General features: G+C 63.0%; 57 protein-coding genes (1 of these 57 only partly in view). 28 read left to right on the forward strand and 29 right to left on the reverse strand.

Features of this window, described 5'->3' with window-relative positions; all coding sequences use genetic code 11:
* Both H351_RS24840 and H351_RS24845 read left to right on the forward strand, forming a co-directional pair.
* Positions 1-170: the 3' end of an ABC transporter ATP-binding protein gene (locus H351_RS24840; protein ID WP_029254761.1), read on the forward strand. Its footprint begins 1,897 nt before the window's first position; 170 of the gene's 2,067 nt are visible here — the last part of the coding sequence; its start codon lies off the left edge, out of view; it ends in the stop codon at positions 168-170.
* Positions 171-277: 107 nt separating this feature from the next.
* Entirely contained in the window at positions 278-1,378 is a 1,101-nt protein-coding gene (locus tag H351_RS24845; protein ID WP_020968820.1) for a CaiB/BaiF CoA transferase family protein, read from the forward strand.
* A 59-nt stretch (positions 1,379-1,437) separates the two neighbouring features.
* Here H351_RS24845 and H351_RS24850 read toward each other — a convergent pair whose 3' ends face one another.
* Together H351_RS24850 and yczR are read right to left on the reverse strand one after the other, a co-directional pair.
* Positions 1,438-2,541, reverse strand: a complete 1,104-nt coding sequence (locus tag H351_RS24850; protein ID WP_029254760.1) for a class I SAM-dependent methyltransferase — start codon at positions 2,539-2,541, stop codon at positions 1,438-1,440.
* A 47-nt stretch (positions 2,542-2,588) separates the two neighbouring features.
* A complete protein-coding gene (yczR, locus tag H351_RS24855) occupies positions 2,589-4,064 on the reverse strand; it encodes a MocR-like transcription factor YczR (protein ID WP_019749471.1) in 1,476 nt (491 codons plus the stop codon).
* 61 nt (positions 4,065-4,125) lie between these two features.
* Here yczR and H351_RS24860 point away from each other — a divergent pair, with 61 nt between their 5' ends.
* Complete coding sequence (locus tag H351_RS24860; protein WP_021343262.1) at positions 4,126-4,356, forward strand: hypothetical protein; 231 nt, start codon at positions 4,126-4,128, stop codon at positions 4,354-4,356.
* Positions 4,357-4,401: 45 nt separating this feature from the next.
* Positions 4,402-4,872, forward strand: a complete 471-nt coding sequence (locus H351_RS24865) for a 5' nucleotidase, NT5C type (protein ID WP_019749470.1) — start codon at positions 4,402-4,404, stop codon at positions 4,870-4,872.
* A 51-nt stretch (positions 4,873-4,923) separates the two neighbouring features.
* On the opposite strand, the gene H351_RS24870 is transcribed toward H351_RS24865, so the two are convergent.
* Positions 4,924-6,213, reverse strand: coding sequence for an adenylosuccinate synthase (locus H351_RS24870; protein WP_003944351.1), 1,290 nt, complete (start codon positions 6,211-6,213; stop codon positions 4,924-4,926).
* Positions 6,214-6,496: 283 nt separating this feature from the next.
* On the opposite strand from H351_RS24870, the gene H351_RS24875 reads away from it, so the two are divergent.
* From H351_RS24875 to H351_RS24885, 3 genes are all read left to right on the forward strand, one after another.
* Positions 6,497-7,171 (forward strand): hypothetical protein, encoded by a 675-nt coding sequence (locus H351_RS24875; protein WP_019749469.1) that lies wholly within the window; start codon positions 6,497-6,499, stop codon positions 7,169-7,171.
* Complete coding sequence (locus H351_RS24880) at positions 7,168-7,938, forward strand: site-2 protease family protein (RefSeq protein ID WP_019749468.1); 771 nt, start codon at positions 7,168-7,170, stop codon at positions 7,936-7,938. Before H351_RS24875 ends, H351_RS24880 begins: the two co-directional genes overlap by 4 nt.
* A gap of 70 nt (positions 7,939-8,008) precedes the next feature.
* Entirely contained in the window at positions 8,009-8,497 is a 489-nt protein-coding gene (locus H351_RS24885) for a GNAT family N-acetyltransferase (RefSeq protein WP_007726792.1), read from the forward strand.
* A gap of 97 nt (positions 8,498-8,594) precedes the next feature.
* Here H351_RS24885 and H351_RS24890 read toward each other — a convergent pair whose 3' ends face one another.
* A complete protein-coding gene (locus H351_RS24890) occupies positions 8,595-9,833 on the reverse strand; it encodes an HNH endonuclease signature motif containing protein (protein ID WP_059016373.1) in 1,239 nt (412 codons plus the stop codon).
* 92 nt (positions 9,834-9,925) lie between these two features.
* Complete coding sequence (locus tag H351_RS24895; RefSeq protein ID WP_003944415.1) at positions 9,926-10,423, reverse strand: winged helix-turn-helix transcriptional regulator; 498 nt, start codon at positions 10,421-10,423, stop codon at positions 9,926-9,928.
* Positions 10,424-10,481: 58 nt separating this feature from the next.
* Between H351_RS24895 and H351_RS24900 the strand changes: the two genes are divergently transcribed.
* Together H351_RS24900 and H351_RS24905 are read left to right on the forward strand one after the other, a co-directional pair.
* Positions 10,482-11,897: an MFS transporter gene (locus tag H351_RS24900; RefSeq protein ID WP_029254758.1), complete on the forward strand. Its 1,416-nt coding sequence runs from the start codon at positions 10,482-10,484 to the stop codon at positions 11,895-11,897.
* Positions 11,894-13,063 (forward strand): thiolase family protein, encoded by a 1,170-nt coding sequence (locus H351_RS24905; RefSeq protein WP_029254757.1) that lies wholly within the window; start codon positions 11,894-11,896, stop codon positions 13,061-13,063. Before H351_RS24900 ends, H351_RS24905 begins: the two co-directional genes overlap by 4 nt.
* 28 nt (positions 13,064-13,091) lie before the next feature.
* Here H351_RS24905 and H351_RS24910 read toward each other — a convergent pair whose 3' ends face one another.
* On the reverse strand, positions 13,092-13,748 hold the full coding sequence (locus tag H351_RS24910) for a class I SAM-dependent methyltransferase (RefSeq protein ID WP_003944335.1): 657 nt from the start codon (positions 13,746-13,748) through the stop codon (positions 13,092-13,094).
* Between the two features lie 240 nt (positions 13,749-13,988).
* On the opposite strand from H351_RS24910, the gene H351_RS24915 reads away from it, so the two are divergent.
* Entirely contained in the window at positions 13,989-14,930 is a 942-nt protein-coding gene (locus H351_RS24915) for a DUF808 domain-containing protein (RefSeq protein WP_029254756.1), read from the forward strand.
* Here H351_RS24915 and H351_RS24920 read toward each other — a convergent pair whose 3' ends face one another.
* Entirely contained in the window at positions 14,931-15,881 is a 951-nt protein-coding gene (locus tag H351_RS24920; protein ID WP_029254755.1) for a helix-turn-helix transcriptional regulator, read from the reverse strand. It lies immediately after the preceding gene.
* A 64-nt stretch (positions 15,882-15,945) separates the two neighbouring features.
* Between H351_RS24920 and H351_RS24925 the strand changes: the two genes are divergently transcribed.
* Entirely contained in the window at positions 15,946-16,410 is a 465-nt protein-coding gene (locus H351_RS24925) for a pyridoxamine 5'-phosphate oxidase family protein (RefSeq protein ID WP_029254754.1), read from the forward strand.
* Here the strand turns inward: H351_RS24925 and H351_RS24930 are convergent.
* The 3 genes from H351_RS24930 to H351_RS24940 form a co-directional block, all read right to left on the reverse strand.
* Positions 16,400-17,329, reverse strand: coding sequence for a cation diffusion facilitator family transporter (locus H351_RS24930; protein ID WP_019749454.1), 930 nt, complete (start codon positions 17,327-17,329; stop codon positions 16,400-16,402). The two genes, H351_RS24925 and H351_RS24930, sit on opposite strands and share 11 nt — an antisense overlap.
* Before the next feature lie 91 nt (positions 17,330-17,420).
* A complete protein-coding gene (locus H351_RS24935; RefSeq protein WP_019749453.1) occupies positions 17,421-18,566 on the reverse strand; it encodes an FUSC family protein in 1,146 nt (381 codons plus the stop codon).
* Positions 18,553-18,969 carry a DUF3151 domain-containing protein gene (locus H351_RS24940; RefSeq protein ID WP_003944361.1) on the reverse strand — a complete coding sequence of 139 codons (417 nt, stop codon included), beginning with the start codon at positions 18,967-18,969 and terminating at the stop codon, positions 18,553-18,555. Before H351_RS24940 ends, H351_RS24935 begins: the two co-directional genes overlap by 14 nt.
* Before the next feature lie 125 nt (positions 18,970-19,094).
* Between H351_RS24940 and H351_RS32815 the strand changes: the two genes are divergently transcribed.
* On the forward strand, positions 19,095-20,042 hold the full coding sequence (locus H351_RS32815; protein ID WP_059016375.1) for an Rv0361 family membrane protein: 948 nt from the start codon (positions 19,095-19,097) through the stop codon (positions 20,040-20,042).
* A 79-nt stretch (positions 20,043-20,121) separates the two neighbouring features.
* On the opposite strand, the gene fbaA is transcribed toward H351_RS32815, so the two are convergent.
* Positions 20,122-21,159 (reverse strand): class II fructose-bisphosphate aldolase, encoded by a 1,038-nt coding sequence (gene fbaA, locus H351_RS24950; protein ID WP_019749450.1) that lies wholly within the window; start codon positions 21,157-21,159, stop codon positions 20,122-20,124.
* Between the two features lie 180 nt (positions 21,160-21,339).
* Here fbaA and H351_RS24955 point away from each other — a divergent pair, with 180 nt between their 5' ends.
* Together H351_RS24955 and H351_RS24960 are read left to right on the forward strand one after the other, a co-directional pair.
* Positions 21,340-22,077 (forward strand): VTT domain-containing protein, encoded by a 738-nt coding sequence (locus H351_RS24955; protein WP_029254751.1) that lies wholly within the window; start codon positions 21,340-21,342, stop codon positions 22,075-22,077.
* A 29-nt stretch (positions 22,078-22,106) separates the two neighbouring features.
* A complete protein-coding gene (locus H351_RS24960) occupies positions 22,107-22,769 on the forward strand; it encodes a DedA family protein (RefSeq protein WP_019749448.1) in 663 nt (220 codons plus the stop codon).
* An 11-nt stretch (positions 22,770-22,780) separates the two neighbouring features.
* On the opposite strand, the gene H351_RS24965 is transcribed toward H351_RS24960, so the two are convergent.
* Both H351_RS24965 and H351_RS24970 read right to left on the reverse strand, forming a co-directional pair.
* Positions 22,781-23,908, reverse strand: a complete 1,128-nt coding sequence (locus H351_RS24965; protein WP_029254750.1) for a GTP-binding protein — start codon at positions 23,906-23,908, stop codon at positions 22,781-22,783.
* Between the two features lie 44 nt (positions 23,909-23,952).
* Positions 23,953-25,305 carry an LLM class flavin-dependent oxidoreductase gene (locus H351_RS24970; RefSeq protein ID WP_007726771.1) on the reverse strand — a complete coding sequence of 451 codons (1,353 nt, stop codon included), beginning with the start codon at positions 25,303-25,305 and terminating at the stop codon, positions 23,953-23,955.
* A 91-nt stretch (positions 25,306-25,396) separates the two neighbouring features.
* Between H351_RS24970 and H351_RS24975 the strand changes: the two genes are divergently transcribed.
* A complete protein-coding gene (locus H351_RS24975; protein ID WP_244891394.1) occupies positions 25,397-26,395 on the forward strand; it encodes a GNAT family N-acetyltransferase in 999 nt (332 codons plus the stop codon).
* On the opposite strand, the gene H351_RS24980 is transcribed toward H351_RS24975, so the two are convergent.
* The 5 genes from H351_RS24980 to H351_RS25000 all read right to left on the reverse strand — a co-directional run bounded on the left by H351_RS24980 (position 26,358) and on the right by H351_RS25000 (position 30,397).
* On the reverse strand, positions 26,358-27,065 hold the full coding sequence (locus tag H351_RS24980) for an alpha/beta fold hydrolase (protein ID WP_029254748.1): 708 nt from the start codon (positions 27,063-27,065) through the stop codon (positions 26,358-26,360). The genes H351_RS24975 and H351_RS24980 overlap by 38 nt on opposite strands.
* Positions 27,066-27,076: 11 nt before the next feature.
* A complete protein-coding gene (locus H351_RS24985; protein WP_003944321.1) occupies positions 27,077-28,198 on the reverse strand; it encodes a glycoside hydrolase family 76 protein in 1,122 nt (373 codons plus the stop codon).
* A gap of 57 nt (positions 28,199-28,255) precedes the next feature.
* On the reverse strand, positions 28,256-28,948 hold the full coding sequence (locus H351_RS24990) for a TrmH family RNA methyltransferase (protein WP_019749442.1): 693 nt from the start codon (positions 28,946-28,948) through the stop codon (positions 28,256-28,258).
* On the reverse strand, positions 28,948-29,547 hold the full coding sequence (locus H351_RS24995; protein ID WP_020968805.1) for a DUF6636 domain-containing protein: 600 nt from the start codon (positions 29,545-29,547) through the stop codon (positions 28,948-28,950). Before H351_RS24995 ends, H351_RS24990 begins: the two co-directional genes overlap by 1 nt.
* 67 nt (positions 29,548-29,614) lie before the next feature.
* Complete coding sequence (locus tag H351_RS25000) at positions 29,615-30,397, reverse strand: SDR family oxidoreductase (protein ID WP_029254747.1); 783 nt, start codon at positions 30,395-30,397, stop codon at positions 29,615-29,617.
* A 34-nt stretch (positions 30,398-30,431) separates the two neighbouring features.
* On the opposite strand from H351_RS25000, the gene H351_RS25005 reads away from it, so the two are divergent.
* Positions 30,432-30,875 (forward strand): hypothetical protein, encoded by a 444-nt coding sequence (locus H351_RS25005; RefSeq protein WP_020906637.1) that lies wholly within the window; start codon positions 30,432-30,434, stop codon positions 30,873-30,875.
* Between the two features lie 4 nt (positions 30,876-30,879).
* Here H351_RS25005 and H351_RS25010 read toward each other — a convergent pair whose 3' ends face one another.
* Both H351_RS25010 and H351_RS25015 read right to left on the reverse strand, forming a co-directional pair.
* Positions 30,880-31,593, reverse strand: coding sequence for a lysoplasmalogenase (locus H351_RS25010; RefSeq protein WP_021343244.1), 714 nt, complete (start codon positions 31,591-31,593; stop codon positions 30,880-30,882).
* A gap of 49 nt (positions 31,594-31,642) precedes the next feature.
* The gene (locus H351_RS25015) at positions 31,643-32,323 is read right to left on the reverse strand and encodes a lysophospholipid acyltransferase family protein (protein ID WP_019749437.1); all 681 of its coding nucleotides are present in this window, start codon (positions 32,321-32,323) and stop codon (positions 31,643-31,645) included.
* Between the two features lie 63 nt (positions 32,324-32,386).
* Here H351_RS25015 and H351_RS25020 point away from each other — a divergent pair, with 63 nt between their 5' ends.
* The 3 genes from H351_RS25020 to H351_RS25030 are packed head-to-tail and all read left to right on the forward strand — an operon-like array spanning position 32,387 to position 34,707.
* Entirely contained in the window at positions 32,387-32,950 is a 564-nt protein-coding gene (locus tag H351_RS25020; RefSeq protein ID WP_029254746.1) for a TetR/AcrR family transcriptional regulator, read from the forward strand.
* A gap of 33 nt (positions 32,951-32,983) precedes the next feature.
* Entirely contained in the window at positions 32,984-33,427 is a 444-nt protein-coding gene (locus tag H351_RS25025) for a MarR family winged helix-turn-helix transcriptional regulator (protein ID WP_020906635.1), read from the forward strand.
* Positions 33,428-33,450: 23 nt separating this feature from the next.
* Positions 33,451-34,707 carry an MFS transporter gene (locus H351_RS25030; protein WP_020906634.1) on the forward strand — a complete coding sequence of 419 codons (1,257 nt, stop codon included), beginning with the start codon at positions 33,451-33,453 and terminating at the stop codon, positions 34,705-34,707.
* A 51-nt stretch (positions 34,708-34,758) separates the two neighbouring features.
* Here the strand turns inward: H351_RS25030 and pyrE are convergent, their stop codons facing one another.
* The 5 genes from pyrE to clpB all read right to left on the reverse strand — a co-directional run bounded on the left by pyrE (position 34,759) and on the right by clpB (position 40,870).
* Positions 34,759-35,292: an orotate phosphoribosyltransferase gene (pyrE, locus tag H351_RS25035; RefSeq protein ID WP_019749433.1), complete on the reverse strand. Its 534-nt coding sequence runs from the start codon at positions 35,290-35,292 to the stop codon at positions 34,759-34,761.
* A gap of 74 nt (positions 35,293-35,366) precedes the next feature.
* Positions 35,367-36,167, reverse strand: a complete 801-nt coding sequence (locus H351_RS25040; protein WP_029254745.1) for an SDR family NAD(P)-dependent oxidoreductase — start codon at positions 36,165-36,167, stop codon at positions 35,367-35,369.
* Positions 36,168-36,213: 46 nt separating this feature from the next.
* Positions 36,214-37,101, reverse strand: coding sequence for a type III secretion system chaperone family protein (locus H351_RS25045; RefSeq protein ID WP_020968800.1), 888 nt, complete (start codon positions 37,099-37,101; stop codon positions 36,214-36,216).
* A gap of 86 nt (positions 37,102-37,187) precedes the next feature.
* Entirely contained in the window at positions 37,188-38,159 is a 972-nt protein-coding gene (locus tag H351_RS25050; protein ID WP_029254744.1) for a hypothetical protein, read from the reverse strand.
* 158 nt (positions 38,160-38,317) lie between these two features.
* Complete coding sequence (clpB, locus tag H351_RS25055; protein ID WP_020906630.1) at positions 38,318-40,870, reverse strand: ATP-dependent chaperone ClpB; 2,553 nt, start codon at positions 40,868-40,870, stop codon at positions 38,318-38,320.
* A gap of 182 nt (positions 40,871-41,052) precedes the next feature.
* Here clpB and H351_RS25060 point away from each other — a divergent pair, with 182 nt between their 5' ends.
* Together H351_RS25060 and H351_RS25065 are read left to right on the forward strand one after the other, a co-directional pair.
* Positions 41,053-42,249, forward strand: coding sequence for an FAD-binding oxidoreductase (locus tag H351_RS25060; RefSeq protein ID WP_051636575.1), 1,197 nt, complete (start codon positions 41,053-41,055; stop codon positions 42,247-42,249).
* Positions 42,250-42,265: 16 nt separating this feature from the next.
* Positions 42,266-43,012 carry an FAD-binding oxidoreductase gene (locus H351_RS25065; RefSeq protein ID WP_003944435.1) on the forward strand — a complete coding sequence of 249 codons (747 nt, stop codon included), beginning with the start codon at positions 42,266-42,268 and terminating at the stop codon, positions 43,010-43,012.
* 3 nt (positions 43,013-43,015) lie between these two features.
* On the opposite strand, the gene H351_RS25070 is transcribed toward H351_RS25065, so the two are convergent.
* Entirely contained in the window at positions 43,016-44,176 is a 1,161-nt protein-coding gene (locus tag H351_RS25070) for a globin domain-containing protein (RefSeq protein ID WP_029254742.1), read from the reverse strand.
* Between the two features lie 235 nt (positions 44,177-44,411).
* On the opposite strand from H351_RS25070, the gene H351_RS25075 reads away from it, so the two are divergent.
* On the forward strand, positions 44,412-45,599 hold the full coding sequence (locus H351_RS25075; protein WP_020906627.1) for a nitric oxide synthase oxygenase: 1,188 nt from the start codon (positions 44,412-44,414) through the stop codon (positions 45,597-45,599).
* A 6-nt stretch (positions 45,600-45,605) separates the two neighbouring features.
* On the opposite strand, the gene H351_RS25080 is transcribed toward H351_RS25075, so the two are convergent.
* Together H351_RS25080 and H351_RS25085 are read right to left on the reverse strand one after the other, a co-directional pair.
* Positions 45,606-46,991, reverse strand: coding sequence for a CitMHS family transporter (locus tag H351_RS25080; RefSeq protein ID WP_003944372.1), 1,386 nt, complete (start codon positions 46,989-46,991; stop codon positions 45,606-45,608).
* A 93-nt stretch (positions 46,992-47,084) separates the two neighbouring features.
* Positions 47,085-48,092 carry a Bug family tripartite tricarboxylate transporter substrate binding protein gene (locus tag H351_RS25085; RefSeq protein WP_037119264.1) on the reverse strand — a complete coding sequence of 336 codons (1,008 nt, stop codon included), beginning with the start codon at positions 48,090-48,092 and terminating at the stop codon, positions 47,085-47,087.
* Positions 48,093-48,271: 179 nt separating this feature from the next.
* Between H351_RS25085 and H351_RS25090 the strand changes: the two genes are divergently transcribed.
* Positions 48,272-49,924: a sensor histidine kinase gene (locus tag H351_RS25090; RefSeq protein ID WP_244891395.1), complete on the forward strand. Its 1,653-nt coding sequence runs from the start codon at positions 48,272-48,274 to the stop codon at positions 49,922-49,924.
* On the forward strand, positions 49,921-50,604 hold the full coding sequence (locus H351_RS25095) for a response regulator (RefSeq protein WP_020906624.1): 684 nt from the start codon (positions 49,921-49,923) through the stop codon (positions 50,602-50,604). The genes H351_RS25090 and H351_RS25095 overlap by 4 nt, the downstream gene beginning before the upstream one ends.
* Before the next feature lie 24 nt (positions 50,605-50,628).
* Here H351_RS25095 and H351_RS25100 read toward each other — a convergent pair whose 3' ends face one another.
* Positions 50,629-52,203: an AMP-binding protein gene (locus H351_RS25100; protein WP_024487413.1), complete on the reverse strand. Its 1,575-nt coding sequence runs from the start codon at positions 52,201-52,203 to the stop codon at positions 50,629-50,631.
* A gap of 222 nt (positions 52,204-52,425) precedes the next feature.
* Between H351_RS25100 and H351_RS25105 the strand changes: the two genes are divergently transcribed.
* The 4 genes from H351_RS25105 to bphC all read left to right on the forward strand — a co-directional run bounded on the left by H351_RS25105 (position 52,426) and on the right by bphC (position 56,478).
* Positions 52,426-52,971 (forward strand): hypothetical protein, encoded by a 546-nt coding sequence (locus tag H351_RS25105; RefSeq protein WP_020968793.1) that lies wholly within the window; start codon positions 52,426-52,428, stop codon positions 52,969-52,971.
* Between the two features lie 126 nt (positions 52,972-53,097).
* A complete protein-coding gene (locus H351_RS25110; protein WP_020906621.1) occupies positions 53,098-54,294 on the forward strand; it encodes a 3-ketosteroid-9-alpha-monooxygenase, oxygenase component in 1,197 nt (398 codons plus the stop codon).
* A gap of 51 nt (positions 54,295-54,345) precedes the next feature.
* Positions 54,346-55,527, forward strand: coding sequence for an acyl-CoA dehydrogenase family protein (locus tag H351_RS25115; RefSeq protein ID WP_019749417.1), 1,182 nt, complete (start codon positions 54,346-54,348; stop codon positions 55,525-55,527).
* A gap of 39 nt (positions 55,528-55,566) precedes the next feature.
* Positions 55,567-56,478, forward strand: a complete 912-nt coding sequence (gene bphC / locus H351_RS25120; RefSeq protein ID WP_029254739.1) for a biphenyl-2,3-diol 1,2-dioxygenase — start codon at positions 55,567-55,569, stop codon at positions 56,476-56,478.
* Positions 56,479-56,598: the final 120 nt, after the last annotated feature.

The raw sequence follows: 56,598 nt of genomic DNA on the forward strand, positions 1-56,598 counted from the left end.
GCACCAGCTTCATCATCGCGCACCGGCTCTCCACCATCCGTAACGCCGATCTGATCGTCGTGATGGAGGCGGGCAAGATCGTCGAGCAGGGCACACACGACGAACTCATCGCAGCTGCGGGCGCGTACTTCCGTCTCTACAACGCTCAGTTCGAGGGTGCCGCCGTCTAGTGATCGGCGCCTCCCTCGGCGGACACAGTGCCCCGGAGCACACCTGACCGATTCGACACGTTACCGTCGAGTCAGGAGTGTTGTCACCGTCTGAATTGGGAGTGCGTGTGTCTGCAGAAGCTGTGGAGAAGAAGGGCCCGCTCGCGGGCATTCGGATCGTGGAATTCGCTGGATTGGGACCGGGCCCGCACGCCGCGACGCTTTTGGCGGACATGGGCGCCGACATCGTCATCGTGCAGCGCGCAGGGCAGATTCCGCAGGACTCGAACGCAACCGACCAGATCAAGCGCGGCCGCCGCATCGTCGAGGCCAACCTGAAGGATCCGGCCGACGTCGCCAAGGTTCTCGATCTCCTGGGCCGCGCCGACGTCCTCATCGAGGGCTTCCGCCCCGGCGTCATGGAACGCATGGGACTCGGACCCGACGTGGTGTCGGAGCGCAATCCGCGCCTCGTTTACGCCCGTATGACGGGCTGGGGACAGGAAGGACCGCTCGCCAACGCCGCCGGTCACGACATCAACTACATCTCACTGACCGGTGTCCTCAACGCCATCGGACGCAAGGGTGAACGCCCCGTCCCGCCGCTCAACATGGTCGGCGATTTCGGCGGCGGTTCCATGTTCCTGATCTTCGGCATTCTGTCGGCTCTCGTCGAGCGCTCGACGTCCGGTAAGGGCCAGGTCGTCGACGCGGCGATGGTCGACGGAACCCTCGCGCTCTCGCACATGATGTGGGCATTCCGCGGTCGCGGCGTCTGGTCCGACGAGCGCGGCGTCAACCTCCTCGACACCGGCGCTCCGTTCTACGACACCTACGAGACCTCCGACGGCAAGTACATGGCCGTCGGATCCATCGAACCGCAGTTCTACGCATTGTTGCTCGAGGGCCTCGAACTCGATCCCGCGACGCTCCCTCACCAGATGGACACGTCCAAGTGGGACGACATGAAGACGCTCTTCACCGAAAAGTTCTTGTCCAAGACTCGCGACGAGTGGGCCAAGATCTTCCTCGGCACCGACGCCTGTGTCTCCCCTGTCCTGACTTTCGCCGAGGCTCCGTCCAACGAACACATCGCGGCCCGCGGTTCGCTCATCGAACTCGACGGCGTCACTCAGCATGCTCCCGCACCGCGCTTCTCGCGCACGCCCACCGCGACGCCCGCTGCGCCGGCGCGTGAGGCGACGGATATCGACACGGTCTGGACCTAGGGCCTTCGGCCCCGTGCGCGGTTAAGGAGCCTCAGGACTCTCTAACCACGCACGGGGCGTCAGCCCAACCTGTAGAACCTGAACATCTCGTGCTCGATCGGCAGCACGTCCACCCGCTCGAAACCGGCCGCCTTGGCATAGCTTTCGAGTGTCGAGTGCCTCATCACCGTCCCGGTGGCAACGCTCCCCGGATGCGACAGGCTGTCGGGCAGGCAGCACGTCAGCGAAAATCCGTACAGCAATTGCTCGATCGGACCCGCCTCGGGATCGAACGCATCTGCCGTTCGTTCGTCCATGACGATCACCGGAGCGCCCGGCTGGGCAATCGCCCGAGCCGTGGACAGAAATCCCACCGGATCCGGAACGTCGTGAAGGCACTCGAAAGCGAAGACGGCATCGTAGGTCCCGGCATCGACTCGCCCGGCCTCAGGAGCCTGTCCGGCGACGTCGACCAACGAGAAATGTACTCGGTCGTCCACCCCACGATCGTGGGCGTTACGACGGGCAGCGTTCACCGATGCCGCGTCGACGTCGAAGCCGTGCACTTCGATCTTCGGGTATCCGAGGGCGAGCGCGATCGACGACCAGCCCTCCCCCATCCCGAGATCAGCGACCTGCCCGCCGCCGACAAGAATGGCGTGCAGATCGGTGACTACCGGCAGGAACTGCTGACAGAGCTGCTGGAGATACATCGGCCGGTTCAGCAGCGCCTGGCCCTCGCGAGCATCGGGGCCCATCGATTCCCACGTGACTCCCCCGCCGTGACGATAAGCGTCGAGTAGACGCGGCATCGACGACGTCGTCGCGACGAACAGCCTCGCCAACGGCGCCAGGAAAAGCAGGTTCTCGTCGTCGACCAGAACATCGGCGTGGGCCTGCGGCAGGCTGTACCGGCGATCGGCATCCGAATTGACGTCCACATAACCGGCGACGGCCTGCTGCTCGAGCCACTCCCGCGCATACCTTTCGACGGTCCCTGTCCGGTCCGCCAGCTCCGTCGACGTGAGCGGGCCGTGATCGCTCAGCGCGCGGTACCAGCCCAGCCGGTCGCCCAGATACACAGCCTGCAGCTCCGACGCCCCGAGCGTGGCCGCGAACAATCGTTCTGCGAGCGCGTCCGCCGCACTTGTTCCCGCTGCGCCTGTACCGTCTACCGCCGTCATGCCCTACCTCCTGGTTTCACACCACTTTCAGGGTGTGTACCCAGTTCTCAGACGACGACCATTCGTTGGTCTGCCGTGTCGCGATCCGTCGCGAGGGTGTCGTACGCAGCGGCGATGGACGCGACGCCGCGAATGAGGTCCTCGGGAGAACGTGCGTACGGCACGCGGATGAATCGTTCGAACGCACCTTCGACGCCGAAACGGGGGCCGGCGGCAAGGAGTACGCCGAAGTTGGGTGCCACCGCCGCCAACGCCGTCGAGACTGGCGCGGACATTCGCATCCAGACCGACATTCCACCGGAGCCGATGGTGGGACGCCAGTCCGGCAGATGCTCTGCCACTGCACCGAGGAGTACCGCACGCTGTTCTCGCAGCACTTCGCGACGCTGTTCGAGCAACGAGCGGTCGTCGGCGAGCAAGTAAGCGGCTGCCAACTGATCCATGACGGGAGTACCGAGGTCGACCGCGGCGCGCGCCCCCACCAACTGGGTGATGAGCGCGGCATCGGCGCGAATCCAACCGACACGTAGCCCGCCCCACAGCGACTTCGCCGTCGAACCGAGTGTCACCACTTCGGTTTTCGCCGCGCCTCGCCCATGTGAGGCGACCGGCGCCGGCGGCGGTGCGTCGAGCCACAGGTCCACCATCGTCTCGTCGACGACCAGAGTCATTCGCGTTTCGTGCGCAATCTTCGCAAGCTCGGCGCGGCCGGAAGAGTCCATGCAGAGGCCGGTCGGGTTGTGAAAGTCGGGAATCAGGTATGCCATTCTGGCAGCGGTTTGCCTTGCTGCACTTCGAATCCCGTCGAGATCCCAGGCTCCGGCCGCCGCGAACTCCGGTCGGACCGGAACCGGTACGGGCCGAGCGCCGTTTCGCCGAATCGCTTCCAGCGCATTGGGGTACGTCGGATGATCGACCAGCACTCGCTCGCCGGGTGAGGTGAGCACCGACAGCAACAATCGAAGCGCGTGCTGCGCACCCGAGGTCACCATGATCTGTTCGGCGGTGGTGGGTAGACCCCGCGCCGTGTAGCGCTGCGCGATCACGTCACGCAAGTCGGCGATCCCGACCGGTTCCATCCCGTGCGTGGGCAGGAAGTTCGGAAGTTCCTGCAGCGCAGACGCATACGCCAGTTCGACCTGAGCGGCGGGAGCTGCCATCGCCGCGTAACTGAGGTCGACGACGGGCCCACTCGGCCCCGGTTGATGGGAGCGGAACATCAACCCGTTCGGCCGCGCGCCGGCGGGCAAAGCCACGGTGCTTCGCGAACCCTGCCGGCTGATCAGATACCCCTCGTCTCGCAGCACCGAGTACGACGACGTGATCGTGGTCCGACTGAGTTCGAGCACCGCCGCGAGTTCACGCTCACTCGGCAGTGCGACCCCCAGCGGAACGCGACCGTCGTGCACGAGCAGGCGGATACCGTCGGCAAGCGCACGGTACGCGGGCCTGCGCCCAGACTCTTCCTGCCAGGACCCCAGATCGCGCGCAAGCGAACGGGCACCGAGAACTCGAGTCATCATGCAGTCCAGTATCGACAACTTGGCTATGTAACTCAATACCAGTCGAGTTGATCATATGTCCATGACTACCTTCGCAACCCTGATCGGCATCGGACTCTTCGTGGCGCTCGTCTACTTCTTCGCGCCCGCTGAAGGTGAAGGTACATACATTCGCTTGGAGCAGTTTCGCCTGGCAGCACCCCTCGGCGGCATCTTCCACGACAAGACTTCAGACCGCGAGATCAACTCTGTCAGACCTCCGTGCGATTGTGATCAAGGGGAAGAATTCACTGATCTCAGTCCAGTTGCGTAAAACTGGACTCTTTTCGCACTCAGAAAGTCTCCAGAGAGGGATTGCATGCCGGCTTCCAAAAAGATCCTCTACATCGATCTCGACAACACCTTGGTCAACTTCCAGTCGGGCATCGATCGCCTGACCGACGGCGTCCGGGAGAAGTACAAGAACGACCTCGACGAAGCGCCGCACATCTTCTCTCGCATGGATCCTCTCGACGGTGCTATCGACGCCTACCACCAACTGGCGCAGCAGTTCGACACCTACATCCTCTCGACAGCGCCGTGGAAGAACGCCACAGCCTGGCACGACAAGGTTCTGTGGGTCCAAGAGCACCTCGGCATGGAGGAGGGCAGCGTCGCGTACAAACGTCTGATCCTCTCGCACCACAAGCACCTCAATCGAGGCGATTACCTCGTCGACGACCGCGGAGCAAACGGCGCAGATCGATTCGAGGGCGAGTGGATCAAGTTCGGCAGCACCGAGTTTCCCGACTGGAAGACCGTCACCGCACACTTGTCGAAGCTGGCTTGAAACACGAATCCCCGCTCCTGCTTGCAGGAGCGGGGATTTCGAGGGAACGAACTAGCGGACGATCTCGCGCCGGACGATCGTCTCGTCGCGGCCGGGACCGACACCGATGCAGGAGATGAACGCACCCGAAAGCTCTTCGAGCCGAAGCACGTAGTTCTGCGCATTCTGCGGCAGTTCCTCGAAGGTGCGAGCCTCCGAGATGTCCTCCCACCAGCCAGGCATCTCTTCGTAGATGGGCTTGGCGTGGTGAATGTCGCTCTGCGACATCGGCATTTCGTCGTGGCGGACACCGTCCACCTCGTACGCGACACAGATCGGCACGGTGTCGAGGCTGCTCAACACGTCCAGCTTGGTGAGGAAGTAGTCGGTGATGCCGTTGACGCGCGTCGCGTAACGCGCGATGACTGCGTCGAACCATCCCGTACGACGAGCGCGTCCGGTGGTGACACCGACCTCGCCGCCCTGCTTCGCCAGGTATGCGCCGTGATCGTCGAACAGCTCCGTCGGGAACGGACCGGAACCGACGCGCGTCGTGTACGCCTTGAGGATTCCGAGCACCGTGGTGATCTTGGTGGGACCGATGCCCGAACCGACCGCCGCACCACCCGAGGTGGGGTTGGACGAGGTCACGTACGGGTACGTGCCGTGGTCGACGTCCAGCAGAGTGCCCTGCGAACCTTCGAGCAAGACGGTCTCGCCGCGCTCGAGGGCGAGGTTGAGCTCCAGGCGCGTGTCCGAGATGCGGTGCTTGAAACCCTCGGCCTGCGTCAGTACCTCTTCGACGACCTGCTGCGGGTCGAGTGCCTTGCGGTTGTAGATCTTGACCAGCACCTGATTCTTGAATTCGAGTGCCGCTTCGACCTTCTGGGTCAGGATCTTCTCGTCCAGGACGTCCGCAGCACGGACACCGACACGGGCGATCTTGTCCTGGTAGCACGGGCCGATACCGCGGCCGGTCGTGCCGATCTTCTTCGCTCCCAGGAAGCGTTCGGTGACCTTGTCGATGGCCACGTGGTACGGCATGATCAGGTGCGCATCAGCAGAAAGCAGCAGGCGGGACGTGTCCACACCGCGCTCTTCCAAGCCTGCCAATTCGGTCAGCAACACACCCGGGTCGACGACGACACCGTTACCGATGACGTTGTTGACGGCGGGGGTGAGGATTCCGGACGGGATGAGGTGCAGTGCGAACTTGTCACCGTTCGGCAGAACCACGGTGTGTCCGGCGTTGTTACCGCCCTGGTATCGCACGACCCACTGAAGCTGCTCGCCCAGTAGATCTGTAGCTTTGCCCTTACCTTCGTCGCCCCACTGGGCGCCGATCAGGACGATTGCCGGCATGACGTTGTCTCCTACGGTCGACGTGCAGCAGTTGTCCCGCCGCATTGGTACTGCCTGGCTTCCGCGCACATGATGCAGCGCCGAACTGTTGCAGTGACCGAAGGAGCAGTCTAGCCCAGAGCACCAGACCAGACCTGACGGTCCAGAATTTGGCCGGTGACCATCACGATTGCGAGTCGACACAGAGACTCGCACTAAGATCGTCGGCAGTGATTCGGACGGCCATTTCGGGGAAGGGTGGCGAGGTCCCACTACCCGAGAAGAAGTCTTGATCGAGCTAGGAGTGGCTTTGACCCCTGTGGTGCTCAAATGTGGCGATTCGCCGGTTCCACTCCCCCTGGGTGAACTCACGTCGTTCACTGTCCCTGAACTTCCGGAGAAGCAGGACTTCGACGAGGCCCTGTCCCAACTGCAGGTCGTCACGGAGCCTCGCTTGATCGTCGTGGGTAACGACGGCGCGTTTGCCGCGGCATTGACACGGTTGATGCGACTGGAGCGACTCAACGTCGAACTCGCCTACGTCACCGAGAACAGGTCCGACGCAACCGACGCGTACAAACTCGCAACCGGTGCCCGGGCTGCGCGCACGGCGTTGAAAGGCACAGTCCACACCGTGCCGCTCATTCGTGACGACGCCGGAATCGCGCTGGTCGGTGCGGCAACTGTCACGGGTCCGGCCGATGCCGCCGAATTGATCGGCGAGGCGTACGTCGACGACAACAAGCTGTTCTCCGGCACAGTCCCCGGTATCCGGATTGTGCCGAGCCCCAAGCTCCCCGGGATCAAGGCATCGGTCGACCGCAAGAGCCGCTGGAGCGGGCGACGCTGGCTGGAAGGCCGAGCGATTCAGCTGGGCTCGCCGGCAGCGCGTCTGGTTCGCGACGGGGTGGCCAACCCACGCGATCTCAAGCGTTCGACCTTCTACCGGCACGACAAGACTTGGTTGTTGGTCAGGTGAGAACCGGAGCAGCACGGTCCGCGGTTCGTCCGAGCCCTGTCTTCCTGGGCGTAGTTGCGATCACCGTCATCGCCGGAGTTGTCGCCTGGAACTCGACGTGGGGTTCCATCGCGGGCCGTGCGGGTGTTTTTGTCCTCGTGGTCGCCGGCTGGGTGGTCACGCTGTGCTTGCACGAATTCGCCCATGCATATCTGGCGTGGCGTCACGGAGACACCGACGTCGAGGCTCGTGGTTATCTGACGCTCAACCCGCTCAAGTACAGCCATCCGATGCTCTCGATCGGGCTGCCGGTGCTGTTCATCGCCTTGGGCGGCATCGGGCTTCCCGGCGGCGCCGTGTACCTGCGCACCGGGATGTTCCCGCCCAAGGTGCAGGCGCGAATATCGCTCGCCGGTCCGTTCACGAACGCCGTCGCCGCCGTGATCCTCCTCGTCGTCATACGTACGTACGGCTCATCGGCCGAGCATCTGACGTTCTGGGCCGGCCTCAGTTTCCTGGCCTTCTTGCAGGTCATGGCAACAGTTTTGAACCTACTTCCAGTCCCCGGTCTGGACGGTTACAACGCGCTGGAGCCCTACCTCGCGCCCAACACACGACACCAGCTCGACCAGTTCAAGCCGTACGGACTGCTCTTGCTGGTTGCGCTCCTGTTTGTCCCGCAGATCAATGTCGTCTTCTTCGATGCGATCTACTGGATCTTCGAACTGAGCGGTGTGTCCGACTACTACGCCATGCTCGGTAACGCCCTCATGCGTTTTTGGACGTGATCGAGTGCACTGGAGGAGACTCGTGAGAGTCTGACATTTCAGACATTCATTCTTCTTCAGGAGAGCATCGATGATTGCGACGTCATTTCAGTCCGGCGGAGTGGAGTACACCCTCACGCGGGCCGAGATTCGACACGTGGAAGCACTGATCGACTTGCTCGCCGACGACCCGATCGGGAGCACCCGGGAGACGACCAACCCCGAGGCCCGAACGATCTACGAGGACGCATTCAAGCGAATCGACGAGGATCCGGCGCAACTCCTCGTCACCGTTCTGGTCGGTGACGCGGTAATCGGCACCATGCAATTGACCTTCATTCCGGGTATGAGCCGAATGGGGGCGACACGACTGCAGATCGAAGCTGTTCGCGTCCACGAGGATTACCGGAGCAAGGGCATCGGCAGTTCGATGATCCGTTGGGCCTGCGAAGAAGGTGCCCGGCGCGGCGCGTTCCTGGCGCAGCTCACCTCGGATCAAACTCGCAAGGAAGCCCACGACTTCTACGAGCGACTCGGATTTGTCGCCTCCCACGTCGGGTTCAAGAAGTCGCTGAGCTGACACACAGCCACCCAGCCAACCACCCAGACTCCCAAACGCGGGCTCGAGCACCGGGGCATGGTTGTGCCCCGGTGCTCACGTCTCGAGTTATTTCACTTCAGGCTGCTGTCGGTGGGCTGTTCCCGCCGATCGGCTGCTGATACGGATCGATCGACATCGGTGGGTAGAACACCGTCTTCCGATCCGGGCCGATCTCCACCCGCCACTCCGTGTGGTGCATCGTCCGATGGTGATGACCGCACAACAAGACCAGATTGTCGAGATCTGTTGGGCCACCATCGTTCCAGTGAACAATATGATGAGCATCGCACCACCCCGACGGAGTCCCGCACCCTGGGAACGCGCACCCACCATCCCGAACTGCCAACGCCCGCCGCTGCGGCACCGTTGCTGTTCTCGCTTCCTTACCGCAGTCGAGCGGAACACCATTCTCGTCCAACAAGATCCGCGTCACGGTGCAGTCGCACGCCAGCATCCGGGCAGTGTCGATACTGATCGGGCCCACCCAATCCGTCCACGCAAACCCCAACTCCTCAGTGGACGGCAACAGGTCTTTCAGAACTTTAAGGTCCGTCATGTCCTTGGCCGATGCGGTGACCGTGATGTGTGGTTTCACGCCGCCCTCGATCGGACCCAACCCCGCCCGCTCGTACCGGCGCAACAACTCGCAAAACCCATCGGCCCGTCGTAATGCCGGCGTGCGGGTGTCCTTGACGCCGTCCTTCTCCGGCGTCGGAGCCGACAAACTCGACAACAACGTGATCAGACGCGCCCCGTTCACCGCATCCAGATCACCCTTCACAGACACACGCCCGTACAAGCCTTTCGAGGCGTAGAACTCGTTCCGTTCCGAATCCTCGCCGACCGGAACACCGTCCTCACGCTTGCCGTACTGCTTCTCGATCCGCCGAATCGCCGCCCGCACCGCATCACAATCCGCAATGTTCTTCGACGCCAACCCCAACAAGATCCCGCGAGCCTTCTCCACATCCGCCGGCGTCATGTTCTTCGGCGGATGCTGACAAAACGACGCCACCTGACGCGCTTTCAACGCATCCACATCACCACGATGAAACGCATCGCCCACAACAGGTTCGAGCATCAACAACCGCGCCAACCCGACCAGCAGACTGCACTCACCGATCTCCAAATTCGTCGAACCATGCAACCACTGAGCGATCGCCCGAAAACCCTTCCCCCCGAGAACCTCACGGGAAAACATCTCCACGATCAACAACACCATCCGCGACTGCAACTCGTGCCGGACACGCACCAGATCCAGAACCTCACCCTTGAGGCCCTCACCATCCAGCTGCCATGCTTCCCGACTGTTCATACCGAAAGTTTAATCGAACATACTTTCGATAACCAGAGACAAAACGGACAACTTCAAGAAGACCTACACTCGAGAGCTGTTGAGATGCATTGCTATTCGCGCAACCGCCGACGCGATTCGTTGACAGAGACTCGCAACTCCCCCAAAGGCACTTCACGACCCGACTCACTGCGCACCTCGACGCGAACACGCTCGCCAGTGGCGTCGTCCGCCACCTCCAACGGTCCGCCTTTTCCGCCGTGCAGATACTTGTCTCCCCACTGCATCAGCGCAAGAACCGCCGGCAGCAAGTCACGGCCCTTCTCGGTGAGCACGTACTCGTGCCGCGTCCGCTTTCCAGGCTCCTTGTACGGCACACGCTCGAACAGTCCCGCCTCAGTGAGTTCTTTCAGCCTTGCCGACGCAACCGCCTCGGTGATGCCGACTCGCGACGCGAAGTCGTCGAAACGCGTTGTGCCGTAATAGGCCTCTCGCAGAATGAGCATCGCGGACCGGGTGCCGACCACTTCCATCGCCCGCCCGATCGAACAGTGCGTGGCCCGCCAGGCGTCGCGATCTTCGAGCACTCCGGTCAGTCGTACAGCGTCCATGCAATTCACCATACCCCCTGGCTTGCCATAACCATAGCCAGAGTCTAGATTGCTGACTATGGAACTTCATAGCCAGCCAGTGCGGACTGGGCCGCTCCTCGCAATTCTGTCGGGAGCGCCGTTTGTCGCCAGCCTCGATCTTTTTGTGGTCAACGTGGCCTTCGGCGACATCGCCAAGAGCTACCCGGGCCACTCGCTCGGCGAGTTCAGTTGGATCCTCAACAGCTACGCGATCGTCTACGCCGCGCTGTTGATCCCCCTCGGACGCTGGGCGGACCGGATCGGGCACAAGCGCGCCTTCATCGCCGGCCTCGCACTGTTCACCCTCGCCAGCGCCGCCTGCGCTTTCAGTCCGTCATTGTGGGCACTGGTGGCATTCCGCATCGTTCAGGCAGTCGGCGCCGCAGCGCTCACCCCGGCCAGCCTCGGCCTCCTGATCAGTGCACTCCCGGCTGCGAAACGTCAATCCGGCGTACGCATCTGGGCGGCAGCCGGCGCGGCCGCTGCGGCATTCGGCCCCGTCGTGGGCGGCATTCTCGTCGAGGCGTCGTGGCGCTGGGTCTTCCTGATCAATGTTCCAGTCGGGATCGTATTGCTCTACTTCGCAGTCCGACTCGTCCCGGATACAACACACAAGGACTCCGATGCCGGGATCGACTTCGTCGGCGCCGCCCTCCTCACCGTCGGAATCGGCTCTCTCGCGCTGGCACTCGTCCAGGGACCTGATTGGGGATGGACCGACAACCGCGTTCTGATCGCCTTCGCCGTCGCCGTTGCGACCCTACTTTCGTTCTGGTGGAGCAACTCTCGCCATCGCACTCCGTTGATTGCTCCCGACCTTCTGAAGATCCGCTCCTTTGCCTGGTCCAACGTCACCGCCATCCTGTTCAGCGCGGCATTTGCTGCCGGACTGCTCTCGAACATCCTCTGGCTGCAAGAAGTTTGGGGATACTCGGCATTGCGCACCGGTTTCGCCGTCTCGCCGGGTCCGCTTCTGGTTCCGCTGTTCGCGATCGCCGGTGGATCGCTTTCGCGCAAGTACTCGGCGGGACGCGTCGCCGCACTCGGCAGCCTTCTGTGGGCAGTCGGAACGGTATTGGTCCTCGTCTCGGTTGATTCGACGCCCAACTACGCGACCGGACTACTGCCGGGCTGGATCATCGCCGGAATCGGTGTCGGCCTTGCCCTGCCGACCATTCTGTCGCAGGCCACGGCGGATCTTGCACCTGCCCGATCGGCCACCGGTAGCGCAATCGTCAGCATGAGCCGACAGATCGGAACCGTTCTCGGCGTGAGTGTTCTGATCGCGGTTCTCGGCTCCTCCGTCGACCCCGACACCTTCCGCCAGGCCTGGTGGGTGATCTTTGCCGTCGCGCTTGTGTCTGCCCTGGCATCGCTGGGAATGACGCCTGCGACCACACCCACCCCAGTTGTCCCTGCTGAATCCGCCATCCCTGAAAGGAATTTGTCATGAGAGACGCAGTTATCGTCGAAGCCGTTCGCACTCCGATCGGCAAGGGAAAGGCGAACGGCGCCCTGCACGGCATCAACGCCGTCGACCTCCTCGCCCACAGCCTCAAAGCGGTGGTCGAGCGCACCGGTATCGATGCCGCGCTGATCGACGACGTCATCGGCGGCGCGGTCAGTCAAGTCGGTGAACAGAGCCAAAATGTCACTCGCACTGCCCTTCTCGCCGCCGGCTACCCCGAGTCGGTACCGGGAACCACCGTCGACCGACAGTGTGGAAGTAGCCAACAAGCAGTTCATTTTGCTGCTCAGGGCGTTATTGCCGGCGCGTACGACATCGTTGTCGCTGCCGGAGTCGAGTCGATGAGCCGAGTCCCGATGGGCTCGAGCAGCGTCGGGCGCGAGTCACTCGGTGTAGGTTTCGAAGAGCGTTACCCGGACGGACTGGTACCGCAGGGCATCAGCGCCGAATTGATCGCTGCCAAGTGGGGACTGAGCCGCACCCAACTCGACGAGTTCTCGGCGTCAAGTCATCGGAAAGCCGCGCTGGCAACCGAGAGTGGTTACTTCACCAAGGAACTCGCCACGCTCCCGCAGCTGTCGGTCGACGAGGCCGTCCGCCCCGGTACCACGGTCGAGACCCTTGCCGGCCTACGGACCGCCTTCGAATCCGACTACTACGCCCAGCGATTCCCACAGATCGACTGGTCCATCACCGCGGGCAACAGCAGCCCGCTTTCGGACGGCAGTTCGGCGGTGATGATCACGACCAGTGAGATCGCCGCGAAACTCGGCCTCACCCCGAAGGCACGACTGCACAGCTTCGCTGTCGCCGGCGACGATCCGCTGTACATGCTCACGGCGGTCATCCCGGCCACCGAGAAGGTCTTGGCCCGTGCGGGGTTGACGGTCTCGGACATCGATCTGTTCGAGGTCAACGAGGCGTTTGCCCCCGTCGTCCTCTCGTGGGCAGCGGACACCGGCGTCGACCTGTCCAAGGTGAACGTCCACGGCGGCGCCATCGCGCTCGGCCACCCACTAGGTGGCAGCGGAACGCGGATCATGACCACCCTGGTCAACGCGATGGAGCAGCGCGGCGCGCGCTACGGACTCCAAACCATGTGTGAGGCAGGTGGGCTGGCCAACGCAACCATCCTGGAGCGCTTGGGCTGAGCGGTCACCGCTGGACGGCACTCGGACACTAGTGACCGAGTGCCGTCCATTCGGGATCCGGCTTGCGCGCAACGACCCGGAACACGATTCCACCCCGTCCACTGCGCTGCACCTCGTCGATCAGGAAGCCTGCGTTTTCGAGGTATCCGACCGGTTCGCGGGTGAGGTGATCGGCACCGAACCGTACAGAAAGCGGTTCGACGGCCTTCATCAGCGCCCGTACAACCGTGTTGGTGCTCGGCCCGTGCTCAGCGAGCACGAATCGACCACCAGGCACCAGCACTCGAAATGCTTCGCTGGCAACTCGGTCCGGATCGGGGATCGTGCAGAACGCGTAGGTGGAGACCAATGTGTCCACGCATTCGTCAGGAACATCGAGTGCTTGCACGTCTCCGAGTCGTAGGTCGACTTCGGTCTTCACTCCCTCGGAGACCTTGACCCTGGCCTGATCGAGCATCGCAGTCGAGATGTCCACGCCGATGACGTAGTCGACGTCGTCCCCGTAGAGCGGCAGGTTCAGCCCGGTGCCCACGGCAATTTCGACCACGCGCCCATGCGCCTGATCTACAGCCCATTTCCGGGCGTCACCGAGCACAAAGCGCTCGAAGCGCCCGATCTGTCGGTCGTAGTGCGCCGCCATTGCGTCGAAAGTCTTGGCGACCTGTGCAGTGTCTGGTTCACGCATAGTGCCCCGTTTCGATCGATCTTCTGTGCAGTCTTACACGCGAGCACCGGGTCGGGAAGACCTTTCGTGACGAAGAGCGACCGGCCGCGCGACGCAGTCCCTGACGGATGACCCCGGTATCGTTCCAGGTGACCTGACCTCACCAACGACCATCATGGATAGAGACCTCGTGCGATCAAGTAACTGCGTCACCGGATCGGTCCGGCCACCTTTTTCCACTGATTCCACTGGAGGTCTGTGATGGCCGGAGGACTCTTCGCCCTGCTCGACGACGTCGCAGCCCTGGCTCGTATGGCTGCCGCCTCGATCGACGACGTTGCCGCCGCAACCGGTAAGGCGACCGCCAAAGCGGCAGGCGTCGTCATCGACGACGCAGCCGTCACGCCGCAGTACGTCCGTGGGCTCGCGGCCGAACGCGAGTTGCCCATCATCAAGCGCATCGCCATCGGATCGCTGCGCAACAAGCTGCTGATCATTCTTCCGATCGCTCTGCTGCTGAGTCAGTTCCTCCCCTGGCTGCTGACGCCACTGTTGATGGTCGGCGGCTGTTACCTCAGCTACGAAGCGGTTCACAAGATCTGGGGTGCAATTTTCGGCCACGGCGACCACCACGAGACCGCTGACGAGCATCCCCGCGACGAAGAAGCAGTGGTTTCCGGTGCCGTCCGCACCGACCTGATCCTGTCCGCCGAGATCATGGTGATCGCACTCAACACCATCGCGGGCGAAGGTTTCTGGAGCCGGTTGGTGATCCTTGCCGTCGTGGCGGTCGTCATCACCGTGGTCGTCTACGGCGTCGTCGGACTGATCGTGAAGATGGACGACATCGGATTGAAGATCGCCGAGACGTCGTCTGGCTTCACCCACAAGGTCGGCCGAGGCCTCGTTCGCGGCATGCCTCACGTGATGTCAGTGCTCTCGGTGGTGGGTACCGCCGCGATGCTGTGGGTCGGTGGCCACATCCTGTTGGTCGGCATCGACGAACTGGGCTTCCACCCGCTCTACGACGCCGTTCATCACGGCGAAGAAGCAGTCAGTGACATCGCCGGAGTCGGCGGGGTACTGGCGTGGATCGTCAACACCCTTGCGTCGGCGGCACTGGGTCTGGTGGTCGGCGCCATCATCGTCGCAGCTCAACTGGGTATCACCCGCCTGCTCGCAAAGCGTTCTGCAACGGCCTAGTCACTTCGAGTTGTGGCGGAGCACCATCTGCTCCGCCACGGCGCGCAGTCCTTCACGCAACGACCGTGGCTCGAGCGCTTCGACGTCCGCTCCCAGACCGATCAACTGCGAGAGCGCGACAGCTTCGCTCTCGAGTTGCAGCTCGGCACTCACCCATCCGTCGTTGCCCTCTGGCCCCACTTCGACGGCAGCGGCAAGCTCGCCCACCACATCGGGGAGCCGGCGCCTGCCCTCTGGTGACAACCGCACGCGACACTCGAAGCGAAGCAGCGAACGGTCGAACTCGGCCATCGACGCCGCCCACCACGACGGCAGGTCGAAATCCACCGGCCGAGTGAACGAATCATCTTCTACCACGGCATTTTTGATGCGCCCGACTCGAAACGACAGCGTTCGACCGTTCATCCCCGCCACCAGATACCAAACACCGGCTTTGATGACCAGACCCAGCGGTTCGACCGTCCGCTCGCGATCGCGATAGGCGAAGCGCAGTCGACGCGAGTCCAGCACAGCGGATGTGACGATCGGAAGCGCAGAGATGTCGTCGACGCCGCCGAACCAACCCGGAACGTCCACGAGAATGCGGTCCTGCCACAGTCGTGCACTCTCGCGCAGGGGACCGGGCAGGGAGCGGAGCAGTTTGGCCCCCGCCGAACCGACGGCGTCGGATCGCCCGAGATCTGCAGCGATGGACGGCACGCCCAACAGCATGAGTGCGGACGTCTCGTCGTCGGTCATACCGGACAGCTTGGACTGCCAACCGTCGAGCAGACGGATGCCACCACCGGGGCCGCTCTCGGTCCAGATCGGCACGCCGGCAGCCGACAACGAGGCCACGTCGCGGTAGATCGTCCGCACCGAAACGCCGAACTCTTCGGCCAACTGATCGGCGATAACGCCGCGACTCCCCTGCAAACGCAGCATGAGTTGGAGCAACCGCGCGGATCTCATGGACCGAACATTACCGAGAATTACTGACAGAAGTTGTCAGGAATAGGAGTGCACAATGACCGTCATGGTCACTTGGAAGCAGTTCTCCGAAGAAGTACCCGCTCTTGCCGACGCGGTCCAAGCACGGTTCAAAGCCCACAAGCATCACGTCCTCGCAACGCTGCGCAAGGACGGTTCACCGCGCGTGAGCGGCACCGAAGTCGAAATCCTCGACGGGCGTCTGGTCCTCGGTTCGATGTTCGGCGCACTCAAGGCGAAGGATCTCATCCGTGACGGGCGCTACGCCCTACACAGCAATCCCGGTGAGCACACCATGGAGGGCGGCGATGCGAAGATCGCCGGAATCGCACGCGAGGTGACCGGCGACGAGTTCGAAGCCGTGCTCGCAAGCTACACCTACGAGGTTCCGAAACCCCTGCACCTCTTTGTCCTCGACATCGACGAGGTGGTGCACACGACGGTCGACGACGAGCACATGTACGTCGATCTCTGGAAGCCGGGCAAGGAGATCACCCGCTTCACCAAGTGACGTTCTTCTCGCAATGCTCGCCGTTGGCACACGATTCCACCTGAACGGTGGCGTGGGAAAGACCGTGACTCTCGAGGACGGTGCGCGCGGATTCCAGAACGTTCGACGAATTCGCGTCACTGGTCAGGTGGACCGTCGCGACATCCATGCCGGTGGTGAGCGTCCAGACGTGTAGGTCGTGAACACCCATCACGCTCGGCAGCGCCGCCAGGTCGGCCTCGACCGCTTCGACGTCGACGTCGGCCGGCGACGCCTGCGTCAGAATGCGCAGCGATGCTGCGGCCAGTTTGATCGCACGCGGCACCACCCACAGCGAGATGAGAACACCGACGACGACGTCCGCCCACGTCCAGTTGAACAGCAGGACAAGGCCACCGGCAATCAGAACTCCGACGCTACCGACGGCGTCTGCAAGCACTTCGAGGTACGCGCCACGCACCGCGAGGCTGTCCTTGGAATCGCCGCGCAGCATCAGCATCACGACAATGTTCGCGGCCAGACCGGCGGCCGCAGTGATGATCAGGGCGCCGCCCGGGATCTCGGGTTCGTTACCGATGCGGCCGATTGCCTCGTAGAAGACCCAGGCGGCGACGGCCAGCAGCATCACGGCGTTGGCCATGGCGGTCAGCACTTCGGCGCGGTGCCAACCGAAGGTCCTGGCCGCGGTGGTGCTGCCCTTCTTCGCGAGCAGCAAAGCCGTCAATCCCATGGCCATGCCCACCACGTCGGTGAGCATGTGGCCGGCGTCGGCAAGCAGCGCCAGCGAGTTGATCAGAATGCCGACCGTAGCTTCGAGTACGAGAAATGCAACGAGGATCGCAAGCGCGATCGCCATTTTCTTGATGCGTTGCGGTGACGGCCCTACTCCGACCGAATCTGCTGCCGAGTGGCCGTGTGAATGGCCGTGCCCTGCTCCCATTTGTCCTGTTCCCTCCCAAGTCCTTCTCAGAGCATATGCATACATTCGCATACATACAATGAGTTGCTCAGTGAGCGGGAAAAGGCAGAGGTCAGTGATCCGGCTCGTACGCCGGGTGCGGCACAGTGGGCGGCAGAGTGGCGATCGACGAGATGCGCTTCATGCCTGCTACCTGCAAGAGGTCGACGACCAGCGATCGAATCTGGGCAAACACCACCGTCGAGGACAGGCCCGCGTTCTCGACTATCGCCGGTTTCAGTTCCTTCGCCACCGAGCGCAGGACGCGCGCTGCCTCGGCCTGATCAGGCTGCTCACCCGGCTCCGCCAGGATCATGTCCTTGAGAACTTCGACGGCTTTCGACAAGCGCTCGACCTGAGCCACCAGACGAGGATCGAGGATCTCGTCGTCCCTGACCAACGTCAACGAACGACGCGCGAGCACTCGAATGTTGCGCATCGCGTTGTCGATGGGATCGGCTGTCGCCATGAGCCTTTCGAGGCGCGGTCGACTGTTCCAGTACAGCGGGGAGATTCGGCTGATCTCGCGCCCGCCGAGGAGGTTGCTGCGCAATCCGTCGATGGCACCCTGAGTTGCGCGCGCCTTCTGCAGCGCCTTCACGATCGGGTCCGGGTCGTTCGCGACGAGGCCGTCTGCCACCAATTGCAGTACCTCTGACGCTGTTCCGAGAATCGATGCAGCGTCCTTGCGTGCGCGTCGTACCGGGTGCGTGGGGATGATCGCGACCACCGCGATGCCCACCAAACCACCGACAAGGGCGTCGATCATGCGATCGGGCCCGCCACTGCCGCCCGGTGGGATCAGCGTCGCCACCAGCACGGCCGAGTTTCCGGCCTGCATGGAGAAGATCGGCCCACTGTTCAGTAGCACCGCGACGGACATCGCCAGCACGACAACCAAACTGATCTGCCAGGGTCCGCTCCCGATGCCGGAGATGATCAGGTCACCGATTCCGATACCGACCGTGACACCCGCAACCAACTCGAACGAACGTCGTAGTCGGGCGCCCAACGACAGACCGAGCGAGACCACGGCGGCAATCGGCGCGAAGAACGGCGCATGGTGCCCGATCACCGTGGTGGCAACCCACCACGCCAATCCGGCCGCCAAGGCACATTGAATGATCGGTAGCGCCGACGTCTGAAGCCGACGCACCGATTTGCGAGCCCGGTCCTTGATACCGGCCCGGCTCGGACGGAAACTGCTAACCGAGGCCAAGCGCTTCGGCGGCGTTGGGATCGCAGTCTTCGAGCAGATCTAGGCAACGCGCGTACTCGTCGGCCTCACCGATCGTCTTCGCGGCCTTGGCCAAGACAGCGACGCAACGGAGGAATCCGCGGTTCGGTTCATGGCTGTAGGGCACAGGACCGAAACCCTTCCAACCGTTACGACGCAGTTGGTCGAGTCCGCGGTGGTAGCCGGTACGCGCGTAGGCGTAGGCAGTGATGGTTTCGCCCTTGTCCAGGGCAGCCTCGGCGAGGTAGGCCCACGCGATGGAGGCAGTGGGATGGTCGGCCGCGACCTGGGCCGGGTCAGCGTGGTTGAGCAGTGCCGATTCCGCCTCGTCGTCGCCGGGAAGCAGAGTGGGCTTGGGTCCGAGCAGGTCACCGAATTGGGTCATGCGCTCATTGTGCCCGCTACGCCTTTCTGCCACAGGACCGCCTCGCCGACGGTCGGAGTTATGCCCGGTACATACCGGTCGTTACCCTGACATGGTCATTGCCGCATAAGACCGAAGGGTTACCCGTGCCGGACTCGAAAGACGACAACTCGAAAAAGAGCGCAGCCCCGAACGGTGCGCCCGAGAAGTCGGCCCCGACCGAACCTGCGACTGTGGCGATCCAGAAGGCAGACAAGAACTCGAAGGCGGACAAGAACTCGAAGGCGGACGGCGACGCCAAAGCCGCCAGCGCGCCAACCGTCGCGATCCCCAAGGCAACTCAGGCACCCACAGCAACACCAGCAGAAACACCGGCAGCAGCACCGACACCCCAGCCCAAGCCGGAGCCCGCCACCGTCGCGATTCCGAAAGCCGCGCAGCCGACACCGCCACCCCGGCAAGCTCCAACCCCGCCGCCACCGCCACAGCGCGCCGCGCCTCAACCGCCACAGCGCTCCGCGCCTCAACCGCCACAGCGCTCCGCGCCTCAACCGCAGCAGCGCGCCGCACCTCAACGTGTGGGTGTCGCAGCGACCCCACCGCCGGCCCAGCCGATGCCGACTCGCATCGAGCCTGCCGCGCCGGAAAAAACCAAGCGCAGCGGCAAGGGCTGGTACATCGCGGCAGCAGCGGCCGGCGTCGCCGTCCTCGCGGCCATCGGCATCGCAGTCTTCGTCTCGTCCAACAGCGGTAGCGGCGAAAGCTCACCTGAAGCCCAGGTTCAGACCGCCATCTCGACGTACGTCGATGCTCTTCAGACCGGCGATCTGGCGACGCTACGAACGTCGACGTGTGGGGCGCTGGGCGAGTACTACCGCACCATTCCGGACGCGGCGTTCGCTCAGGTCCACGACAATGCCGTCGCTCAGAAGACGATCCCACAGGTCGGAGCCGTCGATGCGGTGCGCATCACCGACGACACCGCGATCGCGCAGGTCCAGGCAAGTTTGCCGAGCACCGGCGAACAGTCGTGGCGCACGTTCGACCTCGAGCGCCAGGACGGCACGTGGAAAGTCTGCGATCCCAGCAAGTAAGCACCTGAACAGAAAATGCGCGCCGACGAGAAATTCGTCGGCGCGCATTTTGTTCTGTGAAGCGCAGTTGTGAAGCCGATCAGCCTGCGGACACCGAGCGTCCGGCCGACTTCAGGTCGTTGCACGCCTCGACGACGCGAGCCGTCATGCCTGCTTCGGCCTTCTTGAGGTAGCTGCGCGGGTCGTATGCCTTCTTGTTTCCGACCTCGCCGTCGACCTTGAGGACGCCGTCGTAGTTGGAGAAGAAGTGTCCGGCGATCGGACGGGAGAACGCGTACTGGGTGTCGGTGTCGACGTTCATCTTGACGACGCCGAAGTTCAGCGAATCCTCGATCTCGGACTTCAGCGATCCCGATCCACCGTGGAAGACGAAATCGAAGGGCTGCGAGCCTGCGGCCAGGCCGAGCTTGGCAGCGGCGACCTTCTGGCCCTCTTCGAGAACCTCGGGCTTGAGCTTGACGTTGCCCGGCTTGTAGACGCCGTGGACGTTGCCGAAGGTGGCTGCGAGCAGGTACTTGCCCTGTTCGCCGATGCCCAGAGCATCGACCGTCTTCTCGAAGTCTTCACTCGAGGTGTAGAGCTTGTCGTTGATCTCGGCCTCGACGCCGTCTTCTTCGCCGCCGACGACACCGATCTCGACCTCGAGGATGATGCGTGCAGCCTTGGAGAGGGCGAGCAGTTCCTTGGCGATTGCCAGGTTCTCGTCGATCGGGATAGCCGAGCCGTCCCACATGTGCGACTGGAACAGCGGGTTACGACCGGCGTCGACGCGCTCCTGCGAGATCGCGAGCAGCGGACGCACGTAGGTGTCCAGCTTGTCCTTCGGGCAGTGGTCGGTGTGCAGCGCGATGGTGACGTCGTACTTTGCCGCGATCACGTGTGCGAACTCGGCGAGCGCAACAGCGCCGGTGACCATGTCCTTGACGCCCAAACCGGAACCGAACTCGGCGCCGCCCGTCGAGAACTGGATGATGCCGTCACTGCCGGCGTCCGCGAAGCCCTTGATGGCTGCGTTGATGGATTCGGAGCCGACACAGTTGATGGCGGGGAAGGCAAAGGAATGCTCCTTGGCCCGACCAAGCATCTCGGCATAGACCTCGGGAGTTGCGATAGGCACGGCGGGAGTCCTCCATATACGTGTCGTTCGGAGCGCTCGGCGATGTGAAAGCGCTTCGTGTGGTCCTAGCAGTATGGCAAGTCCGACTCGTCACGTCTCTTTGCGGTCTCGGCCGCCGCCACCGACGCGATGACCTGCGGTGGTGGGAAACACTCAGATTCGGCCGGTACTCTGGCCCCCGTGAATGTGCAGGCAGCAACTGAATCCGTGACGAACCTGGCCTTGCTGCCCGGCTTCCTCGATCCCGTGAACCTCTTGAATTCCTTCGGAACGTGGGTTCTGGTGGGACTGCTTCTGGTGGTCTTCATCGAATCAGGGCTGCTGTTTCCGCTCTTGCCCGGCGATTCTCTGCTCTTCACCGCAGGGCTGATCGCGGCTTCCAAGTCCACCGAGATCGAACCGTTCGCGCCGCTGTGGGTGCTCCTGGTGACGATTCCGATCGCCGCGATTCTGGGTGACCAAGTCGGGTTCTACATCGGCGCCAAGGGCGGAACTGCCCTGTTCAAGACGGACGACGCGCGGTTCTTCAAGAAGAAGTACATCGACGAGTCGCATGCCTTCTTCGAAAAGCACGGCCCGATCACCATTATCCTGGCGAGGTTCGTGCCGATCGTGCGTACTTTTGCACCGGTTGTCGCGGGCGCCTCGAAGATGAAGTACTCACTGTTCCTGACCTACAACATCGTCGGCGGCATCCTGTGGGGTGCCGGTGTGACTTTGCTCGGCTACCTCCTGGGGCAGATCGAATTCATCCGCGACAATGTCGACTACATCTTCATCTTGATCGTCCTGGTGTCGGTTCTGCCGATCGTCTTCGAAATCGGAAAGCGAATTCTGGCGTCGAGACGTGGTGAATCGGCGAATACTTCCACTACGGACAATTCGACGGTGACAGTCCCCGAAGACCCCACCCCCTGATTGCAGAACGAGGCGAAGAACTGACCACGATGACGCTCGCATCCGGCAGTTTCTCCCCACTCGAGACTGCCGGGCCCCTGTTGGTCTGGATTATCGTCGTCACGTTCGTCTTCATCGAGTGCGCGATCATCCTCGGGTTGTTTCTCCCTGGTGACTCGCTGCTGATCACAGCCGGAATCGTGCTTGCCGGTCACGAATCCGGTGCAGGCCACGTGTGGGCGCTGTCGGTGGGCGCGATGATCGCTGCCATTGCCGGCAACCAGGTCGGGTACGTCATCGGCCACCGGACGGGCAACCACATCAAAGCCCGTAAGGGCGGCAAGTACTTCACCGAGAAGAATCTGCACCGCGTCAACATCCTGTTGGAGAGACACGGGTTCTGGGCCGTCCTGATCGCCCGCTGGGTTCCGTGGGTTCGCACCCTGTGCCCGATGGTCGCAGGCGCAGCCAAGATGAACCACACGCGCTACACCATCGCGAGCACCATCGGCGCGATCATCTGGGCACCGGTACTCCTGCTGCTCGGTTTCTACGGTGGCTCGTTCCTCGATCGCGTTCCGTGGTTGCTGCCCGCCGTGCTGATCGTGATGATGGTCAGCTTGGTCATCGGCACCGCTTTGGGAATCTGGCAGTACCGCAAGGAAATGGCCCGACCGGCCGAAGACGTCGAGGTAGAAGAAGTCCTCGACTAGAAGCTGTCTGCTCAGTGCAGGTGGCTCTGGTCCCACGCCGGAAGCGGGTCGTCGTAGCGAATCCAGACCCGCGGTCCTTCGCGTAGTTCGTCATCGGTCAGCAGAGCCGGATCGAGGATTCGCGACGGCGTCGCCGGGTCGAGTTTCACTCCGATGAACACGATCTCCTGCCCTGGCACCTCCGCTGCCGACGCCCACAGTTGCGCCGGTTCGATGACGAGGTTGGGGCCTGCCTGCGACCAGATAGCGGCGAACTCGGGCCTACTGGCGATCCAGCAGAAGCCTTTGCTTCGCAAGAGTCCCGCGAACTGACCGAGCGCAGCCTCGAGTCGCGCCGGATGAAAGGGTCGCGAGGCTCGATACGTGACGCTGCGTATTCCGTACTCCTCGGTTTCCGGGGTGTGCCCGCCGGCCAGCTCCTCGTCCCAACCGGGTACTTGCGCAGCCAGTTCCGGGTTGTAGAGACCGGTTTCGAGGACGCGATCGAGGGTGACTTTTCCGTGGTCGGTCCGAATCAGCTGAGCAGTGGGGTTGAGCCTTCGAAGCGTCGCCTCGACGGTTCCCGCCGCCCGCGGACTCACCAAGTCGGTTTTGTTCAGCAAGATGACGTCGGCGAACTCCACCTGATCAACCAGGAGATCGGAGATGCTGCGTCCGTCCCCCTCCCCGGCTTCGAGGTTGCGCTCGTCCAGTCGCTCGCCTTTTGCCAGCTCGCCGAGGAAGGTCGACGCGTCCACCACGGTCACCATCGTGTCGAGCTTCGCGAGCGAGCCGAGGCTGAAGCCGTCCTCGAATTCCCAGTCGAAGGTGGCCGCCACCGGCATCGGTTCGGAGATGCCGGTGGATTCGATCACCAACTGATCGAATCGCCCCTCTCGGGCCAGCGCGCCGACGGCGTCGATCAGATCCTCACGCAGCGTGCAGCAGATGCATCCGTTGGTGAGCTCGACCAACTTCTCCTCCGTGCGATCGAGGTGGCCCTGGCCCGCGACGAGCGCCGCGTCGATGTTGATCTCGCTCATGTCGTTGACGATGACGGCGACCCGACGGCCGTCTCGATTGGCGAGGATGTGGTTGAGGAGTGTGGTCTTGCCTGCGCCCAGAAATCCGGACAGCACGGTTACCGGTAGCTGCTTCATTCCTTAATGGTAACCATTGTCATTATCGACAACGGGAGGCGGGCCTACTGCACTGCAGACGCACTACCCGAGAACTGGCTCTCGGGCCTCGGCAACCCGAAATGATCACGAAGCGTCGTACCCGTGTATTCGGTGCGGAACAGACCGCGATCCTGCAGGATCGGGACCACACGCTCGGTGAAGATTTCGAGTCCACCCGGGTAGTACGGCGGCATGACGTTGAATCCGTCAGCAGCACCGCTGGTGAACCATTCCTCGATCGTGTCAGCCACCTGCTCGGCGGTTCCGGCGAACACCCGGTGTCCGCGCGCACCCGCCAAACGATGAAGCAGGCCCCGAACCGTCGGACGCTCACGCTCGACTATGCCGGCGATCACCTGCAATCTGCTTTGCTTGTTGTCGGTGACATCACCTGCCGCCGCGAACAATTCGACAGGAACCGGTGCATCCAGTTCCAGATTCCGAACATCGGTCCCGGTGAGTGCACCGAGCTGCGCGAGCCCGTACTCCGGCGAGGTCAACTCGTTGAATTCTCGCTCGAGCGCCTTGGCTTGTTCCTCGGTGTCACCGATGAACGGGCTGATTCCGGGCAGAATCTTGACATGATCGGGGTTGCGCCCGAACTGAGCAGCCCTCGACTTGATGTCGGTGTAGAACGCCTGCGCATCGGAAAGTCTCTGGTGCGCTGTGAAAATCGCCTCCGCATACTGACCGGCAAACGCGCGACCGTCGTTGGACGCCCCGGCCTGCACCAGCACCGGGTATCCCTGCGGCGTTCGCGGTGCGTTGAACGGTCCCCGCACCCGAAGATGCCGGCCGACGTAGTTGATCTCGTGAATCTTGTTTCTGTCCGCGTAGATTCCGTTCTCCCGGTCCAGACTGATCGCGTCGTCCTCCCAGCTGTCCCACAACCGCACCACCGCGTCGACGAATTCCCTTGCACGCGAATACCGGTCGCCGTGGTCCGGATGCTTGGCCAGCCCGAAGTTGGCGGCAGCCAGATCCGTACCCGTGGTGACGATGTTCCACCCAGCACGTCCGTTCGAGATGTGGTCGAGCGAGGCGAACAGCCGAGCCAGGTTGTACGGCTCGTAGTACGTGGTCGACGCCGTCGCGATCAATCCGATCCGCTCGGTTGCCACTGCAATGGCCGTCAACAAGGTGATCGGCTCCAACGTTCCTGCGGGACCGTGCTCGACGTCGCTGCGCAACGCGGGACCGTCGGCGAAGAAGATTCCGTCGAACTTCGCCGCCTCAGCAGTGCGAGCGATCTCCTGGAAATACGTGACGTCGAACAGACGTTCCGGTGTTGTCCACGGATGACGCCACGCCGCTTCGTGATGACCGGCGGGGTGGATGAACGCGTTTAGGCTCAGTTGGCGCGGAGAATCAGACATGCCTGAATGCTGGCAACTGCCGCCGCAGTCCGACAGGGTTAGGGTTCGCGTGATTCCAACTCGGGGTTGGCAGCTCGGTATCGTCACATGGGTGAGCCGCGTAGTTGTAGCCGAGTTCGTACCGTCCGGATCGACAGCATCGGTTCTTCACCAGTGGTGTGAGGTCTTCGCCGAAGGCCAGCGTCACCTGTCCGGAACTGCGCCGACAGCGACGGCCCTGATGGAAATGATCGAGGCCGAGGACAATTCGGCCGATGTATGGCGTTGGATCGCACGCGACGGCGGAACGGACGAGGTCCTCGGTATCGCCCAGGCGCGACGCAACTCGGCGGAACCTGATCTCGCAGAGTTTCGGATGTACGTGACACCCCACGCGCAGCGACGAGGGGTAGGACGAGCGCTTGCCGAACTCGCCGAAGTCGACATCGCCGGGTTCGGCGTGCGAAGAATCAGAGTGACGGCGCTCGTCGGAAGCGCAGCCGAGCATTTCCTGGGATCGTTCGACGGCCACCGTGTGTTGCTTCGGTTGGCCAACCAGGTTCAGCACCTCAGCCCTCCCACCGCACACAGTGCCCGCCCCGGCTATCGAATCGTCAGTTGGCGCAACCGAACCCCGGACGAGCTGGTCCACTCCTTCTCGGAGGCATTGAACCGACTCCTCGACGCGCCGGGCGCCGAACTGCAGATGCCCGAACGTAATTGGGGAGCCGACGAGGTCAGATCGTGGGAACAGAAGATGACGGGTGGCTCTCAGGTACTCCTGGTGTGCTGCGCGGTCGACGACAGCGTCGGCGAAGTAGCCGCAGCGACAGTGGTGACGGTGGACGAACATGACAGCACCCACGCATCGCAGCATGACACCGTGGTACTTCCCCAGCACCGCGGACACGGTCTCGCTCGGTGGGTCAAGGAGCAACAAGCGTCTGTGTTGGCAGCTGAATTTCCCTCGCTGCGAAGAATTTACACAACGGTGAACGCGGAAAATCACCCGATGCTGACCGTCAATCGGAGCCTGGGATACCAGACCGTTGCGGAGCGGATCCTGGTGGAGATCAGGCGAGTCGAGAGTGCGTTGCACAAGCCTCGGTGACGATCTTCCTCCACAGGAGCGGGTGAGACTGCCAGAAGTTGTGCGCGACACCGTCGACGACCTCGAAACTACCGTTAGGCACGAGCTCGGCCAGTTGCTGCAACGGCCACGACGGGCGAATATCGTCGGCCGCCGCGAGAAATGTCATGGGCACGGGTGAGTCGGCCAACTGCCGAAACAGCTGTGGTTCATGGATCCATTCGATGAACGATTCTTGAAGCGATTGCCAGACAACAGGTTCCCAAGGTATCTGCGGGTCCGGCTCGATTCCCGCTTCGTACTGCTTCGACCAGGTCCGGTCCTTGTGGAGGCCGTGCCCCGCGATGCCGACGACGCCGGACACTGATTCCGGACAGTCGAGTGCGTACCGCACCGCCAAGTCGGATCCCCACGAGTGCCCCAACACGACCCAGCTGTCGATCTCGAACGTGCGTCGGACGAGTTCGAGGTCCGCAACCGCCTGCGCCATCGTATGAGCGCCGCCACCGGACCGGCCGACTCCGCGCGGCTCAGGGCACCACGCGCGCATTCCTTCCGGAACCAGCTCGTCGTGAGCAAGATAGTGAACGCATCCCGGGCCGCCGGAGAGAACCAGAACGTCCGCCCCTGCCCCACCGACATCGATGTGAAGACGTACGCCGTCCGTGTCGACCACGTGCCGGGATTCCATGAGCGAAAAGCCTAACGCTTACGCGGGTATCCAGCCGCCGAGACGACAAATGCCGCCTCCATGAGCATCCACCCACCTACCTGCACCGAGAGGTCTCGCTCGGGCACGCTCGACGAGCGCACCGTTCCGGCGGCGAAGGTGGCGATGTCGCCGGACAGACTCGGCAACTGAGCATCCTTGGTCCAGTCATGCCCGAACAGCGGCAGACCTTCGATCTGCAGTCTGTTGTTCCAGGCCGCTTCCGCGGAGGACAGAACGATCTGCGCTGCGAGTTCGCGCGCTCGCAGGTCCTCGTGAGTCTCCCAGGACAAGTTCACCACCACGAACGCGAGGTAGCGAGCCAGGATTGCGTTGAACAGTCCGCCGTCGCCTCCGCCACCGCCCGTGATGACTCCGTACTCGGTCATTCCGTCGTACACCGCGTCGACGAGTTTGTGGACTCGCTCGCGGTGGCGCGGTTCGCCCAATCGCGTCGACAACTCGGTTTCCAACCCCAGCGTGACGCCCTGACAGTACGAATAGATCGCGCGCTCGAGGGTGCCGTCGCGGCGGATACCGTCGAAGATCAGTCCGGAGTCCGGATCCCGCAGCGTCTCGTCGATCCAGTCGGCCGTTGCCTGCGCGCGCCAGAGTTTTCCGGTGCGCGCCAGCATGATTCCGGCGGGTCCGTTTGCCGGGGTGTTGTAGAAATCGGAACCTTTGCACCACGGAATACCGCCGCCGTCGGCCGGGGACCACGAATCGAAGAGTTGCGATTCGAGCGCCTGGACCGCGGTCCGGTGATCGACCGAGAACATACGTTGAGCACGTTCGAGCGAGAGGCCCAGCCACGCCATGTCGTCGTAATAGTTGTTGGTCCACGCCGAGACGTTGCGGACCCGCACACTGCGGGCAACCTTCGCCACCCGGCGACGACGCTTGGGCGTCGGGTCACGTTCGAGCGCGTCGATTGCAGTGTCGAGCAGGTGTGCTTGCCACCAGTAGTGCCACGGCTTGAACATCCGCTCGCGCCGAACAGCAGGCCAGGCAACCACGCCGAGTGCTGTCCGGGGCATTCCCCACAGGCGCCGAAGGTGACGACTGACTATCGCGCCCTCAGCCGCATCGGCTCGCTCTGCCCACACTTCCTGCATAACTACCTATCCTGTCTGGTCGAGGCGCTACGCGCTAGCCGGAATTCGCGAGCGAGATCAGCGGGAATCGGCGAGATCGGCATGCTCACGTACCCACGCGTGCATCGCAATGCCGGCCGCGACACCGGCGTTGATGCTGCGAGTCGACCCGAATTGTGCGATCGAGACCGTCATGGACGCAACCTCTTTCGCATGATCGGTCACTCCGGGCCCTTCTTGACCGAACAGCAGGATGCACTCTCGCGGCAGGCTTGCCGTTTCCAGCGGCACCGACCCCGGGGTGTTGTCGACGGCCACGATCGTGAGTGAATTCTCACGGGCGTACTCGACGAGCTCGCTGATGTCGGCGTGGTGAACGATGTGTTGGTATCGATCGGTCACCATGGCGCCCCGCCGATTCCAGCGCCGACGCCCCACGATGTGGACCGCGGCCGCAGCAAACGCGTTTGCCGTGCGGACCACCGTGCCGATATTGGCGTCGTGCGCGAAGTTCTCGATGGCGACATGCATCGTGTGACGGCGCGAGTCGATGTCCTCGACTATCGCTTCCCGCGTCCAGTACCGGTACTCGTCCAAGACGTTTCGACGATCACCCTCGGCGAGGAGTACGGGGTCGTAGCGCTCGTCTGTCGGCGGTTCCGTGTCGTGCTCCTCGGCCCACGGCCCGACGCCGTTGGGGTTCTCGCCCCACTCGGTGGGTCCCGGTTCACCGGCCCCACCGGAGACGTCGTCGGCTGCGACTTCGGTCATCAGTACACCTCGTTGGAATCTGCAGCCACCGTGAAGCCGTGCGTGGTCTGATCGTTGACACACGAGACGTCTGTCGCGGTGGTCGTACAGGTGAAACCCAGTTTGCTCAGCGGTTGACCGGCCGCCAACACCGGATCGGCGTCGGGACCGCCCGAGGTGTACACCTCTCCGCCCGAACACATGAAAGCACCCTCACCCTCGTCGGTGACGCGAATACCGTTGCCCCAGTTGACCATGCAGCTCTCCGGCCGCGGCGGAACCGGAGTGGTCGTTCCCTCGCACCCGGCTTCGATTCTGGTGGGCAACTTGATGATGCCGCACTGGAAGTTCCCGTCGGGAGTGGTGAAGTAGTACGACTCGTTGCGCTCGAACTGCACGTCCGTGAGCGTCGTCGTCGGTGGCAGCGTCGTGGTCGGTGGTTCGGTGGTCGTGGGGACGACGGGCGCGACGGTGGTGGTTGTCGTCGGCACTGCGGTAGTGGTGGTCGAACTTGGCTGCGCCGCTACGGTCGGCGCTGAATCCGCCTCCCCGCCGCACCCTGCGAGCACGAGCGCCGACCCGACGCCCAACAAGACGAACCCCACCCGAACACGAACCACCCGACTACCTCCACACACGTCATCTTGGCCCAGCAACAGCCGACAGTGCACTCTATCGTGTGGTCGACTAAGTGCTGGTGACGCGCTTGTTCATCAGCCGTGAGAGCCACGCGGGCGAGAACCGCGACGCACTGAGAAAGAGCTTTGCCTGAGTTCCGACCGGGTAGTGAACCTTGTGTACGCGTCCGGCGCCGCGTGTGGCCGCCCACAGTTCCTTCGCGACGTCGGTGGCAGTCAGCTTGATACCCAACGATCTGGTGGCTCCGGTGTCCATTCCAGCGACCATCGCGGTCTGGACGAACAACGGCCAGAGCGCGAGAACACGGATGTCGTGATGTGCCCATTCCAGATCGAGCGCCTCGGTCAGGCCGCGGATCGCGAACTTGGTTGCACCGTACGTCGCCAGTTCGGGCTGGCCGTAGATCGCCGAAGCGGAGCACAGATTGACCACCTGAGCGCCGACGGTATCGCGGAGGTACGGGAAAGCCGTGTGCGTGCCGTTGAGGGTGCCGATGATGTTGATGTCGACCATTCGGCGATGCGCCGCAAGAGAAATATCCTCGAACCGTCCCGAGGAGAGCACGCCCGCATTGTTGATCAGGATGTCCAGACGCCCGGACTCCCCGGCAAAATCGGCCAGACACTGCGCCCATCCGGCCGGATCGGTGACATCCAGGACACCCGTCACGACGCTGCCACCGAAACCGTCGATCTCGGCCTTCAAGGAGGCAAGGCCGGCGTCGTCGATGTCGAACGCGCCGACGCGGTATCCGTTGCGCGCGAACAACAGCGACGTCTCCCGCCCGATTCCAGCCGCAGCACCGGTGATGAAGACGTTCGGTTCGCTCATCCGGTCAGGCTATCCTGGATATGGAGGAAATCTGATGAATCACCGTCGCGTCGTACACACCGTATGTTTCATCGCGGTGGGATATCTGATCGTGCTCGCGGTGTGGCTCGGATGGCTGGTCGAGCACACCCCACCTGGCACTCTGCCCTATCAGATCGGCGGGCTACTCGCCGCTTTCGGCTCGGTACTCGGATTCGGAATGGCCTGGGCCAATCGCCCGACCCGCGCCGAGCGCAAGCTCGAAAAGCACGGCCTCGAAGGGTGGGCACGAATCGACAAGGTCACACCCCTGCGCCGAACCGTCGACGGCGAGTTGGCCAAGCTCGCACTCCGCCTCACGGTTCCAGGTTCCGATTCGTACTCGGGCCGGATCGAGTACGAGATCCGACCCGAGTTCAAAGACAAGATCACTCCCGGATCCACGGTCACCGTCATGGTGGACCCGAAGAACCGAGACCGAATCATGCTGTGCCCGTGAAAAACTAGACGCTCTTCTTGCGTCCCAGCGCCAACATGCCCTCCACCAGCATCAGTTGCGCTCCCGCGTACGACGCCAGGATCACACCCTCGGCAGCGGCGCGGCCGGCGGTCCCGCGGATGAACAGTCGACGCACCACGATCAGCCCGTCGGACGCGGTGAAGAGCACTCCGCCCAATCCGAGCCAGGAGCGTCGATCCTTGTTCGGGACGACAACGTCGAGCACGGCCTTGGACTGCGGTGCCAGAGCGGGGTCCGCCGACAACGTCGAGGTGGTTCCCAACATCAATCCGTATCCGGTGAGCGGCGTCGACACGCTCGGTGCCTTGGCACGGAGCAGACCGGACGCCGTCGACCAACCGCTGATGCGGGGTTTGAGGGCAGCACGGGTCGGCCGTGCCCCGCGGCGCAGGAGAAGAGCCGAGTAACTGGCCTGCATCACCGCGAACGAGGACGCGCCCTTGATCAGACGAGCATCGTTGTCCGGGTCGATCATGAACACGTCGCCGACGGTCGCAGCGGCGAGGCCGGCGAGAAGCAGTGCGGTATCGGCTGTTTCCGTCTCCGAGCGCTTGCGCAGCACTCGGGCCGCCAAGGCAGGTGCAATCAGCGGCTTCGCGATCTGCTGAACCCGCTCGTTACCGACCACTGCCCCGACCACCGTCGCTGCCGTCGCCGCCGCAAAAACTGCGTGCTCGATGCCCCACTTGCCCGCCATCACAATCCTCCTGTTGGTTACACGTCCAACAGCGACCGTACTGGGTCACTCAGGCAGCATCGCCGGATTTGACGTCCGCGCCGTAGACATCGACGTATTCCTGCCCCGACTGGTCACAGAGCACTGACATCAATTCGTCCGTCGCCGCGCGCACGACGGCCTGGTAGCCACGAAGTTCGCGGTACCGAGAGAAGTCGATCGGCTCCCCTACCGTGATCCGGACCTTGCTGAAGCGCCACATCCGCGTACCCGGCGGGTTGACTGCGTCGCCGCCGTGCACGACGACGGGAATGACCGGCGCCCCGGTTTCCAAGGCGACACGAATCGCTCCGGTCTTTCCCTTGTACAGGCATCCGTCGGGCGATCGCGTTCCCTCGGGATAGATCCCCCAGACGCCGCCTTTGTCGAGAATTCCGATGGCCGTGTCCAATGCCGCACGGGAGGCATCGGCGCCACTACGGTCGATCGGCACCTGACCCGCCCCACCGAAGAACCAGCGCTGCATCGCGCCCTTCACACCGGTCCCCGTGAAATATTCACTCTTCGCGACGAAGGTGATGCGCCGGCGCACCATGAGGACCAGGAAGAACGAGTCGACGACTGCCCGATGGTTTCCGGCGAGAATCACCGGCCCTTTCTTGGGGATGTGGTGCTGCCCCTCGATCGTCGGCCGCCCGAACAGCCAGAGGACCGGGCCGATCAGAACGTATTTGAACAGCCAATAGAGCACAGGGCATCACCTTTTCCGTCTAGTAGACAGTGTCTACGTCCAGAATAATAGACACTGTCTTCCATGACTGTCAGCAGCCTTCGCGAAACACTCGTCGCCACCGGCGTCGAGATTCTCGATGCCGACGGCGCCACAGAACTGACGCTACGGGAGATCGCGCGTCGGGCGGGCGTGTCGCACGGCGCCCCGCGGAGATACTTTCCGACCCACAACAGCCTGCTTGCCGCAATTGCCTCACACGGCCTGCGCGATCTCACCGAAAGACTCCAACCGGCACTTGTCGGCAAACAACCCGCTCGTAGCCGATTGATCTCGGCAGCAATCGAATACGTGTCATTCGCCCAGGAGCGGTCGGCGATGTTCGAGTTGATATTTCGCCACGACCTCCTCGAAGCCGCCGGCAGCAACCTCCGAGAGTCGTCACTCCCGCTCTTCGCCGCCCTGCAAGCCTTGACCGAAGAGGCCGACGCGTCCGATCCCACCACTTCTGCGGTGAACATCTGGACCGGAACCCACGGCATCGCAGTGCTGGCGGCAAATCGAAGCCTCGCGCTCGTTGCACCAGGCCTCGACATCGCGGCACTGGTCACCACAAGTGTGACGGACCACCTTTTACGGACTCGTTGATTTACATAGTTACCCTATGCAATAATATTTTTCGTGACAGATGAAGAGCAGCAACTGCACGAACTACTCGTCGACCTCGTGAGCAACACGCACCGCTTCGCGAAGCTGGCAGGTTCTTTCGCGTCCGATCAGTACCCACGCGCCTGGCTGCGCGCGCTCTCGCTCCTCGAGGAATACGGCGAAATGCGGATCAGCGATTTCGCTCGACTCGACAGAAGCTCGCAGCCCTCTGCCACTGCCCTACTGCGCAAACTCGGCGAGAACGGTTACGTCGAACGCCGCGCCGACCCGGAGGACGCCCGCGCAGTGCGCGTCGCCATGACCGAGAAGGGTCGAAAGATTCTGAACGACGGCCGAAACGAGATCGCCGACGCTCTAGTCCCCCACTTCGTCGAACTCGGGCCCGAGCAGATCAAGAAACTGGCCGACGGATTGGCCGAATTGCGGTCCATCATCAAGACTTCCGACCCCAGCTGAAATACCCACCACTGAAAAAGGAGGTGGCCGTGAGCAACACGACCGCGACATCAACGCACCAGAACGAGGCTCCGCCGAGCCTCCTGAAACAACCGAAAGCGGTGTGGGCGGTAGCCTTTGCCAGCGTCATCGCCTTCATGGGCATCGGATTGGTCGATCCGATCCTCAAGCCGATCGGCGAACAACTCGACGCCACACCGTCGCAGGTTTCGCTCCTGTTCACCAGCTACATGCTCGTCACCGGCGTGGCCATGCTCATCACCGGTGTGGTGTCCAGCCGCATCGGCGCCAAGAAAACGCTTCTTGTAGGCCTTGCCATCATCATCGTGTTCGCCTCTCTGGCAGGCGCTTCCAGCACCATCGGCCAGATCGTCGGATTCCGTGCCGGCTGGGGACTGGGCAATGCACTCTTCATCGCAACGGCACTGGCGGCCATCGTCGGCGCGGCCAGCGGCGGCGTCGCACGGGCAATCATCCTCTACGAGGCTGCACTGGGCATCGGTATCGCGGTCGGACCGCTGGTCGGCGGCGTTCTCGGTGACATCAGCTGGCGCGCACCGTTCTTCGGCGTCGCAGCCCTGATGGCGGTTGCTTTCATTCTCATCGTCGTGATGCTTCCGAGCGCACCCAAGCCCGAACACCACACATCCATCGCTGCACCGTTCCAGGCGCTGCGACACCGCGGGCTACTCACCGTTGCCATCACCGCGCTGCTCTACAACTACGGATTCTTCACGCTGCTCGCGTACACACCGTTCCCCCTCGACATGGGGGCGTACCCGATCGGATTCATCTTCTTCGGATGGGGCCTGATGCTGGCGATCTCGTCGGTCTTCCTCGCCCCTCGACTGCAACGACGCTTCGGCACACTACCGATGATGATGCTGGCGCTGACACTGTTCGCACTCGACCTCGGCATGATGGCGCTCTTCACCGAGAACAAGATCGTCTTGATCGTGGGTGTCGTCCTCGCCGGGTTGTTCCTCGGCGTGAACAACACACTCATCACCGAAACCGTCATGATCTCGGCTCCCGTGGAACGGTCGACCGCCTCGGCTGCTTACAGCTTCGTCCGATTCGTCGGCGGCGCCGCAGCTCCGTGGGTAGCCGGCAAGCTCGGCGAGTCCAACGTCCACATGCCGTTCTGGGTCGGCGCGGTGCTCACCCTAGCTGCCGTGTTCGTCCTGTCGAGCGGACGCAAGGTCCTCGCACACGTCGACGACCACGATCCCGCGCCGCACAGCGTCGACGAAGCACTCGCCGTCACCGTCGGCGACTGACCCCTGTGAGTGGTTGAGGAGTGCAGGGACCCCTTAACCACTCACGGGGCGTCAGCTCAGGTTCAGATCTTCCAGGCCCAGCAGCGATCGGTACTCGACGCCCTCGGCACCGATAATCGCGTCCGCACCCGTCGCGCGATCGACGACGGTAGCGACTCCGACCACTGTGGCCCCTGCCTCGCGCAGAGCCTTCACTGCTGTCAACGGAGAATTGCCCGTCGTGGTCGTGTCCTCGACAACCAGGACACGCTTGCCCACGATGTCCGGGCCCTCGATCTGACGCTGCATCCCATGAGCCTTCGCAGCCTTGCGAACGACAAACGCGTCGATCGGGCGTCCGGGAGCGTGCATCACCGCCATCGCAACCGGATCGGCGCCCATCGTCAAACCTCCGACGGCGTCGAAATCCCAGTCCGCGACCAGTTCACGCAGCAGCGAGCCGATCAGCGGCGCCGCCTTGTGGTGAAGTGTCGCGCGGCGAAGGTCGACGTAGTAGTCGGCTTCCTTGCCCGAAGACAGCGTCACCTTTCCGTGTACAACAGCCAATTCGCGCACCAGCGCAGCCAAATCCTCACGATCGCTCATGAGTGCTCAGCCTACCGACCACCGGCTTATGCTCGGCTTCTGCCTCTGGGCTACGTTCGGCTACTGCCTCTGGACTACGTTCGCCCGCGGCCTCGTCCAACGATGTTGGTCAACCGGCGAACCAGCCCCTTGGGAACCAGACGCCCAGCCGTCGTGAGGACCTTGTACTGAATTCCCGGAATGCTGATGACCTTGTCGTCACCGAGATCCTTCATCGACGCCGCAACCACCTGGTCGACGCTCAACCACATCGGCTTGGGGATCGTGGACATCTCGATGCCCGCACGCTCGTGGAATTCGGTGCGGATGAAGCCCGGGCACAGCGCCTGAACGCGCACTCCCGTCCCGGCCAACCCGCCGGAAAGCCCTTCGGTGAACGAGATGACATAGGCCTTGCTTGCCGAATACGTCGAACCCCGCCCGGACAGCAGGCCCGCGACGCTCGCCACATTGACAATCGTTCCGTGCGCCGACGCGATCATGCTGGGCAGCGCCGCGCGGGTCAGCCGCATCACGGCGGTGACGTTGACGTCGAGTTGAGATTGAAGAAGCGCCGGATCTGCAGTCCAGAACTCGCCGGAGGTACCGAATCCGGCGTTGTTCACCAACACCTCGACGCCCTTCTCCAGACGAAGCGCGACGGTGTCGCGTCCAGCCTCCGATGCGAGATCGGCAACCAGAATCTCCGACTCGGTGCCGAACATCGTCTTCAACTCGGACGCGAGGTCGTGCAATCTGACCTCGTCACGTGCGACGAGAACCAGGTCGTATCCGAGGGAGGCGTATTTCTTGGCGAAACCGGCGCCGAGACCAGAGGTAGGTCCGGTCACCAGGGCAACGGGACGCACAGGGCGATCCGAGTGGGAAGTCGACATACCGGCCACGCTAGTGGTTATCGCGGCTGGACGGGAACCTTAAAGGTCAGTCGACCGGGCGAATTGTGCCCGAGCGCTGGGACGCCGGACGCTGAGCCGGCTTGTCAGCCGCCTCGGGCTTGCGCAGCGATTGATCCGGACGTGGCGCAGATTCCCGCGGTGCAGGCTCACGCGGTGCGGACTCACGCGGGGCAAATTCACGCGGCGGAGCTTCACGGGGCGGCTGCTCTTGACGCGAACGGGGCTGTTCTACCGGATCCGGAGTTGGGCGAGACTTCTCGGCGCCCGGCCGCGGGCGGCTCGGATCGTGATCGACCTCGAGTTCGTTGGGATCGGTGACGGGAGGCAGGACATGCAGAATGCCGGACAGGCGCGCAACCGACTCGATTGCAGCGTCCCAATCCCGGCCGTTACTGGTCACCGGAAGCGAACCCAGCGTCCACTGCCCTTCGCTCCACAGCATGCTGATCGACGGCGGAACCGATTCGGTGAACGCCACCATGCGCTGATCACAGACACGACGTGCGATCTCGAGATCGGTCGCGAACACGACTCGTGAACCGATCGCACCCAGCAGGTTCAGGTCGCCGTCCTTGGGCGGAGCCGTCGATTTCAACCGAAGATCGATGTCGACGTCCGACCCGATCTCGCGGCGAACGGCCACGATGGTTGCGGTCTCTTCCAGGTCGAACAGCACGAACTGCTCTCCGCGACGACGGCCGCGGACGACGTCGGTGGCAGTCAGGTAGTCCTGCTTCGCCATGACCGCGCGATGCCATTCGCCTGCGAGCTGATCGTCAGTGGCCGTGTACGTGTATCCCTGCGCCTTGGCCCAGATCTGACGCACTCGCCCGGATTGATCTCGCCTCGTCCTGTCGACGTACAGGAGCGCACCCGCGCCTGCGAGTGCAATTGCTGCCAGTCCGAACCACATTCCAGTCATCACCCTCCAGGGTAGCGACTCGCGGCCTCAACCTCCCGCGACACCCTGGTGGACTCGCCTGATGTGTCGTGAACGACTCAGTTGCCGAACTTCGGCAACGACGTACTCAGAATCGTGTTGGCGGTCATCGTGCCGTTCTCCACCGGAGTTCCGTCGACGACGATGTTGTCTCCTGGTTGCAGATCGGCGATCGTGGCGCGGTTGAGCGCGATGAGGGTGGTGTCGGCTGTGGTCAGAACCGTCACCTGCGATCCACCGATCGAATCGATGACCAACGTGCCGCCGTCGTTCGACTTGACGGTGCCGACGGCTCCCCCGGCGTCGCCGATGACTTCGCCGAGCCCGCCCGGGAGCTGGCTGAGCGGGGAATCCGTCGTCGGAGTCGGCGCCGTGGTGCTGGCCTTCGGCGGTGTGGTGGTCGGCGCCTGCGTCGTAGTGGTCGGCGGAACGAAAGCGGTCTGGGTTCCCTTGTCGTTCGAACCGAACGCCGAGAACGCGACGATCGCGATCACGGCGACCAGGATCCCGACCACACCGGCAGCCACCCACGTCGCGAGCTTGCGCTTCTTGCCGCCGCCCGACGACCCGTCTTCGATGAACGGCTGTTCCGGCGGAACTCCCCCGCCACCACCGGCAACCGGATACTGCTGTGTATTTCCGTACTGCTGTGTATTCCCGTACTGATCCGGGTTCCCGTACTGCTGGGCCGTGTACGGCGGATAGGCCTGCGTCGCACCCGGCGGCGGGGCCTGCGGATCGAACTGCGGGTTGTAGGCGGGGAAGGCCTGCGTGGGATTCGGCTGCTGCCCCTGCTGCCCCAAGTACTCCGTGTTCTGATCCGGGCCACCGTAGGGATACTGCTGCGCTCCCGGAAACTGCCCCGCCCCCGGCTGCTGACCGAAGTACTCCGTCGGCTGGTTCGGATTCTGGCCGGACACCGTCCCGTACTGCTCTGTCGGCTGGTCGGGTGTACGCCCCCAGACCTCGGTGGCCTCGGGATCCTCACGGCGCGGCCCACCCGAGTTACGCGGATCGTTCTGATCGGTCATGCCTGGCTCACCTTCGGTTGGGACGAAAGAGCGTCGAAGTCGTTCGGAGAGGCGCGGGTGCAGACATCCCCGGTTCGAGCATCCAGCCATCCAGGGTAGAACAAAATGCGAATGCCCCGCCGATCCAAGTGGATCGACGGGGCATTCCGCTTACCGAATCAGGAGAGAACCAACTGATCCGCGTCCTCGCTGACACCGACGTGCACGGTGTCGCCGTCCTGGACCTTGCCGGCCAGGAGCAGCTTGGCGAGCTGGTCGCCGATCGACTGCTGAACGAGTCGACGCAATGGCCGAGCGCCGTACAGCGGGTCGTAGCCGCGCACCGCGAGCCACATCCGGGCAGCACCGTTCACCTCGAGGGTGAGACGACGCGCAGCCAGACGCTTCTGCAGCTGCTCGAGCTGGATGTCCACGATGTGCTCCAACTGCTCTTCGGAGAGCGAGTCGAAGACGACCACGTCGTCGAGACGGTTGATGAACTCGGGCTTGAACGCGTGGCGTACCGCGTCCATGACCTGCTCCCGCGTGCCACCGGATCCCAGGTTGGAGGTCAGGATCAGGATGGTGTTGCGGAAGTCCACCGTGCGGCCTTGACCGTCGGTGAGACGGCCTTCGTCGAGCACTGCAAGCAGGACGTCGAACACGTCGGGGTGTGCCTTCTCGACCTCGTCGAAGAGGACCACCGAGTACGGGCGTCGCCGAACTGCTTCGGTGAGCTGGCCGCCGGCTTCGTAACCGACGTAGCCCGGAGGGGCACCGACGAGTCGGGCCACCGAGTGCTTCTCACCGTATTCGCTCATGTCGATACGGATCATCGCGCGCTCGTCGTCGAAGAGGAAGTCCGCCAAGGCTTTGGCGAGCTCCGTCTTACCGACGCCGGTCGGGCCGAGGAACAGGAAGGAACCGGTGGGCCGATTGGGGTCGGCGACACCTGCTCGGGCGCGGCGAACCGCATCCGAGACGGCGACGACGGCGTCGGTCTGGCCGACGACGCGCTTGCCGAGTTCGGACTCCATGCGGAGCAGTTTCTCGGTCTCGCCTTCCATCATCCGGCCGGCCGGAATGCCGGTCCAGGCTGCGACCACGTCTGCGACGTCGTCCGGCCCGACCTCTTCCTTGAGCATCACGTCACCGTCGGAGGCGGCTCCGGAAGCGACTGCTGCCTCTTCCAGTTCCTTCTCCAGCGCCGGGATGCGGCCGTAGCGCAACTCGGCTGCCTTGCCCAGATCGCCGTCACGCTCAGCGCGCTCGGACTCTCCTCGCAGGGTTTCGAGCTGTTCCTTCAGCACGCGCACCGAGTCGATGGCCTGCTTTTCGTTCTGCCAGCGGGTGCTGAGCTGATTGAGCTTTTCGCGGTCGTCGGCGAGTTCCTGACGCAGCTTCTCGAGCCGAGCCTTGGACGCGTCGTCGGTTTCCTTCTCGAGTGCCACTTCTTCGATTTCGAGTCGGCGAACAGTGCGTTCCACCTCGTCGATCTCGACGGGTCGCGAGTCGATCTCCATACGAAGTCGCGATGCGGCTTCGTCCACGAGGTCGATGGCCTTGTCCGGCAGGAACCGCGAGGTGATGTACCGGTCCGACAGCGCGGCAGCAGCCACCAACGCGGAGTCGGTGATGCGTACGCCGTGGTGCACCTCGTAGCGCTCCTTGAGACCGCGCAGGATGCCGATGGTGTCCTCGACCGAGGGCTCACCGACGAGCACCTGCTGGAAACGACGCTCGAGTGCTGCGTCCTTCTCGATGTACTTGCGGTACTCCTCGAGCGTGGTGGCACCGACCAGTCGCAGCTCACCGCGGGCGAGCATCGGCTTGATCATGTTGCCTGCGTCCATCGCGGATTCACCGGTGGCTCCGGCGCCGACGATGGTGTGCAACTCGTCGATGAAGGTGATGACCTGTCCGGCACTGTTCTTGATGTCGTCGAGAACTGCCTTGAGGCGTTCCTCGAATTCACCGCGGAACTTGGCACCGGCGACCATGGACCCGAGGTCCAGGGACACGACGGTCTTGCCTCGAAGCGATTCCGGGACGTCACCCGCGACGATGCGTTGGGCAAGGCCCTCCACGATCGCGGTCTTGCCGACGCCGGGCTCACCGATGAGTACCGGGTTGTTCTTGGTACGACGCGAGAGCACCTGCACGACACGGCGAATCTCGGTGTCGCGACCGATCACCGGGTCGAGCTTGCCGCTACGTGCAGCTTCGGTGAGGTCGGTGGAGTACTTTTCCAGCGCTTGGTAGGTGCCTTCGGGCTCCGGGCTGGTGACGCGAGCGCTGCCGCGGACGGTGGTGAAGGCTTCACGCAATGCGTCCTGGGTAGCGCCATGACGTACGAGCAACTGCGCGACGTCGGAGTCGCCGCCGGCCAGTCCGTAGAGGACGTGCTCGGTGGAGACGTATTCGTCGTCCATCTCGGTGGCGAGGTGCTGAGCAGCAGTGAGTGCCGCGAGTGCCTCACGCCCGAGTTGCGGGGTGGAGCTTGCGCCGGTTGTCTTGGGCAGGCGATCGACGATTGCCTGTGCTTCACGGTGTACGACCGTGGGGTCGACGCCTACAGCTTTGAGTAGTGGGGCAGCGATGCCGTCGGTCTGGTCGAGCAATGCGACCAGCAGATGGGCAGGCCGGATATCGGGATTACCCGCCGACGACGCCGACTGCAGTGCAGCCGTCATCGCAGCCTGGGTCTTGGTTGTTGGTGTGAACGAGTCCACTTGTCACCTTTCTGGCGAAGTCGAACGGGAAGAGCCGCGACCGGTTGGTATTGCGACTGTGTCAATATGCTCAACGCGGACAAACTTGAGTCTATTCCGCTCAAGTTTGTTTTCGCCAGGCCGAGTTGGTTTCGTAGGTCACATTTTCAGCCGTACTAGAATTGTGGCGAGAGTTGCAGCTGGTGCGAAAGGGGGATGGATTGGATCCGACAGTGATCGCCCGTCTGCAAACCAGCCTCGATTCTCTGACCGACGACGAAGAGAGCCGTGCGCACTTCTCGGCAGTGTTCTACACCGGCCTCTTCGCGGAACATCCTCTGTACCGCTCATTGTTCCCTGCCGGGATGGAATCGCAGGGGCACCGTTTCTTCAGAGCGATCGAGTTCGTCGTCAAGAACCTTCCCCAGCATCGTCGGATCCGGAAGTTCCTCACCCAACTCGGCCGCGATCATCGCCGCTACGGCGTCGAGCGTGAGCACTACGAGGCTGCCGGTGTTGCACTCGAGCGCGCAGTTCGGTCGATGTACGGAACCAGCGCGCACAGTCGCTACAAGTGGACGCAGGAACTGGAGGACGCCTGGTCTCAGTTCACCGACCTCGTCGTGAGCACGATGGCCGACGGCGCCGAGTCCGATACGACCCCGGCACTCTGGGGCGCAACCGTGGTCAGCCACGAACGAGTCCTCGACGATCTGGCGATAGTGCGCCTCGAAGCCGACCCACCCATTCCGTACGGGGCGGGACAGTACGTCGGCGTTCAGATTCCGCAGCGTCCGAAAATGTGGCGGTACTACTCACCGGCGATTCCGACCAACCCTTTCGGTCAGCTCGAGTTCCACATCCGCAAGGTGTCGGGAGGATGGGTCAGCCCCGCGATCGTCAGCGAGACCAACGTCGGTGACCGCTGGGTCATGTCCACTCCCCTCGGCGGTCTCGAGGTCGACTTCACCAGCGACCGTGACGTTCTCATGATCGGATCCGGCACCGGCATCGCCCCACTGCGGGCACAGGTGATGGAAATGTCCCAACGTGCGCACAATCCGCGCGTGCACCTGTTCGTCGGCGGCCGGTATCCGTGCGACCTCTACGACCTCGAAACGCTCTGGCACATCTCACTCAGTAATCCGTGGTTGACCGTCGTACCGGTTTCCGAAGAACCCGAAAACCCTTGGTGGCACAACGGACCGGTGCTGGAGCCACCCTTCGGAATGCACAGCCGACTGATCGGACCGATCGGAAAAGTGGTCTCGCAGTTCGGCTCGTGGGCCGACCGTCAGGTGCAGATCTCGGGGTCACCGTCGATGATCAAGACCACCGTCTACGCCTTGCGTGCCGGCGGAACTCCGCTCGACCAGATCCGGCACGACCCGCTCTACTGACTACAGGAGAACTTTCATGGCCCAGCGAACCTGGTCGAGCACAGTCGTCGAACATCACCGTCTCCGTGAGGATCTGGCGGTTGTTCGTCTTGTCGGCGACGTCGTCCCGTTCCGACCCGGCCAGTACGTCGACGTCAGCGTCCCGCAGAATTCGCGGTTGCTCCGTCGACTCTCCCCCGCACTGCCTCCCTCACACGACGGGAAGTTGGAGTTTCACGTCAAGACGGTTCCCGGCGGTTGGGTCAGCGGTTCGATAGTCAAGGACACCCAGCCCGGTGACGTCTGGCAGATCCTCGACCCGCGCGGCAACCTGTCCGTCGACGAGAACGGCCCCACCGTCATCATGGTCGCGGGCGGAACCGGCTTGGCCCCACTCCGGTCGATCATTCTCGATCTGGCTCAGACCCCGAACCCGCCGCAGGTGTACCTCTTCTTCGGTGGCCGAACGCTTCGCGATCTTTACGCAGCGGACATGTTGTGGCTGCTCGCCGATCAGTTTCCGTGGTTGCAGCCCATTCCCGTCGTCGAAGATCTCTCCGACGGCGGCCCGCCCGACGGGTGGTTCGACCGTTTGAACGTCGACATCGGATTCGGCGACGACCATCTCATCGAAGGCACGCTCGCCGACGTCGTCGCGTCGTACGGTGCGTTCACCGAACATCAGGTCTTGGTGTGCGGATCAGCGGCCATGGTTCGATCGACGCGTGATCGATTGATCGAGGCCGGAACGCCGGCCGAGGTCATTCAGTTCGATCCGTACTGACGGTCAGTACGTCGGATCATTGCGAACGGTGTCGACGTCGATGCCCACCGCGCGAAGCCTGAATTTGGTGCTGTTGACCATGGATTCACTGCCGACGACCTGGATGTCGTAGCCCGCCCAGTCCCCGAACGAGGTCACGACCTTACCGACCTTGCCGACGATGCGCCTTGCCATGCCGATCGGCGGCAGCGGTTCCGGTTCGGTGTGCCACCACGGATTCTCGTCTTCTTCCGAGACCGGGATGATCGTGAGCCACGGGTGCTTCTCGGCCAGCTTCCACAGATGAGGAAGGTCGTAGAGATCGCACGGATGCTGTCCGGAGTAGAACAGTTGGACCTTGCGAGTGTTGCCGCGTCGGATCAGTTCGAGGATCTGAGCGCGAAGAGGCGCGACACCTGTTCCCGACGCGATCATCAAAAGGTCCTTGGAGTTCTCCGGAATCCCCAGGGCGCCGATGGGCGAACCGACCACCCAGGTGTCACCGACAGCGGTTTGGTTCACCATGACCGGGCTGACCCACCCGCCGGTGACCTGACGAACGTGGAACTCGAGGACTCCAGTCCCGTCGTACGGCGTGGCCGGTGAGAGGTAGCGCCACATCCGCGGCCTCGCGGCGACCTGCACGCTGACGTACTGACCGGCGCGGTATTGCATAGTCTGGTCGAGTTGCAGCCTGACGACGGCGACGCCCTTGATGACCGGGCGGCATTCGATGACGGTGGCACTCCAGGCGGGCGGGCCGTCCTCCGCGTTGGCGGCGTCCATCATCGCTGCCGAGATGATCGCGAGCGCGTTGCGCCATGCGCTGTCGACCTCGTCTGTCCACATTTCGGCGCCACCGAAAGTCTCGAGTGCTTCGATCAGGGCATTGCCGACTGCCGTGTAATGCTCGTCGGTGACGCCGTACTTGCGGTGATCGCGGCCGAGCTGCGCGAGGTACTCGAGTATCGCGTCGGACTCGTCGAGGCGTTCGACGACGTGAGCGATAGCGCCGACAAGCCGGTCCCGCTGCACATCCATCGCCGCCGGAAAGAACTCCCGCGTTTCGGGCGATCGAGCGAACAGGATCGAATAGAAGGTACGGGCGAGCCGTTCCGGACCATCTTCTACCGCAGCGACGGATTTGAAGCTCGACCGGACCAGAGAGATTGCTTGCGAATCCACGCTCATCCTCGTCCCGACTAGACGCGGCAAGACCCGCCGCGGAATTTCGTCTGCAGCTTATGTCACAAATGTCTGACTCGTAAATCATTCTGGACAAGTGTCACAATGCGACCCCATTTCGCGGTGTGACCGTCCCTTTCTTATTCTTGCGTGCAAGATAAACAAGAGCTTCGACACTCTCAATCGCCGAGCTAACGTTCAGCGAAATCTCAACCAGCCAAACAGGAGTCGTGCCGTGGATTTTGTTCGACAGGACGAATTGCCCACCGATAGCGGGCTTACGTCCCAGATCGCCTCCACCACCCCGACGCTGACCGAGCTTCAACGTCGGGAACTCGAGTGCGTCGAATTTTTCGACTCTCCGGAACTGGGCCACCTCCCGACGTCTCGGCGGCGCGAGGCCTTGCGTGAGCTCCACCGGACCGGTACCTACACGCACACAGCGGAGGAATTGCTCGTCGGCGCCAAACTCGCCTGGCGAAACCACGCCAGGTGCGTCGGTCGCGCGCATTGGCGGACCCTCAAACTCATCGACGCGCGCGATGCCGTCACGGCTTCCGCTCTCGCAGAAGCGTGCTGGGAGCACCTGCGACTGTCGACCAACGGCGGCGCTCTGCAGTCCGTCGTGACGGTCGGGCCGCTTCCCCGCGAGGACGGCCAGGAGTACCGCATCCTCAGCCCGCAACTGATCCGCTACGCCGGCTACCGGCAACCGGACGGCACCATCCTGGGCGACCCGTGGCACGTCGATCTCACCGCTCAGGTCACCGCGATGGGATGGAAGGGCGCCGGCACGGCGTTCGACGTTCTCCCCGTGCTGATTTCGGTTCCCGACGAACCCCTGCAGTACTTCGACGTCCCGACCGACCTCGTTCTCGAGGTCGAGATCGAGCATCCCGAATACAGCTGGTTCGCTGATCTGGGGCTTAAATGGCATGCCGTTCCCGCGGTCTCGGACATGAACCTCGACATCGGCGGAATCGTTTATCCCTGCACACCGTTCAGCGGTTGGTACGTCAGCACCGAGGTCGGTGCACGCAACTTCAGCGACACCGATCGCTACAACATGTTGCCGACCATCGGGGCGATGATGGAGCTCGACATGAGCCACGACCGCACGCTCTGGAAGGACCGTGCACTGGTCGAACTGAACCGCGCAGTTATCCACAGCTACCGCAAGGCCGGCGTCATCATGGTCGACCATCACACTGTCGCAAAGCAATTCATCGATCACATCGCGCGTGAGGACAAGGCCGGGCGCAAGTGCCCGACCGACTGGTCATGGGTGAACCCGCCCATGTCCAGCTCGCTCACGCCGACGTTCCACCGCCTGTACGACGAGCCCGATCTCGACATCCGGCCCAACTTCGTGACAAAAAAGAAGAAGGGCACCGACCAAGGCCGGTGCCCCTTCCACAACTGATCGCACTCAGAAGGGGATCTGCCCCAATCCGACACCGACCACGAGCATCGTGATCGAGATCAGGCCTGCTCGCCACAGGACCTTCTTGTGGTGATCCGCCAGGGACACACCGGCGAGCGTGACCAGCAGCAGGATCGCCGGGACCAGCGGACTCTGCATGTGCACGGCCTGCCCGGTGATCGAAGCGCGCGCCATCTCCACCGGCTCGATGCCGTACTGGGCTGCCGTCTCGGACAGCACCGGCAGCACACCGAAGTAGAACGCGTCGTTGGTCATGAAAAACGTGAGCGGAATGCTCAGGACGCCCGTGATGACGGCCAGATGCGGGCCCATCGCGTCGGGAATGACCTGGAGCAGCCACTCTGCCATCGCCTCGACCATGCCGGTTCCCTGGAAAACGCCGGTCAGCACCGCTGCTGCCAGCACCATCGCGACAACGGAGACGATGCTCGACGAATGGCGTGCGATTGCTTCGCCCTGATCCTTGACCGCCGGGAAGTTGACCGCGAGAGCGATCGACGACGCAATCATGAACAGCACCGGGATGGGCAGGATGTCCATCACGAGCACGACGAGAAGGATCGTCGTCAGCGCGGCGTTGAACCAGAGCAGCTTCGGTCGCAAGGTGTCCCGCTTGGGGTCGAGGCCGTCGATGAATCGTCCGGTGTCGCCGCCGTCGTCTTCGGAGTCGTTCGAGCCGCCGGTGCCGGCGCTACCGGTGCTGGAACTTCCACCGTTTCCGACCTTCTCGAGGATGCGCTCAGAAGTCAGGACCAAAGTCCCGATCCTGCGACGCTCCATGATCCCGAGGTGAATCGCGAATCCGAGCACCATGATCAGGCCGACGATCAACGACGGCACCATCGGGACGAACACGTCGGAGGGCGAGAGTCCCAGCGCGCTAGCCGCCCGCACGGTCGGGCCACCCCACGGAATGATGTTCATCGTCGCGTTGGACAAGCCGGCGATCACCGTCAGTACAACGGGACTGACACCGAGTTTGAGGTAAAGCGGCAGTAGCGCGGAGGTCACGATGATGAAGGTCGTCGAACCGTCTCCGTCCAGCGAGACCACCATCGCGAGCACCGCGGTGCCGACCACGAGCCGCATCGGATCGTCTCGCACCATCCGCAAGATGAGTTTGACCAGCGGATCGAAGAGGCCGACGTCGATCATGATTCCGAAGAAGATGATCGCGAAGAACAACAGCGCCGCGGTGGGTGCGAGCGACTTGATGCCGTCGGTGATCATGTCGCCGATGCCGAGGCCCGCTCCGGCGAGTAGTCCGAAGGCCACCGGCACCAGGGTCAGTCCCACCACCGGGGTCGCGCGTTTGGTGAGGATCAGGAACATGAACACCGCAACCATGAGGAAGCCGAGTGTGACGAGCATGATGAACTCCTTTTGTGCTGAGTTGCCGAGAAAAACGGCACGGCAAATCGAGCCGGTGGCCTTCGTGGAGATGAAACGAAACTTCGGTTGTGCTCAGTTGGTGCCGGGCGGATCGAGTGTCACGTCGACGAACCGGGATTGTTCGGCGAGGAAGGCAGAGAACTCGGGTTCGGTGAGAACTGCGCTGTTCCAACCATTTCGGTCGGACAGCTCGTTCCACCGTGGACTTGCCGCCAGATCCCGCACTAAATTCTGTAAATGCTGACGCTGGTCGTCACTCAATCCGGGGGGCGCCATGAGACCCCGCCAGTTGGTGAACGTGACGTCGACGCCCGACTCCGCCATGGTCGGTGCATCCACCGCCGGAGTGCGCTCCGGCGAACTGACCGCAAGGACCCGAACCGTGCCTGCCGCAATCTGATCCAGGTACTCACCGATACCGGTGGCGGCGACGTCGACCTGCCTGGTCAGCAGCGCCGGAAGCAGTTCTCCGCCGCCGTCGTAGATTCGGTAAGGGGACAGCGACGGATCGACGCCGACCGCCCGTGCGAACAGAAGGCGGAACAGCCCGTCCGGTCCGCCTTCACTCGAACCACCACCGATCGAGATCGACGACGGATCTGCCACCCAGGACTGCGTCAGATCTGCCAGAGTTTTGTACGGCGAATCTGCTGGGACCAGTACAGCTTCCGGCTCTTCGACCAGTCTCGCGATCGGTGTCACGTCGGAAAGGGTGTGCTCGGACGGCAGTATCTCGAGCGAACCGAGAACGCCGAGTCCCATGACCATGAGTAGATCGGGATTTCCGCGTTCGAGAGCCAACCGGTTGAGTCCGACGATGCCACCCGATCCGGGCAGAACAACGACGTCGGCGTCGACGGTCCCTTCGTCGGCCAGTGCCTGCACCATGGTCCGGGCGGTCAGGTCGTAACCACCACCGGCCACCGAGGGCACCAGTACACGCAGTTCTTCGGAAGTCTCACCCGCTCGACCACCGGCGAAGAAGGACTCGACCGGAGTGCATCCGGTCGAGAGCACGAGAGCCATCGCGCAAGCACCGAGCAGGGCGATATGCCTGCTCAGTCGCTTCGATGTCCTCATGGCCTTGTCCTTGTCTGCTGGCTGTCTACTGGCTGTCTGCTGGTACCGCTGTGTGAACAGGTTTCATACTGACGCACTTTGTGACTGGGGTCACCATTGGGAAAGCAAATTGATTTGTGCTCATTGTGCTCACGAACAACTGCTTTCCCGGCATCGAACCGAAGGCTAGGGTCTGGCTGGTGTCCTCAGGAAACGAGCAGGCCGAGCGAGAGCGCAAGTCGCCTCTGCGTGAGCGCCTGTTTCGGCGCCGGCACACTCTGGCGACCCAACTTCTCGAACTGCAACTTCTGATCGTCGTCGCAGTTCTCGTGTGTGTCACCGCCCTCTCTCTCGCTCAGTCGTCTGCGAGTTTCCAACGCGAGGAGGGACGTCGCGCACTCTCGGCAGCGGAATCACTAGCAGCCAATCCAGCGGTACGTGAACTACTCCCCCAGGCACAGACTCGTCTCCGCTCCGGACTACAAGGTTCGGTCGACTCGGTGCGCGCAATCTCGGGCGTCACCTACGTCTCGCTTGCCGACGCCGACGGCAGTGTCGTCATTTCGACGCGTCCCGGCGATGTCGGCATCGACGCACGTCAGACACAGGATCGGTCATGGACGGGTTTAGTCGACACGTCCTCAGGCAAGGCAGTGGAAGCGCACGTTCCGATTCTCGGCAGCGAAGGAGGGATCACCGGAACCGCGATCGTCGGCATCGAGTACCCCTCGATCTGGACGCGACTGCTGCAGTCTGCACCGAACCTCCTGGTATACCTCGCCGTGGCCTCGCTTCTCGGGGGCGTCGGTTCGATCCTGTTGGCCCGCAGGGTCAAACGGCAGACCCTCGGCATGGAGGCCCGCGAGATCCTGGACCTGGTTCGCCAACGTGAGGCGATGCTGCGTGGCCTCAAGGAAGGTGTCATCGCATTCGATGCGCAGGGAAAGGTGGTGCTGATGAGCGACAGCGCCCACCAACTCCTCGACATCCCACGCGGGAGTGCCGGTAGATCTGTGCGGGACCTCGGTCTCGACGACCGACTCCAGAGTGTACTGACCTCCGGCACAACCGAATCCGATCAGTTGGTTCTTGTCGGAGATCGACTACTCGTCCTCAACACCGTCTTGATCGAATCGAAAGGCCGCACCATCGGGTCGGTCACCACCTTCCGCGACCGCACCGAATTGCGCTCCGTTGAAGAAGAACTCGACGTGACCAAAACCAGCACGGACGCGCTACGCGCCCACATCCACGAGTTCGACAATCAGTTGCACACCATTTCCGGCCTCATCCAACTCGGCGAGTACGACGAGGTGGTCGGCTACGTCGAGGGCCTGACCATGGAGCGCGCACAGGTCAGTGCAGCCGTGACCGACAAGATCGCCGACGTCGGCACTGCCGCACTCGTGATCGCCAAGATAGGTGCCGCTGCACAGGGATTGGTCACCGTGGAACTGACATCGGACACGCACCTGGACTCGGTTGATCGCCGACTCGGCCGAGACCTCGTGACGGTGGTCGGAAACCTCGTCGACAATGCCGTCGACGCTGTCGGTGAGATGCCGGAAGCGTCGCGCCGCAAGGTTCGATTGTCGATTCGGGGCCGTGGCACCGCCGTCGAAGTGCGGGTCGAGGACGCCGGCCCCGGTATCGCGCCGGAGAATCGCGACAGGGTTTTCGGCCAGGGCTGGAGCACCAAGGGACAATCGAGCGACGGACACGGTTTCGGCTTGGCACTGGTACGCCTGACGTGTCGTCGACGCGGTGGCGACGTCACCGTGAGCAGTCGTTCGACAGAGGGCATCGAATGGACTGTCTTCACCGCAGTCCTACACGACGGAGAGGGCGCATGATCCGGGTACTGGTGGTCGACGACGACTTCATGGTGGCGAAGGTGCACAGCGGATTCGTCTCGCGGATAGACGGTTTCGAAGTGTGTGGCGTCGCCCATTCGGCCGAGGCCGCGCTGGCCGCAGTCGGTGAGTTCCAACCCGACCTGGTGCTTCTCGACGTCCACCTGCCGGGCACCACCGGACTCGATCTGATCGCCCCGTTTCGCGAACTGGCACCGGAGCTGGATGTTCTTGTCATCACGAGTGAGCGCGAGGCCGGCTCGGTCAAGAAGGCGCTGCGCAGCGGCGTCGTGCATTACCTGATGAAGCCATTCACGTTCGAGGTTCTCCGTGAGCGTCTCGAGCGTTACCGATCGACATACGCGAATCTCGACAGCTCCGGCGAAGCAGAACAGACAGCAGTGGACGAGGCCTTCGGTGTGGCAGGTGGCGCGCCCGGGGCGTCGTCCCACAAAGGTTTGCCCAAGGGACTCAGTCCCGAGACTCTTCTGTTGGTCGAGACAGCTCTGCGAGACGACACCGAACCCGCCTCGGCAACAGACATTTCCGAGAGAGTCGGTATCTCGCGCGCGAGCGCGAGGCGCTACCTCGAGTACCTCTACGAGTCCGGGCGGTCCACCACCTCGCTGAAATACGGAGTGGTGGGCCGCCCGGAGCGTCGTTACGTCTGGAAACGCTGACCCTTCGCTACACGACGCTGGTTCCTAGACTGCGCGGGCGCTGGTCTCCCAGTACCGCGCGCGCAGTGCCTTCTTGTCCAGCTTGCCCAACGGCGTCAACGGGAGTGAATCCACGAAGTCGATGCTCTTGGGAGCGTGAACCGAACCCTTGGCTGCCTTCACCTTGTCGACCAGTTCCTCGGTGTCCACGGTCAGTCCGGCACGAAGCACCACGCAGGCCTTGACGGCTTCGCCCCACTTGTCGTCCGGCACACCGACTACCGCCACCGATGCGACGGACGGGTGCGCCGAGATCACGTCTTCGATCTCGCGCGGGAACACGTTGAAACCACCGGTCACGATCATGTCCTTCTTGCGATCGACGATGGACATGAACCCGTCCTTGTCCTTACGTGCGATGTCGCCGGTGTGCAGCCAACCCCCACGGAACGCCTCGGCGGTTTCGGCCGGCTTCTTCCAGTAGCCCTTCATGATCAGCGGGCCCCGCACGCAGATCTCACCGAGCTCTCCCTGCGGCACCTCGTTGAGGTCGTCGTCGAGCAACCGGACGTCGAGCCATGGCACCGGCCGCCCACAGGTCGCGAGGCGGGCCGGATCGTCGGCGAGGTGTTCTTCCTTGCGCAGCACCGAGATTGTCATGCCGCACTCGGTCTGACCGTAGAACTGGAAGAAGATCTGGCCGAACTTCTTGATGCCCTCTTGCAATCTGGCCGGGGACATCGCGGACGCTCCGTAGAACAGCGTTTGCAGACTCGATACGTCACGCTTGGGCAGATCGGGGTGGTCCATGAGCATGTAGATCATGGTGGGCACCAACATGGTTGCCGTGATCTTGTGCTTCTCGATCGCCTCGAGCACGGCCCCCGGTTCGAAGGCGGGCAGGACGATCAGAGCGCCGCCGCGCAGCAAAGTCGGGATGAAGAACGCCGCGCCTGCATGTGAGAGTGGCGTGCAGATGAGAAAGCGGTTGTCCTCGGGCCACTGCCACTCCGACATCTGGATCTGATTGAGCGCTGCACCCGAACGGAACGATCCCACAACACCTTTGGGCTTGCCGGTCGTTCCACCGGTGTAGACCATGCTGCTGGCGTCTTCGGCATCGACGTGCGCTGCCTTCAGCGGCGCAGGCTCGAATGTCGCGGCCAGAGCAAGGATGTCGATCCCCACTTCGGACGGGCCCATCGAGAGCACGTTGGTCAGCGAAGGCGACGACGCCTTCAACTCGGCGGCACGATCTTCGAAGGCATTGGGATCGAAGATGAGGGTCTCGATCTCGGCGTCGTCGACGATGTACTTGTGGTCGTCGAGCGATCCCATCGGGTTCAGGGCACTCGCCCGGCAGCCGGTGATCATGGTCGCGCCCATGCTGATCAGCACCTCGGGGCGGTTCTTCGACAGCATCGCGGTGCTGGTGCCCTGAGTGATTCCCAGCGACGCGAGAGCCTGGGCGAAGCAGCTGATCTGATCGCGCATCTGCCCTCCGGTGAGGATCACGTCTCCGAGGTACAGCGCAGGCTTGTCGTGATTGCGTTCCAGAGCGGTGATGAGCAGGTCCGGACCGTATACCGGTCGGTGCAGGTCAGCGAACTCGTCTGTCATCTGGTCTTCCTTCTGCTCGGCGCGTGCAGTCATCGAGATGTGCTCCCGGTCACGGATACGATATCCAGAATTGCACAAAACTGGAACAGGTTCCACCTCTTCGATCGAATCCGAGAATGCTCCCGATCAGCGGGAAGCCCGTCGTCACCCGCGAGAGCGGTGGTTAGCGTCGATGTACCCACCGAGACGACAGCGTCTCGGTCGCGTCCAACGGAGAGTGTCATGACTACCAACCTCGGTACCGCCCACTTCACGGCATCTGCTCCCCGTACGTCCACCACGCTCCTCTCGGATTTCGACTCGCTGTACGGCACCGTGCGCTCGGCACCCGACGGGTCCGTCGTCGAACAGGACGTCGTGTTCTTCGGGCGCCCTGATCCGGGCGCGCTGCTCACCGGATCCGTGAGGCCGCTGGGCTCGACTCTCGAGCGGATCACCGAATACCACGACCAGACCGGGCATCTGGTTGCCGAGGTCTTCGTCCGGGAAGCCCCGACAGCGGGCACCGGAACCGATTCCGTTGCTGCCCTTGCCGATTTCGCCGCTCGTCGTTACGGCTCGGCGTCGCTACGACGGTTCCGCGGACGTTGCACCGCAACTTCCGCGGGAGCAGATCTGAACTGCTCCGTGACGGTGCTCGCTACGTACGAGAAGGACCACGAGAGCGTCGCCGACGTAGCTCTGGTCGCCACCGATCCCACCGGGGTCGTCACCGCTCGGGCCTGGGCGACTTACGCGATCGACGATGTGGCGACACTCGCGAGCTGAATCTCTGCAGGTCACCGAGCGGGTGTTCCATCCAGCGGGAACTGCCGTATCTCCAGAGGACGCTTCGTCGTTGTATGAGACGGATCACATCACTGGAGCGTCGCAAGACGCGGCTCGGAGGAAGACATGGCACTCGGAACCGGCCCACTCACCACTACGGACGCCTCGACGCAGTCGGGCGCCGGCGAGGAAATTCGAGAAATCGAAGCGGCAGCGCCCCCGGCGCGGTTCGCGCGTGGATGGCACTGCCTCGGACTGAGCAATACCTATCGCGACGGTCAGCCCCACCAGATCGAGGCATTCGGCACCAGCCTTGTCGTCTTCGCCGACAGCAAGGGCGACATCAAGATTCTCGACGCCTACTGCCGCCACATGGGTGGCAACCTCGCTCACGGAACCGTCAAGGGCGATTCGATCGCCTGCCCGTTCCACGACTGGCGTTGGGGCGGTAACGGAAAATGTACGGCGATCCCCTACGCACGACGCGTTCCGCCGCTGGCCAAGACGCGGGCGTGGACCACACTCGAGAAGAACGGTCAGCTGTTCGTCTGGCACGATCCCCAGGGGAATCCCCCGCCCGCCGAGGTCACAATTCCCGACATCGAGGGCTTCGGAAGCGATGAGTGGAGCGACTGGAGCTGGAACACGCTCACCATCGAAGGCTCTCATTGCCGCGAGATCGTGGACAACGTCGTGGACATGGCCCACTTCTTCTACGTTCACTACTCGTTCCCCAAGTACTTCAAGAACATCTTCGAAGGTCACGTAGCGAGCCAGTACATGGAATCGGTGGGACGCGAGGACATCATCAGCGGCACCAACTACGGCGATCCCAACGCTGTTCTTCGTTCGGATGCTTCGTATTTCGGTCCGTCGTACATGATCGACTGGATCAAGAGCGAAGCCAACGGGCAGATCATCGAAACTGTATTGATCAACTGCCACTACCCCATCTCGAACAATGCCTTCGTGTTGCAGTACGGCGCGATGGTCAAGAAGCTTCCCGGTATGGACGACGAGTCCACTGCCGCGATGGCCGCGCAGTTCACCGAGGGCGTCGAGATGGGATTCCTTCAGGACGTGGAGATCTGGAAGAACAAGGCCCCGATCGACAACCCGCTGCTCTCGGAGGAGGACGGCCCGGTTTACCAGTTGCGGCGCTGGTACAACCAGTTCTACACCGATGTCGAGAACGTCACGGAAGACATGACGAAGCGCTTCGAATTCGAGATCGACACTACCCGTGCAGTGGAGAGCTGGAAGCGGGAAGTCGCCGAAAACGTTGCCGCACGTGACGCCCAGGCGCTCGAGACAACCTCCTGATTCGCAGTCGAAAACACTGCTGAGACAACCTGACTGAACGCAAGGAACAACATGACGTACGAAGTGCTCGAACAGATCAACGCGATGGCCGACGACATCTTCGCCGAAGGCATCGAGGCCGAGCGGATCGGCCGGGTGGCCGACGACACCGCCAAGAAGATGAAGGCAATCGGTTCCATCCGCATGCTCCAACCCAAGGAACACGGCGGAATGGAGGCGCATCCTCGCGAGTTCGCCGAGACCGTGATGCGCATGGCTTCGCTCAATCCCTCGGCCGGCTGGGTACACGGGATCGTCGGAGTTCACCCGTGGCAGCTCGCGTTCGCGGATCCCAAGGTGCAGCAGGAGATCTGGGGATCGGATCCCGACACCTGGATGGCATCGCCGTACATGCCCGGCGGAATGTGTATCCCCACCGACGGCGGCTACAAGTTCTCCGGCCGCTGGCAGTTCTCTTCCGGCACCGACCATTGCGACTGGGCATTCCTCGGTGCGATGGCGTGCGACAAGGACGGCAACATGGAGATGCCGCCGCGCATGCTCCATGTGATCATTCCGCGCACCGACTACGAAATCATCGAAGACTCGTGGGATGTCATGGGACTTCGCGGCACCGGCTCCAAGGACCTCGTGGTCAAGGATGCGTACGTCCCCGATTACCGCGTCATGGACTGCGACGAGGTCATCGACGGAACGGCGGTGCGCAAGTACGGGCGCACCGAGACGCTGTACCTGATGCCGTGGTCGAACATGTTCCCCCTCGGTATCACCGCCGCCACCATCGGCATCTGCGAGGGAATGCTCTTCCACGCCAACGAGTACCAGGCCGATCGCATCAACGCACAGGGCACGGCGGTCAAGGACGACCCGTACACCTTGTTCGCCATCGGTCAGGCAACTGCCGACATCCGGGCAGCCCGCGACACCCTGCTGGCCAACGTCGACCGCATGTGGGATCGAGTGGATGCCGGCAAGGAAGTCACCTTCGAGCAGCGCGCCGAGGGACGTCAGACTCAGGTGCAGGCAGCGTGGCGCGCAATCAACGCGATCGATCAGGTCTACCCGCGCTGCGGCGGCAACGCACTGCGGATGGACAAGCCGCTGCAGCGATTCTGGCGCGACGCCCACGCGGGACAGCACCACGCAATTCACGTGCCGGGCACCGTATTCCACGCCGCCTCACTGAGCCGTCTCGGCGCAGATCCGCAGGGTCCGCTGCGGGCGATGATCTGATCAGACTTCGACACAAGAAATCGACAGGAACAGAACACGATGACACACACTGACATCAAGGGACTTGGCTACGTCAAGATCTCGACCAACGACATGGCACGTTGGCGCACTTTCGCTTTCGATGTTCTCGGATTCGCCAAGGGCAGTGGGCCGGACGAGAACGCTCTCTACCTACGGCTCGACGAGCGTGCTGCTCGCATCGTCGTCGTCGAGGGTGAGCGCGACGAGATCGTCAACATCGGTTGGGAGGTCGCCGATCACGCCGCACTGCGCCGCGTTCAGGAGGCCCTCGAAAAGAACGGCACCGAGGTGGAGCAGCTTTCGCTCGCCGAAGCGGATGCTCGACGGGTCGAAGAGGTCATCGCCTTCACCGATCCCGGTGGAGCAGCCATCGAGGTCTTCCACGGAGCGATCCTCGACCACAGCCCCGTGGTGACGCCCTTCGGCGCTCGATTCGTCACCGGTGCACAGGGTCTCGGCCACGTCGTGCTCCCGGTGATGGACAGTGCTGCGAGCTTCGACTTTTACACCGAGGTGCTCGGCTTCTACCCGCGCGGCGCCTTCCGCCTGCCGGCCCCGCCCGAATTCGGGCCGCTGCGAATCCGTTTCATGGGTGTCAACGAGCGTCACCACAGCTTGGCCCTGTGCCCGGCACCGCACGGCGGCGCACCCGGCCTGATTCACATCATGGTCGAGGTCGACACCCTCGACGCTGTCGGCCAGGCTCTCGACCGCGTGATGAAGGACGGATTCTCCGTGTCGTCGACCCTGGGTCGCCACACCAACGACAAGATGATCTCCTTCTACGTCCGCGCACCCGGCGGCTGGGACATCGAGTTCGGCACCGAGGGCGCGAAGGTGGATCAGGACTCGTACTCCTCCGAGGAGATCACCGCTGACAGCTACTGGGGCCACGACTGGTCCGGAAGCGAACCGCTGGCAGCTATGTAGTACCTGTCGGCGACGATGTACTACCTGCCGGTGACGATGTAGTACCCGCCGGTAGTAAACCGACGAAGGGGCTTGCGCGAGCATTCGCGCAAGCCCCTTCGTCGTTTCCACCGTGACGCG

The organism is Rhodococcus erythropolis R138, from assembly GCF_000696675.2.
GTDB classification, from domain to species: domain Bacteria; phylum Actinomycetota; class Actinomycetes; order Mycobacteriales; family Mycobacteriaceae; genus Rhodococcus_F; species Rhodococcus_F erythropolis.

Bases quoted from the DNA above. Each gene is read 5' to 3' on its own strand.
- H351_RS24850 (WP_029254760.1), bottom strand. From the start codon at position 2,541: ATGACGGCGGTAGACGGTACAGGCGCAGCGGGAACAAGTGCGGCGGAC.
- yczR (WP_019749471.1), bottom strand. From the start codon at position 4,064: ATGATGACTCGAGTTCTCGGTGCCCGTTCGCTTGCGCGCGATCTGGGG.
- H351_RS24860 (WP_021343262.1), top strand. From the start codon at position 4,126: ATGACTACCTTCGCAACCCTGATCGGCATCGGACTCTTCGTGGCGCTC.
- H351_RS24865 (WP_019749470.1), top strand. From the start codon at position 4,402: ATGCCGGCTTCCAAAAAGATCCTCTACATCGATCTCGACAACACCTTG.
- H351_RS24870 (WP_003944351.1), bottom strand. From the start codon at position 6,213: ATGCCGGCAATCGTCCTGATCGGCGCCCAGTGGGGCGACGAAGGTAAG.
- H351_RS24885 (WP_007726792.1), top strand. From the start codon at position 8,009: ATGATTGCGACGTCATTTCAGTCCGGCGGAGTGGAGTACACCCTCACG.
- H351_RS24890 (WP_059016373.1), bottom strand. From the start codon at position 9,833: ATGAACAGTCGGGAAGCATGGCAGCTGGATGGTGAGGGCCTCAAGGGT.
- H351_RS24895 (WP_003944415.1), bottom strand. From the start codon at position 10,423: ATGGACGCTGTACGACTGACCGGAGTGCTCGAAGATCGCGACGCCTGG.
- H351_RS24900 (WP_029254758.1), top strand. From the start codon at position 10,482: ATGGAACTTCATAGCCAGCCAGTGCGGACTGGGCCGCTCCTCGCAATT.
- H351_RS24905 (WP_029254757.1), top strand. From the start codon at position 11,894: ATGAGAGACGCAGTTATCGTCGAAGCCGTTCGCACTCCGATCGGCAAG.
- H351_RS24910 (WP_003944335.1), bottom strand. From the start codon at position 13,748: ATGCGTGAACCAGACACTGCACAGGTCGCCAAGACTTTCGACGCAATG.
- H351_RS24915 (WP_029254756.1), top strand. From the start codon at position 13,989: ATGGCCGGAGGACTCTTCGCCCTGCTCGACGACGTCGCAGCCCTGGCT.
- H351_RS24920 (WP_029254755.1), bottom strand. From the start codon at position 15,881: ATGAGATCCGCGCGGTTGCTCCAACTCATGCTGCGTTTGCAGGGGAGT.
- H351_RS24925 (WP_029254754.1), top strand. From the start codon at position 15,946: ATGGTCACTTGGAAGCAGTTCTCCGAAGAAGTACCCGCTCTTGCCGAC.
- H351_RS24930 (WP_019749454.1), bottom strand. From the start codon at position 17,329: ATGGGAGCAGGGCACGGCCATTCACACGGCCACTCGGCAGCAGATTCG.
- H351_RS24940 (WP_003944361.1), bottom strand. From the start codon at position 18,969: ATGACCCAATTCGGTGACCTGCTCGGACCCAAGCCCACTCTGCTTCCC.
- H351_RS24960 (WP_019749448.1), top strand. From the start codon at position 22,107: ATGACGCTCGCATCCGGCAGTTTCTCCCCACTCGAGACTGCCGGGCCC.
- H351_RS24965 (WP_029254750.1), bottom strand. From the start codon at position 23,908: ATGAAGCAGCTACCGGTAACCGTGCTGTCCGGATTTCTGGGCGCAGGC.
- H351_RS24970 (WP_007726771.1), bottom strand. From the start codon at position 25,305: ATGTCTGATTCTCCGCGCCAACTGAGCCTAAACGCGTTCATCCACCCC.
- H351_RS24980 (WP_029254748.1), bottom strand. From the start codon at position 27,065: ATGGAATCCCGGCACGTGGTCGACACGGACGGCGTACGTCTTCACATC.
- H351_RS24985 (WP_003944321.1), bottom strand. From the start codon at position 28,198: ATGCAGGAAGTGTGGGCAGAGCGAGCCGATGCGGCTGAGGGCGCGATA.
- H351_RS24990 (WP_019749442.1), bottom strand. From the start codon at position 28,948: ATGACCGAAGTCGCAGCCGACGACGTCTCCGGTGGGGCCGGTGAACCG.
- H351_RS25000 (WP_029254747.1), bottom strand. From the start codon at position 30,397: ATGAGCGAACCGAACGTCTTCATCACCGGTGCTGCGGCTGGAATCGGG.
- H351_RS25005 (WP_020906637.1), top strand. From the start codon at position 30,432: ATGAATCACCGTCGCGTCGTACACACCGTATGTTTCATCGCGGTGGGA.
- H351_RS25010 (WP_021343244.1), bottom strand. From the start codon at position 31,593: ATGGCGGGCAAGTGGGGCATCGAGCACGCAGTTTTTGCGGCGGCGACG.
- H351_RS25020 (WP_029254746.1), top strand. From the start codon at position 32,387: ATGACTGTCAGCAGCCTTCGCGAAACACTCGTCGCCACCGGCGTCGAG.
- pyrE (WP_019749433.1), bottom strand. From the start codon at position 35,292: ATGAGCGATCGTGAGGATTTGGCTGCGCTGGTGCGCGAATTGGCTGTT.
- H351_RS25040 (WP_029254745.1), bottom strand. From the start codon at position 36,167: ATGTCGACTTCCCACTCGGATCGCCCTGTGCGTCCCGTTGCCCTGGTG.
- H351_RS25045 (WP_020968800.1), bottom strand. From the start codon at position 37,101: ATGTGGTTCGGACTGGCAGCAATTGCACTCGCAGGCGCGGGTGCGCTC.
- H351_RS25050 (WP_029254744.1), bottom strand. From the start codon at position 38,159: ATGACCGATCAGAACGATCCGCGTAACTCGGGTGGGCCGCGCCGTGAG.
- H351_RS25065 (WP_003944435.1), top strand. From the start codon at position 42,266: ATGGCCCAGCGAACCTGGTCGAGCACAGTCGTCGAACATCACCGTCTC.
- H351_RS25080 (WP_003944372.1), bottom strand. From the start codon at position 46,991: ATGCTCGTCACACTCGGCTTCCTCATGGTTGCGGTGTTCATGTTCCTG.
- H351_RS25085 (WP_037119264.1), bottom strand. From the start codon at position 48,092: ATGAGGACATCGAAGCGACTGAGCAGGCATATCGCCCTGCTCGGTGCT.
- H351_RS25095 (WP_020906624.1), top strand. From the start codon at position 49,921: ATGATCCGGGTACTGGTGGTCGACGACGACTTCATGGTGGCGAAGGTG.
- H351_RS25100 (WP_024487413.1), bottom strand. From the start codon at position 52,203: ATGACAGACGAGTTCGCTGACCTGCACCGACCGGTATACGGTCCGGAC.
- H351_RS25105 (WP_020968793.1), top strand. From the start codon at position 52,426: ATGACTACCAACCTCGGTACCGCCCACTTCACGGCATCTGCTCCCCGT.
- H351_RS25110 (WP_020906621.1), top strand. From the start codon at position 53,098: ATGGCACTCGGAACCGGCCCACTCACCACTACGGACGCCTCGACGCAG.
- H351_RS25115 (WP_019749417.1), top strand. From the start codon at position 54,346: ATGACGTACGAAGTGCTCGAACAGATCAACGCGATGGCCGACGACATC.
- bphC (WP_029254739.1), top strand. From the start codon at position 55,567: ATGACACACACTGACATCAAGGGACTTGGCTACGTCAAGATCTCGACC.